The following is a 57,671-nucleotide window of genomic DNA, read 5'->3' as shown; positions in this document are numbered from 1 at the left end:
CCGACCCACACGGTCGGCGACGCGGCGGCATCGCCCCAGGGAACAACGGTCCGGATCGCGGGCCGCATACTGCGTATCCGCGACTACGGCAGCGTGTCCTTCGCCGTCATCCGGGACTGGTCGTCCGATATCCAGGTGCTGTTCGATCGCGAACGCGTCGGCGACAGAATCGAAGAATTCGATGCCGACTTCGACCTGGGTGACCTCATCGAGGTCAGCGGAACCATCGGGTACAGCAGGCGTGGTGAGCTGTCGCTGCTGGCCACCGAGTGGCGGATGAACGCCAAATGCCTACATCCCTTGCCCGACAAATACCGCGGTCTGACCGACCCGGAGGCGCGGGTGCGGCAACGCTACGTCGATCTGGCGATCAATCGCGATGCTCGCTCCCTACTCATCGCACGGTCCAATGTTGTGAAATCCCTGCGTGATTCGTTGGGAGAGCGCGGCTACATGGAAGTCGAGACCCCGATCCTGCAGCAGGTGCACGGCGGTGCGAACGCGGCACCGTTCATCACTCATATCAACGCCTACAACCTGGATCTGTATCTGCGGATCGCCCCGGAGCTGTATCTCAAGCGCCTGTGCGTGGGCGGTATGGAGAAGGTGTTCGAGGTCGGCCGGGTGTTCCGCAACGAGGGCGCAGATTTCAAGCACAATCCCGAGTTCACGATCCTCGAAGCCTACGAGGCGCACAGTGACTACGAACGCGCAATGGTGTTGTGCCGCGAGCTGATTCAGCGTGCAGCCGTTGCGGCGCACGGTCGCGAGATCATCCTGCGTCCCGACGGCCCGAACGGGGAGATGATCGAGATCGACATCTCCGGCGAGTGGCCCGTCAAGACACTGCACGGTGCCGTCGCCGAGAAGCTGGGGGTACCCGTCGAACCGGCAACTCCACTGGAGGAGCTGCAGCGACTGTGCGACGAAAACGACATACCGTACGAGAAGTCCTGGGACGCAGGGGCGCTCGCGCAAGGTATGTACGAGCATCTCGTCGAGGACTACACGGAGTTCCCCACGTTCTACAAGGACTTTCCGACGTCGATGTCACCGTTGACCAGACCGCATCGGAGCATTCCGGGCGTGGCAGAGAAGTGGGATCTCGTCGCGTGGGGCGTGGAACTGGGTACCGCGTACAGCGAACTGACCGACCCCGTCGATCAACGGCAGCGCCTCACCGAGCAGTCACTGTTGGCAGCCGGCGGCGACGAGGAAGCGATGAGCTTGGACGAGGATTTTCTGCAGGCGCTCGAACACGGAATGCCGCCGACCGGCGGTCTCGGAATGGGTGTCGACCGGGTGGTCATGTTGATCACCGGAGGCAGCATCCGTGAAACCTTGGCTTTCCCGCTGGCCAAGCCACGTCAGTGACGCCTGAGTTCACAGTTCCGACTGGACTGAACGACGCAAAACAGGGAATATGGTTGTAAACAGTGGCGAAAACCGGAAACGCGTCACCGCTATCGCCCTGGAGAGAACATGGACCGTGGAGACAGAAGCGAGCCCAGTGCGTTGTTTCCCGTGAAACATCCGCCTGGACGCTTCGTCGAGGTCGACGGCCAGCGCCTCCACGTACTCGTGCGCGGCTCCGGCCCCACGGTCGTCCTGTGCGGCGGACTCGGCAGCAACTGGTTCGACTGGCAGGACACCGTCGACATTCTGGGCCACAAGCACCACGTCGTGGTGATCGACCGTCCCGGCTTCGGACTCAGTGACCCGCTTCCCGCCGGTGTCACCCCCACCGTGCGGGGCGAAGCCGAACGCATCCTCGGAGTTCTCGACGCGCTCGGCGTCACCGAACCGGCGGTGGTGACCGGCCATTCGATCGCAGGCTTCTATGCCGAGGCTGTCGCCCGGCTGTACCCGTCGCGCATCCGCGGGGTTCTGCTTCTCGACTCCAGCGCCGAATCCGACCCGCGACGCATCATCCCGGCGGCCGTACGCATCGAGGCCGCACGCAGGATCGCAGCGGTGCTCAGTGGAACCGGCCTGCAGAAACTGGTCGGCCCTCGCGTTCGACGCGTCCTCAATCAGGCAACCCCGCCCGACGGCATACCGCAGGAAACGTTCGACTGGGTGGACGACATCTACCGCCGGCCCACCTATCTCGCCGCCGCGCTGACCGAGGACGTCGTGTATCCAGATCTCGCTGTCGAACTGAACCGCATTCGCAAAAGGTTCCGACTCGAAGTGCCCGTCATCGTGGCAGCCGCACATACGGGACGACCGTCCCCGTGGGGCAAGCGATGGATACGAACGCAGCGCAAACTCGCGGCCTACCTGCAAGCGGATTTCACCGTCGTCATGCCCGCCCATCACCACGCCATGATCGACAAACCTGCCGAGGTCGCGGCCCTCATCGCCGAACTGGTGTGAACTCCTCGCGGCGACGCACGTAACGTGTGTCACCGAGCCCGCAGCCCAAGACCCGAGCCGAAGCTCGGCGATGGCGCGGTAGCACGAGAGGAAATTCAAGATGGGTGCGATCAGCACAACGCAGGGCCGACAGTCGAAACTACTCGGACTCGGCGTTCACCGCCCCGAACGGATAGTCACGAACGACGAGATCTGCGAGTTCATCGACTCCAGTGACGAGTGGATTCAGACGCGATCGGGCATCAAGAACCGCCGATTCGCCGAACCCGAAGAAAACGTCGTCCAGATGTCGATCTCGGCCGGGCGCAAGGCCCTCGAGGCAAGTGGAATCACGGCCGACCAGGTCGACACCGTCATCGTCGCCACGTCGACTCATCTCGAGCTGACCCCTCAGGCCGCCGCAAAGGTGGCACACGGCCTCGGCACCAAGGGACCGGCCGCCTTCGACATCTGCGCTGGCTGCGCAGGATTCTGCTACTCCCTGGCCGTCGCATCCGACCTGGTCAAGGCCGGAACATCGAAGTACGTGTTGGTCATCGGCGCGGAGCAGCTCAGCGTCACCACCGACCCCTACGACCGCACCACGCGTTTCATCTTCGCCGACGGCGCCGGTGCCGTGGTCGTCGGACAGAGCGACGAAACCGAAATCGGACCGGCCGTGTGGGGATCCGACGGCTCGCAATCCGACGCCATCGTCCAGACCACCGACTGGTACGACTACATCACCAAAGCCGACCTCGAACGACCCTGGATCCGTATGAACGGAATCTCCGTCTTCCGCTGGGCAGCATTCGAAATGGGCAAAGCTGCGCAGAAGGTACTCGACGTCGCCGGCATCAAAACCGACGAACTGCACGCGTTCATCCCGCACCAGGCCAACAGCCGTATCACCGACCTGCTGGCCAAGAGCCTGAACCTGGACGAAAGCACTCCCGTCGCCAACGACATCGCGGAAACCGGCAACACCTCGGCAGCCTCGATTCCCCTTGCCATGGAAGAACTGCTGCGCACCGGCAAAGCAAAAGCAGGAGATACCGCCCTCCTCCTCGCCTTCGGAGCCGGACTCTCCTACGCCGGACAGGTAGTCAAACTCCCCAACCTGTAGTCGACGCCCCCACCTGGACTCGACTCGATTCCCACCGCGCCCGGATCCCCCAGTGCACTCGATGTGACATTCAGTGGCCTTTTTGGCAGTCAATGGCACATCGAGTGGACTTCGGGGGTCGGTGTGGGCGGAAGCAAGACCAGAGCGGGGGACGAGTCGTAAGGTTGTCGTATGCCGAAGCCCCCGTTACCCGATGAGCCTGTGGAATTGTTGAAGAAGCCGAATCCCGCAGTCATGGCTGTGGTTCGTGCCGATGGAACGCCGATCACCGCACCCACCTGGTATTTGTGGGAGGACGGGAAGATCGTGCTCAATTTCGACGCGTCTCGGAAGCGTCTCGAGCACATCAGGGCCAATCCGAAGGTCTCCATTTCGGTGTTGGACGAGGCCAGTTGGTACACGCATGTGACGGTGCACGGCTCGATCGAGTTGCAGGACGACCCGAATCTGGTGGATATCGATCGCATTTCGACGCATTACACCGGCAATCCGTATCCGGTTCGGGATCAGCCTCGGGTGACCGGATACGTGACCGTCGACGCGTATGTGGGCTGGGGCAAGCTCGGGACGTAACCACTGCGTGCGCTCTTGCGGCGACGGTGTCGAAGTGTCAAACTCCCGCAATGGTGAATCCGCAGGGCGAGGGCAGCGATCCGTTCGACGCATCCGACAAGGATCAGCCGTACCCGGGCCAGCAGCAGTACCCGCCGTACCAGAACCCCCAGTACCAAAATCCCGAGTTCCAGAATCCCCCGTACGCCAACACCCAATACCAAAACCCCCAGTATCCCAACCCGCAGTACGGGAATGCACCGTATGCCGGTGGGGGATATCAGACGCCCGCACCCACCAACACGCTGGCGATCGTCTCCCTCGTGTTGGCGATTCTGGGTCTGACGTTTCTGCCGCTGATCGCGTCGGTGTGCGCCGTGGTCTGCGGCCACATTTCGCGTGGTCAGATCAAGCGCACCGGCGAGGGCGGATCCGGGTTCGCTACGGCAGGCCTGGTGGTCGGGTACGTATCGATCGCGCTGTTCGTCATCGTGGTTGGGGCCATCATTCTGTTCGCGGTGGCGGCGTCGACCTCATCGACCTACTGAGACCGGCCGCGCCAGCCGACCGCCCAGGCACGCAGCCCAGATTCCTGCGACGACGGCCAACGCAATGACGAACAGCGCCAACGCGTTCCATCCCAGGGACTGAAAGACCACGCCGCCGAGCCAGCCGACGATGGACGAGCCACCGTAGTAGAAGAGGTTGTACAGCGAGGTCGCCTGAGCGCGGCCGTGCACTGCGCGTTGCCCGGTCCATCCCGACGCGATGGCGTGGGCGGCGAAGAAGCCCATGGTCAGGATCACCAGGCCGATCAGGATCACGGCGAGGTTCGACGCCATCGTCAACGCCACTCCGACGATCATCGTGGCGGTGGCTCCGGCGAGAACTGCTGATCGTCCGTGCTTCGTCGCCAGCTTCCCGCCCACTCGGGAGGAGACGGTACCGCTCAGATACGCCACGAAGATCAGGCTGATCAGCGATTGCGGTAGCCCGAAAGGCACGGCCTCGAGCCGGAATCCGAGGAAGTTGTAGATCGCGACGAAGCCGCCCATCAGCAGGAAGCCCTGGGCGTACAGCGCCAGCATTCCCGGTTCGCGTAGGTTCACCCACAGCCGACCCGGCAGGTCACGGATTTCGCTGTGTGCCAGTGTCGTTCGCGGTTTCGGGGCCAGCCACACGAAGAGCGCGGCGGCCAGCGCAGCAATCACCGAGACGGTCAGCGTGCCGATGCGCCAGTTGGTGTATTCCGCAACGGGTCCGGCGACGATGCGGCCCAGCAATCCGCCCAGCGTCGTCCCCGAAACATAGGTGGCGGCGGCCAGTGCGGTGTGACTGCGGTGGACTTCCTCACTGAGGTACGCGATCGCAATCGCCGGAAGTCCGCCCAGCGCAGCACCTTCGAAGAATCGAACGACAAGCAGCACCTCGAGCGAGGGCGACAACGGAACCAGCAGACCCAGCGTCGTCGCAACGAGGATCGAGGCGGTCATCGCCCGCACTCGGCCGACGCGATCGGCGGCCACGGACCAGGGAATCACCGACACTGCCACCCCGACCGTCGCGAGACCGACGGCAAGCGACGACTGAGACGGCGTGATGTCGAGGTTCGCGGCGATCAGCGGCAGAATTCCCTGCACCGAATACAGCTGAGCGAAGGTCGCGACTCCGGCGAACAGCAATGCCAGCACCAACCGTCGGTACTCGCGCGATCCCCTGGGGTGTCCCTCCCATTCGAGGACGTCGGTACACGTCGTAGTCATACCGATCACGTTAGAAGTGCTCACTACATTCGTCCAATGCATGAGACGTGTCCAATCGATACGGCAGAGCTATGATTCGACCATGCGGCGCGAAACGATCGAGCTGTTGCCCCTGCTGCCGACACTCGTCGCGGTAGCCGACACCGAGCACATCACCGACGCCGCCCACGTTCTCGGCGTTCCACAACCCACCGTCAGCCGTCAGGTCGCTCGCGCGTCGGCGATCCTCGGCGTCGACATCGTGGAACGACGCGGCCGCGGCATCGTGCTCACCAGCGCCGGGCGCGTGTTGATCCCGTACCTGCAGCGAGCGTTGAGCGACCTCGACGCCGGCATCGACGCCATGACCGAGCACGACGCCCGAGCCAGGGGCCGCATCGCCGTGGCGTTCCAGAACACTCTGGGCGAGGACGTCGTACCCGCACTGATCCGTCAGTTCCGCGTCGACCACCCGGCCGTCACGTTCGATCTGGACCAGGGCGCACGCGCGCGCTGCCTGGAGCGGCTCGCCGATGGGGTGTCGGACCTGGCGTTCGTATCTCTCAGCGCCGAGCACACCGACGCCAATTCGTTCCAGCTCTACGACGAGCGGCTGATGCTTGTCGTGCCCTCAGATCACCGCTTTGCGTCGAGAAGAACCGTCGATCTCGCCGACACTGCAGACGAGAACTACATCGCGATGGGCCACGGCTTCGGAATGCGATCGATCTGCGACGAGTTGTGGGCCGACGCCGGCTTCAGCCCGCGCATCGCATTCGAGGGCCAGGACACCCACACTGTGCGCGGACTGGTCGGCGCCGGTCTCGGGATAGCCATCCTGCCGCGAATCCGTGCGCACGGCGGTGAGGGCGGGACCGTCGACATCGGCCTCACCCAACCCGCGGCACGCAGGCGCATCGGCATGGTGTGGAATCCCCGAGCCGACCTTCCGCGCCAGGTGGCCAGTTTTCGGGCGATGGTGCAACGCAGCGGTCGAACACTCGTGATTAGGTGAGTCGATGCAACTGGTTCTGGTGCGGCATGCGCTGCCGCAGCGTTCGGAGACCTCGGCCGATCCTGCTCTCGCCGAGCTCGGCGTCGAACAATCCCAGCGGGTGCCGGATGCCGTGGCCCGGTTCCCGATTTCTCGAGTCGTCGCGAGTTCCCAGCTCCGCGCCGTTCAGACGGCACAGCCGTTGGCCGATCGGCTCGGTCTGACCGTCGAACCCGACGAGCGCTTGACCGAATACGATCGCGATTTCGGCGGCTACGTCCCGATCGAAACGGCCAAGACCGAATTCCGTGAGGCCTTCGATCGCATCAAGGCCGGGCATCTCCCCGAACAGGTCGACGAGCACGCGTTTCGGCAGCGCGTGCTGGCCGGAGTAGCCGACATCGTGTCGGCCGGCAGGCACAACGACACGGTCGCACTCTTCGCCCACGGCGGCGTCATCAACATCCTGCTGCAGGACATTCTGCAGACCCCGAAAGTCCTGGGATTTCCGATCGACTACTGCTCGGTGACGCGCATTCTGTTCTCCCGGAGCGGTGCGCGATCGGTGTCCTCGGTGAACGAAACCGAGCACGTATGGGACCTGCTACCTCGCAATCGGCAATCCACAGAGACCTCTTAAAATCCCAGGTCAGCACCACCGAACACGGCGTCTGCGAACACGCGTCGGTCAAGAACGCCGTCGGCGGCAGTTAGCCTCGAACTCATCATGGGTGAATTGCGTATCTTCCGACGTCCTGCCGTTGCTCTCACCGCACTGGCGTTTCCACTGGTGGCAGTCGGTGCTTTCGCACTCGGCACCGGCTACGACCTCGGCGGCGAGTCCGCCACCGAGACGACCACCGTCGCGGCCGATACCGAGCAGGCACCGGCATCCGAGCAGGCGTCGGCAGATCCCCTGGCTGCGGCGCGGACCAGCCTCAACAGCGCGTCCCTTCCCATCACCTTTCTCTCCAGTGGCATCGGTCAGCTGACCGCCGGCGGAACGCAGCTCAACGACGGCGTCGGGCAGCTCGCCGACGGCATCACCCAGGCTCACGACGGAACCATCCAGCTCGCCGACGGGTTCGGGCAGTACCGCGACGGCATCGGCCAGCTCGGTGACGGCGCATCGCAGATCAGCGGTGGCGTCGACCAGGTGGTCGACCAGCTCGCCGGATTCGGCGCTCTGCAGGCCGACTTCACCGCAAAGCTCGCCGCCACCGCGGACCAGGTCGATCGCTTTCCACACCCGGGATCAGACGCCATCTCCGGTGAAATCCGGGGCGTCATCGACACCCTGAACACGCAAGCCTTCGGTCCCGATACGCTCGCGCAGCTGCAGACCCTCAAGGGTGGCGCTCAGCAGCTCTCGACCGAACTGAACGACCCGAACAGTCAGTTCCTCGGTGCCACCGCGCAGCTCGGCGACGCGACGGTGCAGTTGCGTGACGGACTCGGTCAACTCGACGACGGTGGCCAGCAGCTCAAGGCCGGCACCGATCAGCTCGTGACGTCGGTCAAGCCGGTCGAGGGAATCGTCAACGGCATCGCGACCAACGTGCGCGACGCCTCCGCGGCACTTCCGCAGGGAGCCGCAGCCGCCACCGACGGCGCCACCGCCGATCAGAACGTCGCCGCCACGTCGACGAGCACCGGCACCGGTGCCACCCCGTACCTGATCGCCGCCCTGGTGGCCCTCGGAGCTCTCGGCTGCGTCAGCCTCGTGCGGGTCCTGGGCAGGGACACCAAGCCGCGCTGGCTCGCCGTCGGAGCGGCCGTCGCCGCAGTGGGCATCAGCGCCGCATTCGCGTTCGCCTTCGCCACCGACGCCGCCATCGGACCGGTGATCGGAGCAGGCGTATTCCTGATCGTCTCCGCCGCGGCATATCTCGCTGCAGCGGGCGCAATTCAACGCGTACTCGGTGCCGTCGTCGGACAGATCGTCAACGTTGTCGCCCTCGCGGTGCAGGTCGTCGTCTGCGGCTTTGCATACGCATCGACGGCACCGATCTGGGGCGACCTCGCCGCATTCATGCCGATGAGCTACACCGCCGCCGGTGCCCGCATCATCGCGTCGGGCGAGATGAGCGGGACCGGGTGGCTGGCGATCGGTGCCACGGTTGCTCTGCTGGCTGTCTCGGCACTCGTGTACGTCAGCGCGCGGGGTGACTCAGCCGACGGGCCGGAGCGGGTGGATAGCGGGCGGGGCCGCGAGATGGGCACCGAACTCGCTTAGAGCCTGCTGCAGATGTGGAGTCTGCATGTGACCGTCCAGGTCCTCCTGCGACTTCCACAACTCGACGGTGACGAAGGTCCCCGGCTCGACTGCGGACTCGAACAGCTCGTACGAGATGTTGCCCTCTTCCTTCCGGGTTTCGGCCACCAGGGCAGACAAGCCGTCGCGCACCGCGTCGATAGCGTCGGGCTTGGCGATGATCGTCGCGACAACCTGCAGATCGTTGCTCATGAGGTGATGTTTCCTTCTTTCGGCGAGTCCCACTTTCCTCACCGAACGTACTCCCGACACCCCTAAGCTGGGGTGTCCGTACGGAAAGGGAAGTCACAGTGAGCCACAGGACCACCGAGCAGCGCGCCACGAAGAAGGATTGGCTCGGCCTCGCAGTACTGGTGGTACCCATTCTCGTCGTGTCGATGGACATGTCGGTGCTCTATCTGGCTCTGCCGTTCATGACGGCCGATCTCGAACCCACCAGCAATCAGACGCTGTGGATTCTCGACATCTACGGATTTCTCCTCGCCGGCCTGCTCATCACCATGGGTTCTCTCGGTGACCGCATCGGCAGGCGGACCCTCCTGATGATCGGTGCAGTCGTGTTCGGTGCGGCGTCACTCGCCGCAACGTTCTCCACGTCTCCCGAGATGCTTCTCGTCGCACGGGCCCTACTGGGAATCGGCGGAGCGACCATCGCGCCGAGCACACTGTCGTTGATACGCAACATGTTTCACGACCCCGCTCAGCGCAAGGAAGCAATCGGACTGTGGACCGCAGGGTTCGCCGGCGGAGCAGCAGTAGGTCCCGTCATCGGAGGTGTTCTGCTGGAACATTTCTGGTGGGGTTCGGTGTTTCTGATCAACATTCCGATCATGGTGGTGCTGTTCGTCGCGGCACCGCTGCTGGTCCCCGAGTTCAAGGATTCGGACCCCGGACGATTCGATCCGATCAGCGTGATACTCGCAATCTCCTCGATGCTCTCGATCGTCTATGCAATCAAACACGGCGCGCAGGAGGGGATCGACGCAGCAACGATCACCACGGCCGTGCTCGGGCTGGCGCTGGGCACGGTATTCGTCATCCGGCAACGGAAGGCAGCGAATCCGCTCATCGACGTGACGCTCTTCGCCGAACGAGCCTTCAGCGCAGCGGTTGTGGTGCAGTTCCTCGTCATCTTCGCCATGACCGGGTTCAGCCTGTTCGCTTCGCAGTATCTGCAACTCGTCGTAGGCCTCGGACCGCTCGAAGCCGGACTGTGGCTGCTGATACCTGCTGTTGCGGCGGCGGCCGGCGCCGTCCTTGCGCCGACACTGAGCAAGGTGATCAGGACCGGCACCATCATCGCCGGTGGCCTGATGTTCATCGCCTTCGGTTGCGCGGCAATGGTCTTCGTTGCTGCCGACTCGGGCCTACCGTTACTGCTCACCGGGATGGCCCTGTTGACGTTCGGTATCGGAGCGGCGTCGACCCTCAATTCGGACATCGTTCTCACCGCCGCCGCACCCGAGAAGGCCGGTGCCGCATCGGCATTGTCGGAAACCGGAGCCGAATTGGGCGGGGCCGTCGGCATCGCGATCCTCGGCACGATCGGCAGCACCGTCTACCGCCACCGCATGGAAGACGTCATCCCGGTCGGCACGCCCGCCGAGATCGCCGATCCCGCCAGAGAAACCATCGGCGGTGCCATCGCCGTAGCCGACTACCTACCGGAGCCGTTCGGCTCGCAACTGACTGCCGTCGCCAACTCGTCGTTCATCGACGGCTTCAATCTGGCGGCCGGGTGGAGCGCTGGTCTGATGGCCGTCAGTGCGGTGGCTGTCTTCGTGCTACTTCGCCGTCAGACCGCGTCGGAGAGATAGCGCGCCAACCAGCGCGTCGCGGACTGGCCGTTGTCGACGTCGTAGCTCTGGTATTCCTGATGGATTCCCGAGCGGTAGAACGCTTCGATCTCCCGGCTGCGCTGTTCGTTCGCCTGGTCGGTGAGCTGACCCTGCAGAACCGGAAGGCCTCCGGCCGCCGCCAAGTCCGCGATCAACGACTGCGCTTCCTGCGAGTACTGATCGGCCACATCGGGCGCCGGGTTGGAGGAGACAGCGAGGAAACCGGCCAGACGCGCCACGTAGTCGTCCTTCGGCGTCGAGCAGTACAGATCGCCGACGGCGCAGAACGTCCGCACCACAGGGCTGACGTAACCGAATCCTCCGACGCGAGGTCCACCGACCCCGGTGCCCACCACGGCAGGACCGACCAGAGCGTCGGTGTCGGAGCGCTTGGGATCCGAGATCAGACCCACCGCCACCACCTTGTCGGCAGGAACGACGCCGACCCCGGTGCCGATCGCCGCGGCGAGATCACCGGCCGCGTCGGCTCCCTGGCTGTATCCGATGATGCCGAGTTTTGTTGCCCCACAACGATCTGCCATCGCCTTCAACATCCCGCCGGCATTGGTGACCGCAGCGGCGCGCGACTGCCCGTAGACCTCGCCCTCCCACGGGAACGCGGTGGCGGGATACGAGACGTAGTCGGTGCGAATGTCGTCGCCGAGACGATCGGTGACGTCGGTGAGCATCCCAGGCTTCGGTGCGGCACCCGAGCTGGTCTCCCAGGTTCCCGGAATGGCCACGACGTACATGGACGGGCAATCGCCCGGATCAGCGGCGGCGGGCGATGCTCCGACGACCAGAACGGATGCAACCGCTGCAGCGACGCCGACACCGGCGCAGATCTTCTTGACACTCATGGGGAGGGGGCCTCACTGGGTGATCGAACGCTTCGTTGTTCGATACCGACAATGCCAGGGGCCTGTGACCATCAGATGCCTACATGGTTAACGGACGTAACCGTATGGCGGATTCTCGGCACCCACCCGGGGATCAATGTGAGATTCAGTCGCTCAGAGTGCAACAAAGAGACATTGATCCCCCGGGGGCGGTCGAGTGTTGTCTACCGCTGCGGTGCCTGGGTGGGCACGATCGGCGACGGTAGTGCCGTTGCTCCCTGCAGGAAGGTGTCGACGGCGGCCGCGCAGGAGCGGCCCTCCGCGATGGCCCACACGATGAGCGACTGGCCGCGGCCCATGTCTCCGGCAACGAAGACGCCGGGGACGTTGGTGACCCACTCGTTGGTGCGCTCCACGTTGCCGCGCTGGTTGAAGTCGACGCCCAGGTCGGTCAGCAGACCGCCCTTGTCGGGTCCGACGAATCCCATGGCGAGCAGAACGAGATCGGCTTCGAGCGTGAACTCGCTGCCTTCGACCTTCTCGAACTTGCCGGCCTTGAACTCGACCTCGCAGGCTTCGAGCGCGGTGACCTTGCCGTCTTCGCCGACGAAACGCTCGGTGTTGACGGAGAAGACGCGCTCGCCGCCCTCCTCGTGTGCGGACGCGACGCGGTACATCAGCGGATACGTCGGCCACGGGGTGGACGTTGCCCGCTCCTCGGGCGGCCGCGCCATGATCTCGAACTGGTGCACGCTCTCCGCGCCCTGTCGGTGCGAGGTACCCAGGCAGTCGGCACCGGTGTCGCCGCCGCCGATGATGACGACCTTCTTGCCCTCGGCACTGACGGGCGGCGCAGCGAAGTCGCCCTGCTGGACGCGGTTGGCGTGCGGCAGGAACTCCATGGCCTGGTAGATGCCGTCGAGCTCGCGGCCCTCGATGGGCAGGTCGCGCCACGCGGTGGCACCGCCGGACAGCACGACCGCGTCGAACTGCTCACGCAGCTCGTCGGCCGAGATGTCCACGCCCACATCGACGTTGGTGCGGAAGACGGTGCCCTCGGCCTCCATCTGCGCCAGCCGTCGATCGATGTGGCGCTTCTCCATCTTGAACTCGGGAATGCCGTACCGCAGCAGTCCGCCGATGCGATCGGCACGCTCGAACACCGTGACGGTGTGGCCGGCGCGGGTGAGCTGCTGCGCGGCAGCAAGTCCCGCGGGTCCGGACCCGACGACGGCGACGGTCTTACCGGTCAGGTGTGTCGGGTAGACCGGCGTGACCCAGCCCTCTTCGAAGGCCTTGTCGATGATCTCGACCTCGACCTGCTTGATGGTGACCGGATCCTGGTTGATGCCCAGGACACACGACGCCTCGCACGGAGCCGGGCACAGCCGTCCGGTGAATTCCGGAAAGTTGTTGGTGGCGTGCAGGCGATCGATGCTGTCGCGCCAGCGATCCTTGAACACCAGGTCGTTCCACTCGGGAATCAGGTTCCCCAGCGGACAACCGTTGTGGCAGAACGGAATACCACAATCCATGCACCGGCTGGCCTGGGTACGCAGAGTGTCCTTCGAGAAGTCCTCGTAGACCTCTTTCCAGTCCATCAGGCGCAGATCGACGGGCCGCCGCTTGGGTACTTCGCGAACCGTGTTCTTCAAAAATCCCTGTGGGTCACCCACGAGCTGCCTCCATGATCGCTTCGTCCACGTCCGCGCCGTTCTTCTCGGCTTCGGAGATGGCCAGCAGTACCTTCTTGTAGTCGCGAGGCATGACCTTCACGAAATGGTTCACCTGCTGTGACCAGTCCGCGAGGATCCGCTCGGCCACCTCGGAGCCGGTCTGCTCCTGGTGACGGGTGACGATGTCCTTCAACCAGGTGAACTCGTCGCCCTCGAGCTCGTCGATGTCGACCAGCTCGGTGTTGAGGTTGGCCTCGAACGTCTTGTTCGGATCGAAGATGAACGCGACGCCGCCGGACATGCCGGCACCGAAGTTGCGGCCCGTCGTGCCGAGGATGACCACCTTGCCGCCGGTCATGTACTCGCACCCGTGGTCGCCGACGCCTTCGACGACGGCCTCCGCGCCGGAGTTACGTACGGCGAAACGCTCGCCGACGACACCCCGGATGAGAGCCTCGCCGCTGGTGGCACCGAACAGGAAGACGTTGCCGCCGATGATGTTGTCCTCGGCGACGAATCCCTTGGGAGCACTCAACGACGGACGCAGCACGAGATGTCCACCGGACAGTCCCTTGCCGACGAAGTCGTTGGCATCACCCTGCAGCCGGAGCGTCATTCCCGACGGGACGAACGCACCGAAACTGTTGCCGGCCGAGCCGGTGAACGTGATGTCGATGGTGTCGTCCGGGAGCCCGACGCCGCCGTACGCCTTGGTGACCTCGTGTCCGAGCATCGTTCCGACGGTGCGGTTGACGTTGGTGATCTTGGATTCGAAGACGACCTTCTCGCCCTTGTCCAATGCGTTGCGGCTGGCCGCGATGAGCTGCTGATCCAGAGCCTTGTCGAGGCCGTGATCCTGAACCCCGGTGTTGTAGAGGTTCTGGTTCATGAAGGCCGATTCGACCTCTTCGAGGATCGGCGACAGATCCAGCTTCGACGCCTTCCAGTGCTCCTTGGCAGCGGTGGTGTCGAGCAGACCGACCTGACCGACGGCCTCGTCGAGCGTACGGAACCCGAGCTCGGCCATGAGCTCGCGAACCTCCTCGGCGATGAACATGAAGAAGTTCTCGACGAACTCGGGCTTACCCGCGAAACGCTTGCGCAGCAACGGGTTCTGCGTCGCAACGCCGACCGGGCAGGTGTCGAGGTGGCAGACACGCATCATGATGCAGCCCGAGACGACGAGCGGAGCGGTGGCGAAGCCGAACTCCTCACCACCGAGCAGCGCGGCGACCATCACGTCGCGGCCGGTCTTGAGCTGGCCGTCGACCTGAACGACGATGCGGTCACGAAGACCGTTGAGCAGCAACGTCTGCTGGGTCTCGGCCAAGCCGAGCTCCCACGGTCCACCTGCGTGCTTGACCGACGTCAGCGGCGTTGCGCCGGTGCCGCCGTCGTGGCCCGAGATGAGCACCACGTCGGCGTGGGCCTTGGACACACCGGCCGCGACCGTTCCGACGCCGACCTCGGAGACCAGCTTCACGTGGATGCGGGCCTCTGGGTTGGCGTTCTTCAGATCGTGGATCAGCTGCGCGAGATCCTCGATCGAGTAGATGTCGTGGTGCGGCGGCGGCGAGATCAGACCGACGCCGGGCGTCGAATGCCGAACCTCGGCGACCCACGGGTACACCTTGTGCGCCGGAAGCTGGCCGCCCTCACCGGGCTTGGCTCCCTGCGCCATCTTGATCTGGATGTCGGTGCAGTTGGTCAGGTAGTGCGAGGTGACACCGAAGCGTCCCGACGCGACCTGCTTGACGGCCGACCGTCGCCAGTCCCCGTTCTCGTCGGGGGTGAACCGCGAGACATCCTCGCCGCCCTCACCGGAGTTCGAGCGTCCACCGAGACGGTTCATCGCGATGGCGAGGGTCTCGTGTGCCTCGGCCGAGATGGAGCCGTAGCTCATCGCACCCGTGGAGAAACGCTTGACGATCTCGCTCGCCGGCTCGACCTCGTCGATCGAAATGGCCTGTCGCTCTTCGGTCTTGAAGCGGAACAGACCGCGCAGCGACGCGAGTCGCTCGGACTGGTCATCGACCATCTTCGTGTATTCCTTGAAGACGTCGTACTGACCGGTGCGGGTGGAGTGCTGCAGCTTGAACACGGTGTCGGGGTTGAAGAGGTGGTACTCCCCCTCGCGGCGCCACTGGTACTCGCCGCCCGTCTCGAGCTCACGGTGCGCGCGTTCCTGACGGTTGTCGAGGTAGGCGACGGCATGTCGCGCTGCGACGTCGTCGGCCACCTGATCGAGATCGATGCCGCCGAGGTGGCTGTTGAGGCCGGTGAAGTACTCGTCGACCAGTTCCTGCGAGAGGCCGATGACCTGGAACAGCTGCGCTCCGGTATACGACGCGAGCGTCGAGATGCCCATCTTGGACATCACCTTCAGCACGCCCTTGCCTGCGGCCTTGATGTAGTTGCCGACGGCCTTGTCGAACTCGATGCCCGTGAGTGCGCCGCGCTCGATCATGTCCTCGATCGACTCGAACGCCATGTACGGGTTGACCGCTGCCGCACCGAAACCGATGAGCAGAGCCATGTGATGGACCTCGCGGGCGTCACCGGACTCGATGATCAGACCGACCTTGGTACGGGTCTTCTCACGCACCAGGTGATGGTGCACGGCGGAGGTCAGCAGCAACGACGGAATCGGAGCGAGCTTCTCGCTCGACTCGCGGTCGGAGAGCACGATGATCCGTGCGCCGCCCGAGATCGCAGCGGAGACCTGAGCTCGGATGGCCTCCAACGACTTTCGGAGACCTTCGCCGCCCTCGGCAACCGGGTAGAGGCCGCGTACGACCACCGAACGAAGTTCTTCCTGCGTTCCTTCGTCGTTGATGTGCACGAGCTTGGCGAGATCGTCGTTGTGCAGGATCGGCTGTGGCAGCACGATCTGCTTGCAGCTCTCGGCATCCGGGTTGAGCAGATCGCCCTCGGGACCGATCGTGCCGCCGAGGCTGGTGACGATCTCCTCGCGGATCGCGTCGAGCGGCGGGTTGGTCACCTGCGCGAAAAGCTGCGAGAAGTAGTCGAACAGCATCCGCGGGCGAGCCGACAGCACGGCAATCGGGGTATCGGTACCCATGGATCCGATGGCCTCGGCACCGGACTTCGCCATCGGCGAGACCAGCACGTTCAGTTCCTCGGTGGTGTACCCGAAGATCTGCTGACGGATGAGCACGCGATCGTGCGGCATGTGCACGTGCGGGCGCTCGGGCAGATCGTCGATCGAGGTCAGACCCTCGTCGAGCCACTGCTGGTACGGATGCTCGGCGGCGAGCTCGTCCTTGATCTCGTCGTCGGAGACGATGCGGCCCTGTGCGGTGTCCACCAGGAACATCCGGCCCGGCTGCAGCCGAACCTTGCGGACGACCTTGGACGGGTCGATGTCGAGAACGCCGACCTCGGACGCCATGACGACCAAGCCGTCGTCGGTGACCCACAGCCGGCTCGGGCGCAGGCCGTTGCGGTCGAGGACCGCTCCGATGACGGTGCCGTCGGTGAAGCACACCGATGCCGGTCCGTCCCAGGGCTCCATCAGCGAGGAGTGGTACTTGTAGAACGCCCGACGCGCGGGGTCCATGGACTCGTGCCGCTCCCACGCCTCGGGAATCATCATGAGTACGGCGTGCGGCAGGCTTCGTCCACCGAGATGCAACAGCTCGAGCACCTCGTCGAAACGTGCTGTGTCGCTTGCTCCGTGGGTGACCACGGGGAAGATCTTCTCGAGCGCCTCGGAGCCACCGAACACGTCGGAGGTGATGAGCGCCTCGCGGGCGCGCATCCAGTTCTCGTTGCCGGTGGCGGTGTTGATCTCGCCGTTGTGCGCGACGCGTCGGAACGGATGCGCCAGCGGCCAGGACGGGAACGTGTTGGTCGAGAAGCGCGAATGCACAAGCCCGAGTGCACTTTCCACGCGCTCGTCCTGCAGGTCGAGGTAGAAGCCCTTGAGCTGAGGAGTTGTCAGCATGCCCTTGTAGACGAAGGTCTGGGAGGACAGCGACGGGAAGTACACGGTCTCGCGACCGGGGCCGTCCTTGCCCGCACCCTCTTCGCCCAGCTCGTGCTCGACGCGCTTGCGGATGACGAACGCGCGGCGCTCCAGGTCGAGATCGGTGACCGATGCGTCGGGAGCGGCGAGGAACAGCTGACGGAAGGTCGGCATCGCGTCGCGCGCGAGCGCGCCGAGTGACGAGTCGTCGGTGGGAACCTCACGCCAACCGAGAACCGTCAGGCCCTCGCTCTCGACGATGCGCTCGACACCCTCGCAGGCACGTGCCGCGTCGCTGCGGCCCTGCGGCAGAAATGCGACACCGGTTGCGTAGGCACCGGGAGCGGGGAGCTCGAAATCTACGACGGCGCGGAAGAACGCGTCCGGAACCTGGATGAGAATGCCTGCACCGTCACCGGTGTTCGGTTCGGAGCCGGCGGCACCGCGATGCTCGAGGTTGACCAGTGCGGTGATCGCCTTCTCGACGATGTCGCGACTGCGGCGACCGTGCATGTCCACCACGAACGCGACACCACAGGAGTCGTGCTCGTTGACGGGATCGTAGAGGCCTTGCGGGCCCGGAGTGTGCTTCATACCTAGCCTTCGGATAAGTCCAGCCTTGAAACTCGTCGGCGACGGTGTGGTGTAACCGGCTGCTCGAACGGCCTGCGGTGCGTCCTCGCCGTTGAAGCAGCACCTGTCGATCGTCGACGCTTTTCCTCTGCACGAGCGGGTGAGCTCATGGTAGAAAAGTGAGGGTCTCGACGGATCCGGCCGTGGTGAGGCCGATCCAACTACGAACGATAAGTCAGCACCTGGGTACCCCCGCAAATAAGGTAAGCCTATTGTGGGCTCTCACCTGCGAATTTCCCGACATCGGTCGACGTATCGGCCCCTTCCCGAGACGGCGGGGACGCGACGGCCGAAAAGTACACGCGTGTAAGACGATCGGGCCGCAACCGCAAAAAAAACTGGCCGCAGCGATCGAGATCAGCTGCGGCCAGTGTGGTGGGCGGAGGGGGACTTGAACCCCCACGTCCCGAAGGACACTGGCACCTGAAGCCAGCGCGTCTGCCATTCCGCCACCCGCCCGGGTGACGGCGAGAACACTAACACGCACCCTGCCGCGCTCGAAAATCGCGGTCTCGCGGCGTCCGGAGCGAACGGCGGCACGCGGTCTGCGTCGGCGGCACCGTATATCATGCTTGAAGCGCGACCTCGTGATGACACGCGGCTGTCGCACCCTGCGCACCTGCAGGCACCACACGGTGGAAGAACACAGTGAGAGGAGGGGTCACGATGGGCATCGTTCAACGTTTCGAGCGCAAGCTCCAGGGCGCTGTCGGCGACGTCTTCGCCCGCGTGTTCGGCGGTGGCGTCGTACCAGCCGAGGTGGAAGCGGCGCTCCAACAAGAAGCGTCGGATCTGGTTCGGCCCCTCGACGGCGGCCATTACCTGGCACCCAACAGCTACGTGATCACCATCAACAGCTCGGACCACGACGAGCTCGCAGGCGATCGAGAACTCACGGTCAAGGCATTTTCCCGCCACCTCGACGATTACATTCGCGATCAGGGGTGGCAAACCTACGGTGACGTGGTGGTTCGCTTCGAACCGTCGCCCACTCTGCACACCGGTCAGTTTCGGGCCAGTGGCTCGGTCGACCCCGATGTGGGACGATCGGCGACTGCTGCCCGAAACCCGTCTGCGCAGCACGGCGCGTCGGCCGAGCAGAACGTATCGGCCCAGCAGAACGTATCGGCCAAGCCGGCACGAAGTCCCGTCCCTTCAGCTACGCAGCGACCGTCTGCCCCACCGATGTCGATACCAGGAGCCGGCCACATGACGCAGAACCCAGGCTACGACCCGCAGCGCGACCCCGCGGACGGTCATCGTCCCGATCCGCGCGCTCGCAACGGTTACGCCGGTGGCCAAGATCCCCGCTACGCCGCGCGTGAGCAGAACGGCTACGACGCCCAGGCCTACGCGCCTGCCGATTACGATCCGCGCTACGACCAGCAGCAGCCGTACAACGGTCAGGGCTACGACGGGCAGCAGTACGCCGAGCAGGGTCAGGCATACAGCGCGGCAGGCGGCCAGGACCAGGGTTACGACCCGCACGCCTACGGCAATGCCAACGGTCAGGACCAGGGCTACGACGCCCAGGGCTACAACTCGCAAGGCTATGACGCACAGGGGTACGACGCGCAGGGGTACGACGCCCAGGGCTACCAGTACAACGGTGCCGACGGCGGCGCCTACTCCGAGTCCCCGTACCAGGAGCAGGCCTACAGTGACCCGGCCGGGCAGTACGCCGAGCCCCAGGCCGCCGGATATCAGCAGCCCGGCTACCAGCAGCCTGCATACGACTACCCACCTGCCCCGGCTGCCTACGGTCGCGGCTACCCGCAAGGCGCGGGCGATCGTAACGACGGGTACGGCTACGACCAGCCCGCCGCGTACGCCGGTCAGGCTCAGGCGCTCGCAGCGACACTGCAGCTCGAGGACGGCAGCGGCCGTTACTTCCAGCTCCGTGACGGTCAGAACATCATCGGCCGCGGCCAGGACGCGCAGTTCCGGCTGCCCGATACCGGTGTCTCGCGGCGGCACATCGAGATTCGCTGGGACGGCCGAGTGGCCATGCTCTCCGACCTCGGCTCCACCAACGGCACCACCGTCAACGGTGCCCCGGTTCAGGACTGGCAGCTGGCCGACGGTGACGTCATCAGGGCCGGACATTCCGAGATTCTGGTCCGGATCGTCTGACACAAGGGCTGCCAGGCACGAGCGATGGTCGACTCTCGTGCTCGTCCACCCGAATGTCGTCCACCCGAGCGGCTTCACCCTATGATGCTGCGAGACAACCATGTCTGCCGCGCCGCAACGTTCGGGCGTGTGGGGAGCAGGTCCGATCGCGAAGGAGGAGGTGAATCGTCGTGCAGGGATTGATTCTGCAATTGACCAGGGCGGGCTTCCTGCTTCTGCTGTGGTTCTTCGTCTGGGCCGTCCTTCGCACCCTGCGCAGTGACATCTACGCGGCCGCAGGCATGCGAGTACCAGCGCGCTACACCGGTGGCTCCAAAGTTCTTCCGTCGTTCAACAAGCAGAAGGTGGCCAAGTACCTCGTGGTGACCCAGGGCGGTCTCGCCGGAACGCGCATCTCACTCGGTACGCAGCCCGTCCTCATCGGACGCGCAGACGATTCGACTCTCGTTCTGACAGACGACTATTCGTCCACCAGGCATGCTCGTCTCTCACCTCGTGGCGGAGATTGGTACGTCGAAGACCTCGGCTCGACCAACGGGACTTACCTCGACCGAGCCAAGGTGACCACCGCAGTGCGCGTACCCCTGGGAACCCCGGTTCGTGTCGGCAAGACCGTGATCGAGTTGCGCCCGTGACCCTCGTTCTCCGCTACGCCGCCCGCAGCGACCGCGGTCTGGTCCGCTCCAACAACGAGGACTCCGTGTACGCGGGAGCTCGACTGTTGGCACTGGCAGACGGTATGGGCGGTCACGCTGCCGGTGAAGTGGCCTCCCAGTTGATGATCGCCGCATTGGCCCACCTCGACGACGACGAGCCGGGTGAGGATCTGCTGGGCAAGCTCGAGGCGGCCACCCGTGAAGGCAACGCGTCCATCGCCGATCAGGTCGAGGACGAGCCCGAGCTCGACGGTATGGGCACCACGTTGACAGCAATCCTGTTCGCGGGCAAGCGAATCGGGCTCGTTCACATCGGCGACTCACGTGCGTACATGCTGCGCGACGGATCGCTCACCCAGATCACCCGCGACGACACCTTCGTCCAATCACTCGTCGACGAGGGCCGCATCACCGCCGAGCAGGCGCACACGCACCCGCAGCGATCGCTGATCATGCGTGCCCTCACCGGTAACGAGATCGAGCCGACGCTCACCGTCCGAGAGGTGCGCGCAGGCGACCGCTACCTGCTGTGCTCCGACGGCCTGTCCGATGTCGTCAGCGACGAGACCATCGAGAACACGATGAACGAGGGCGAAACCGGTCCCTGTGCCGATCGTCTCATCGAACTCGCACTGCGCAGCGGTGGACCCGACAACGTGACCGTCGTCGTCGCCGATGTCATCGACCTCGACTACGGACAGAGCCATCCCATCCTCGGTGGCGCCGCCAGCACCGAGGACGAGGAGGACGCTCCTCCCCCCAACACCGCAGCAGGACGCGCCGCGGCGATGCGGCCACCTCGCTCGACACCCAAGCGCGTCACCACCCCGGTGGTCACCCCGGAGAAGAAGTCGCACAAGCTGCGCTGGACGCTGATTGCCCTCACCCTGGTGGTCCTCGCCGCAATCGGTGCGCTCGTTGCCAATTCGATCATCAGAGGCAACTACTACGTCGGTGCCGACAACAGCAAGGTCACGGTGCTGCGGGGCCTGCCCGGCTCGGTGCTGGGGTACTCGCTGCAGAGCGTGGAACTGACCGGATGCCTCGATGGCGACGGAGCCGTCACACTGACCGCTCCCGATGCCGAGCCTGCCGACTGCGTTCCGTTCGAGATCGACGACCTTCTGCCCGCCGCCCGCGAGCAGGTCACGGCCGGATTGCCGTCGGGATCCCTCGACGATGCGCGTGGACAGGTGCAGCGTCTGGCCTCGGGCGACCTGTTGCCGGTCTGCGAGACCGAGCCCGCGGTCACCACCACCCCCGAACCGACCCCCACGACGATCATCCCGCCACCCGGGGTGCCGTTGCCGCCGACCGCGGAACCCGTTCCCGAGGCCGCGCCGACGACCACCGCGGTACCGACACCGACGGTTCCGCAGGTTCCCGGCCAGAACTGCAGGACCGGTACTCGATGAGTTCCCCTACCTCTGCCGGAGGGTCCTTTCCGAGCCCGCCCGGGGGTTTCGCTCCTGCACCGATCCAATCGAACCGGCGCGGAGTCGAGTTGCTTCTGCTCGGGGCCGCGGTTCTGATCACCACGATCTCGTTGGTGTTGGTCGAGGCCAGCCAGGAGCAGACCATCACCTGGGATCTGGCGAAGTACGCGCTCGCGTATCTTGCGCTGATGACGGTGGCGCACTTGGCCGTCCGACGCTTCGCGCCTCATGCCGATCCGCTACTGCTCCCGATCGTGGCACTCCTCAACGGCCTCGGTCTGGTGCTCATTCATCGACTCGACCTCGCCGATCAGCAGCAGGCGCAGTATCTCGGTAACCCGATCCCCTCACCCGACGCCAACCAGCAGGTGCTGTGGACGACACTGGCGATCGCCGGTTTCGTGGCGTTACTGGTGCTGCTGCGCGACTACCGCACCCTGGCCCGCTACGGCTACACCGTCGGTCTCGCCGGCCTGATTCTTCTCGCAATCCCGGCGATGCTGCCGTCCGCATTCTCGGAGGTCAACGGGTCGAAGATCTGGATCCGGCTGCCCGGCTTCAGCATTCAGCCCGGTGAGTTCGCGAAAATTCTGCTGCTCATCTTCTTCGCTTCGCTGCTGGTCGCCAAGCGCGAGTTGTTCACCGTCGCGGGCAAGCACGTACTGGGTATGGACTTCCCGCGAGCCCGCGATCTGGGTCCGATCCTGGTCGTCTGGGTCGTCTCGGTCGCAGTCCTGGTGTTCGAGAAGGACCTCGGCACGTCGCTGCTGATCTTCGGAACCGTGCTGGTGATGATCTACATCGCGACCGAGCGCGTCGGCTGGTTGATCATCGGGTTCGGCCTGCTGATCGTCGGATTCCTGTTCGCGTATCAGGTATTCGGCCACGTCAAGATCCGAACCGACACCTGGCTGCACCCGTTCGACGACTACAACGACACCGGATATCAGATCGTTCAGTCGATGTTCAGCTTCGCCACGGGTGGATTGGCGGGCACCGGCCTCGGAAGCGGACGCCCGTCCCAGGTGCCGTTCGCCAAGACGGACTTCATCATCGCGACCGTCGGCGAAGAGCTCGGCCTCATCGGCCTGACCGCGGTGCTGATCCTGTACCTACTGTTCATCATTCGCGGCATGCGCACCGCGCTCGCCGTCCGGGACAGTTTCGGCAAACTGCTGGCAGCCGGTTTGTCGTTCACCATTGCAATCCAACTGTTCGTCGTCGTCGGCGGCGTCACCAAGCTCATTCCGCTCACCGGCCTCACCACGCCGTATCTGTCCTACGGAGGATCTTCGCTTCTCGCCAACTACCTGCTGCTCGCATTGCTGATCAAGATCTCCGATGCGGCCCGTGAGCCGGCAACCCCCAAGAAGAAGCCCGCTCCTGCAGCACCTATCGCGGACGCTCCGACCGAAATGGTGAAGCGCCCATGAACACTCCCCTACGCCGCGTGTCCATCGCCGTGATGGTCATGGTCGTCGCGTTGCTCGCCAATGCCACCTACCTCCAGGTCATCAAGGCCGACGATCTGCGAACCGACCCACGCAACTCACGTGTGTTGCTCGACGAGTACTCACGCCAGCGCGGTCAGATCTCGGCCGGCGGCCAGGTTCTCGCGTCCTCCGTCGCGACCGACGACCGCTACAAGTACCTGCGGACCTACCCGCAGAACTCGATCTCTCCGGCCAGCCCCCAGGCCAACGCGCCGATCACCGGCTACTACTCGATGCTGTACTCGAGCAACGGCCTCGAGCGGGCCGAGGATCCCGTGCTCAACGGATCCGACGACCGCCTCTTCGGCGGGCGTTTGTTCGACCTCATCTCCGGCCGAGATCCGCGGGGCGGCAACGTCGTCACCACCATCGACCCCGTCGTCCAACAGGTCGCATACGACCAGCTCACGGCCAAGGGGTACACCGGTTCGGTGGTGGCACTCGATCCCGCCACCGGCAACATCCTCGCCATGGCCAGCACCCCCAGCTACGACCCCAACCTGTTGGCCAGCCACGACGGCAGCACGACAACCACGGCGTGGGAGAACCTGAGCAACGACCCGAACAAGCCGATGGTGAACCGGGCGATCTCGCAGACCTATCCCCCCGGATCCACCTTCAAGGTGATCACCACCGCCGCCGCACTCGAGGCGGGCGCGACGCCTGATACTCAGCTCACGGCCGCGTCGAACATCACGTTGCCGGGAACCTCGACGACCCTCGAGAACTACAACGGTTCGACGTGTGGCGGCGGCCAGACTGCAAGCCTGCGCGAAGCGTTCGCACGGTCGTGCAACACCGCCTTCGTCGAGCTCGGCATCGACACCGGAGTGGACAAGATGCGCGACGCCGCGGCCGCTTTCGGTATCGGAGAGGACACCTCCATTCCGCTCCCCGTGGCCGACAGCACCATCGGCCCGATCGACGACGACGCGGCCCTCGGCCAGTCCAGCATCGGCCAGCGCGACGTTGCACTGACCCCCTTGCAGGACGCCGTCATCGCAGCCACGGTCGCCAACGGCGGCGTGCGGATGGCCCCGAACCTGGTGCAGCAGCTGCAATCTCCCGACCTGTCCGACCTGTCGAGCTACCAGCCGAAGTCCATGGGAGAGGCCATCAGCTCCGATACCGCTGCGACCCTGACCGATCTGATGATCGGCTCCGAGAACAACACCAGCGGCGAGGGAAAGATCCCCGGAGTCCAGATCGCCTCGAAAACCGGTACCGCAGAACATGGTTCCGATCCACGCAACACCCCACCCCATGCCTGGTACATCGGATTCGCGCCCGCGAACGATCCGAAGGTCGCCATCGCAGTCATCGTGGAAGACGGCGGAGACCGAGCCCTGGCTGCAACCGGTGGATCCGTGGCCGCACCCATCGGGCGCGCCGTCATCGCAGCCGCATTGCAGGGGAGGTGACATAAGGTGCCATTGAGCAACGGAGCCGTAATCGCCCAGCGCTATCGACTGCTGCGCCTCATCGCCACCGGCGGTATGGGGCAGGTGTGGGAGGCGATGGACAATCGTCTCGATCGCCGAGTGGCGGTCAAGGTACTCAAGGCCGAGTTCTCCGAGGACCCGGAGTTCTTGCAGCGCTTCAGGTTCGAGGCTCGCACCACAGCGCAGCTGAACTACCCGGGGATCGCCGGTGTCTACGACTACGGCGAGACTCGCGACGGCGCAGGCGAATCACTGGCCTACCTCGTGATGGAACTGGTCAACGGTGAGCCGCTGAACGCAGTGCTGGGCCGTATGTCCAGGTTGCCACTCGGCCATGCCCTGGACATGCTCGAGCAGACCGGCCGCGCTCTGCAGATCGCACACACGGCAGGCGTCGTGCACCGTGACGTCAAGCCCGGCAACATCCTGATCACCCCCACCGGGCAGGTCAAGATCACCGACTTCGGCATCGCCAAGGCCGTCGACGCGTCCCCGGTGACCAAGACCGGAATGGTGATGGGCACCGCGCAGTACATCGCGCCCGAGCAGGCACTCGGCGAGGAGGCCACCTCGGCCTCCGACGTCTACTCGCTCGGCGTCGTCGGATACGAAGTGCTCGCAGGCACGAGGCCGTTCGTCGGAGACGGTGCCCTCACCGTCGCGATGAAGCACGTCCGTGAACAGCCGGCACCGATGCCGGTCGACCTGCCGCCTGCCGTGCGCGAACTCATCGAGATCACGATGGTCAAGGACCCGGCCACGCGCTATGCCAACGGCGGCGAATTCGCCGACGCGGTCGCCGCGGTCCGCGCGGGTCGCCGACCCCCTGCACCCGGGAACTCCCGCGGCTCGGGCACCGGCCGGGTGATGATGCCCGGCGTCGTGCCGAGTCCGCAGCCGCCTCCGCCGTCGAGCACCCAGATGATGCCGACGTCCCAACGCGAGTACCGCGGACCGGCCACCGGAACGGCTGCTGCAGCTGTGCCCGAGCCCACCGGAATGTCCTCGGCGCAGAAGGCACTCGCCTGGGGTGGCGGCGCCCTGCTGTTGCTCGCCATCCTCATCGGCGGTTACGTACTGCTGACCGGGGGCCGAGACGACACGCAGACGCCGTTCGTGCCGCCGACCACCACGACGCAGCCGGTCACGACCACTCGGACGACCACCGAGCCCACGACGACCACCACCGAGGAGACGACCACCGAAGAGACGACCACAACAACAACCACCACGACCACCGAACCCACCACCACGACGACGAGCCCCACCACGACGTCGGAGGAGCCGACGCAGACGACGACCACTACCCCCCGGCCGCTATTCGAGAATCCGTTTCAGCAAGAGCCACAAGGACAACGATGACGACTCCCCGTACGCTCTCCTCTCGCTACGAGCTGGGCGAGATACTCGGTTTCGGCGGTATGTCCGAGGTCCATCTGGCCAGGGACACCCGACTCGACCGTGACGTCGCCATCAAGGTCCTGCGCGCCGATCTCGCCCGCGACCCCACGTTCTACCTGAGGTTCCGACGCGAGGCCCAGAACGCTGCTGCCTTGAATCACCCCGCCATCGTCGCCGTGTACGACACCGGTGAAGCCGAGACCGAAGCCGGTCCGCTCCCGTTCATCGTCATGGAATACGTCGACGGCGATACCCTGCGCGATATCGTCCGCGCCGAAGGACCCATGCCGCCGCGCCGGGCCATGGAGGTCATCGCCGACGTCTGTGCCGCGCTCGATTTCAGCCACCGCAACGGCATCGTGCACCGCGACGTCAAGCCCGCGAACATCATGATCAACAACGCCGGCGCTGTGAAGGTGATGGACTTCGGCATCGCGCGCGCCATCGCCGATTCCTCGTCGCCGATGACCCAGACCGCCGCCGTGATCGGAACCGCGCAGTACCTCTCTCCCGAACAGGCGCGCGGCGAACAGGTCGACGCTCGATCGGACGTCTACTCGCTCGGCTGTGTACTCTTCGAGATCCTCACCGGCGAACCGCCGTTCAAGGGAGACTCACCGGTCGCCGTCGCCTACCAACACGTGCGCGAGGATCCCCAGCTACCTTCGCTCGTCAACGACACTGTGCCGCGCGAACTCGACTCGATCATTCTCAAGGCGATGGCCAAGAACCCGGCCAACCGCTACCAGAGCGCTGCCGAGATGCGTACCGATCTGGTTCGCGTTCTCGGCGGTCAACGGCCGAGCGCACCGATGGTCATGAACGACGAGGACCGCACCACGATTCTGGGTTCGGTCGACTCCCGTCAGGCCGACTTCTCCGGACGGGACAAGCCCGCTGCGGCCGCCGAAGCATCTCGCCCCTCGCGGCACGCCGGACCCGACGACGAGCGCCAGAGCCGACGCGGCCTGAAGATCGGGCTCGTCTCGGTCGCGGCCGTGATCGTCGTCGCCATCGTCGGTGCCTTCCTGTGGTCGCTCGGACCCGGTGCGGACCCCAAGACCGTCACGGTGCCGACCGTCGTCGGACTGGCCGCGGACGAAGCCCAACGCCAGCTCGAAGACGTCGGACTCCGGGTCACGATCCAGGAGAAGCCCGATGCGTCGGTGCCGGAAGGATCTGCGATCGGTACCAATCCGGCGGCCGGGTCGCAGACCGAGTCACCCGGAGCCATCTCGCTCGACGTGTCCTCCGGACCTCAGCAAGTGCAGGTTCCGCGACTGACCGGTCGAACGCAACAGCAGGCGTCCGACGCGTTGAACGAGGTGGGACTCGAACTCGATCCCACGATCGCCCGTGCACCGTCGACGCCGGAGAACCTGGACAAGGTCGTCGAGCAGAATCCGTCGTCGGGCGTGAGCATGAACGCCAACTCACAGGTGCGCATCACCCTGGGATCCGGACCGGCGCAGGTACGCATGCCCAACGTCGTCGGCCAGCTCGTCGACGTCGCACAGCCGAACGTCGAGGGTGCCGGCCTCCGCGTGCAGGTCCAGAACATCGATTCCTCGCAGCCGGTGGGTCAGGTCGTGTCGACCGATCCCGCCGGAGGAACCAACGTCGCCGAGAACACCGTTGTCACGCTGCGGGTCTCCAACGGTGACAAGATCCCGATGCCGGACCTGTCCGGACTCACCGAAGCTCAGGCCCTGACGGCACTGGAATCGGCGGGATGGACCGGGACCGCGTCCAACCTGTCGACGTCGAGGCAGTCGACGCTCGACCCGCTGATGGTCGGGCGAATCGTCAATCAGACTCAGCCCGCAGGCTCGGAGATCAGCAAGACCGACACCCTCTCCGTGAGCATCGGCGCGCTGGGGATTCCCACCGGCTGATCGCTAACTCACGCGAAGGCTTCGGATACCTGAGCTTCGAGCTTGGCGACGAGGCCGGAGTCGGTGGGCATGCCGCAGACGGCGAGCCAGTTCGCCAGCATGCGGTGCCCGCCCTCGGTGAGGATGGATTCCGGGTGGAACTGAACCCCGTGAATCGGCAGCTCGGTGTGCCGCATGGCCATCACGAGACCCGATTCGGTGCGACCGATGACCTCGAGTTCCGCCGGAATGGTGTCTGCACGGACGGTCAGTGAGTGGTACCGAGTGGCGGTAAAGGGATCGTTCATCCCTTCGAGCACCCCGACGCCCGAATGATGCACGAGACTCGTTTTTCCGTGCAGGAGTTCCGGGGCCTTCTCGACGGTCGCACCGAACACGGCTCCGATGGCCTGGTGTCCGAGACAGACTCCCAGCAGCGGCGTCTTCGCGCGGGCGGCGGCCGACACCAGATCCATCGTGGCACCGGCGCGCTGCGGCGTACCCGGCCCGGGGCTGAGCAGAATTCCGTCGAACTGGGCCGCGACCGCATCGCGATCGGTGAGCCGTTCGTCGTCGTTGCGCCAGACCTCGACATCGACGTTCAGCTGGCCCAGGTACTGGACGAGGTTGAAGACGAAGCTGTCGTAGTTGTCGACGACGAGAATGCGCATGTCGACAGCGTACTCAGCGTGGCTGCGCATACCGCATGCGCACCGATTCGGTGTATGCGGGCACCGAGACGTCCGCGGAGGTCTCGACGTCGTAGCGCAGGCCGTAGCGAAGCGCGTACTGCTCGTACAACCGCACGCCGGGCTCGTTCTTCAACGCTGCGCGCAGCCGGTCCTGGTCGCCGATCGCGGTCATCACGTACGGCGGACTGTACGTCCGGCCGCCGAGCAACAAGGTGTTGCCGATGCATCGCGGAGCGGACGAGGCCACCAGCCGCTGATCCTGCATCGCGATCGCCGAGGCACCGCCGGCCCACAACGCGTTGAGCACGCTCTGCACGTCGACCTGATGGACCACCAGATCGTTGGGCGAGGCGTCGGATGCATACGCGCCGTCGGGGCCCCGGGACGCGTCGGCCATCGTCACGGTCAGTCCGGCACCGGACGCGGCCTCGCGTCCTGCCGCGTCGGCGAGGGAATCGATGCGGGCCAACGCGTCGGCGACGTCGGTGTCGCCGGAGGCGGTGCGCTGCTGGATCGTGTCGACCTGTTGCTCGAGCGCGTCCCTACTGCGTTGGGCATCCTCGCTGCTGCCACGAGCCGCGTCGACGAGATCGGCCAGACGGGTGGTGTCCCCGCTGCGCAGTTCGGTGCCGTCCGAGATATGTCTGGTGGTACCGAGCAGCAGACCGACGACTGCACACACCGCGACGGCGAGAACCCACCAGCGGGTGTCGGCGCGGGTCGATCGTCGTGTCACGGGTGCTCGCAATTTGTCCGGTGGGTCGGTGCTGGGCTCACCTGGGTTAGCGTGTACAGCAACCGGGTCGATCACTGTCACGGTCCTCGAGGAGACAATAGCCTGGGGATGCGCGACACCCGTCGATCCACAGGTTCCCGTCGTCAGTTGTCCACAGGTCGGTCGCAGGACCGACAGCCGTCAAGAACGCGAAGAGGAAGCAATGCCGAAGTCGAAGGTACGCAAGAAGAACGACTACACGATCAACCCGGCGAACCGCACGCCGGTGAAGGTCAACGCCGGACCGTCTCCGGTCTGGTACGTAGTCCTGATGCTGGGATTCATGCTGGTCGGCCTGCTGTGGCTGATCGTCTACTACCTCGCTGCGGACGACATCGCATTCATCGGAAACCTCGGCGCCTACAACTTCCTGATCGGCTTCGGCTTCATGGTCGTCGGGCTCGTCATGACCATGCGGTGGCGCTGACAGTCGAGCGAGTTACACCGATGTCATTCATCCCCAATGTGGATAAACCCTGTGGATAACTTCTTGAACGATCCACAGGGTGTGTACGAAGAGCGCTGGGCAACACCCGTCGTCGCCATCGCAGCACTGGTGGTGGGCGGTTTCGCCCTCGGAATCGGTGCCGTGTTGTCCTCCACCGACGCCGCGGGAACGTTCCTCGTCGGACTGGCAGCCGTCGGAATGTGGGTGATCGCGGCACTCGCCGCCGCACAGCGTCCCCGTCTGGCCATCACGCGCGACGGATCATTGACGATGAAACGCCTCGGCGGCATACGCACGTACTCCCGCGCCGACATCGTGCGTGTCAAAATAGTGCGCTACCCACGACTCGGCCGACGCGTCCCGATGCTCGAACTCGACATCCGCCCACCCGGCGAGGACGACGACCGACTGATCATCTTCGGCAGATGGGACCTCGGCACCGACCCACGGGATGTGTTCGACGCCCTGAACACACGCGGCTTGGTGCCACCCAACTCCTGATCGCCGAGCGGCCCGGGGGTACTCGATGTGACGTTCAGTGGCCTTTTCGGGGGTCAATGGCACATCGAGTGGACTCGGGTCGGCACAGGGCGGGCGGTCAGATGCCCATCTGCGCGCGGAGGTCGAGCATTCGTACCGCGATGACGCCGAGGGTCACCAGAGCGACAGCAATCACCGAGATCCAGGCCATGGACACACCGGCCGATGTTCTTTGACTCTCCGGCCCCCGACGTCGGTTGGGGAGAAACACCAAACCGGCGGTGGCGGCGGCACCGGCGACGAGTCCGCCCATATGACCCCACAGCGAGATGCTGGGGATCGAGATGCTGATGAAGATGTTGAGTGCAATGACGATCAGAACTGGCGCCGGGCTTCGCTTGAGCCTGAGCAGGATGACGGCCTGGGCACCCAGGAGCCCGAACACCGCACCGGAAGCGCCGGCGGTGAGAGACAGCGGGTTCTCGAACACCATGACCGACGCGCTACCGCCGAGCAACGACAGGAGATAGACGGCGAGATACCTGCTGCGGCCCAGGACCAGTTCGACATCGCGACCGATGAGATAGAGCGCGAACATGTTGACCAGCAGATGAATCGGCCCGATGTGCACGAATCCACTGCCGATGAGGCGAAATACATCACCGTTCGCCACGAGCAAACTGTTCAGAGACCACGCCTGAGCCAGAGCAGAGCCGGTGAAGTTGCTGGTGACATTGCCGGACTGAGCGGCGGTAATGCCGAAGACCACGACGTTGATCGCAATCAACGCGTAGGTCAACGGGGTCTTGGCAGATCGCGTGACCGGCGCTCCGGCGACCGTCTGCGCAGTACGGACGTTCTTGTTGCCCTCCCGCACGCAATCCACGCAATGCTGACCTACAGCGGCGGCCTGCAAGCACTGCGGGCACGCCGGGCGACCGCAGCGCGAGCATGCCAGGCCCGTGGGGCGGTCGGGATGTCGGACGCACACCGACTGGGGTGGGTTGGGTTGGTCGCCGTACGGGCCACCCCAGCCGGGGTTCGTCATCGTGAATCTTTCTGTGGAACTAGATCAGGCAATCGTGACGCTGTTGATGACGACCTCGTCGACCGGACGATCGCCGCGGCCGACCTGGGTGCTCGAGATCGCGTCGACGACCTTCTTGGACGCCTCGTCGGTGACCTCACCGAAGATGGAGTGCTTGCGGTTGAGGTGCGGGGTCTTGCCGGTGGTGATGAAGAACTGCGAGCCGTTGGTGCCGGGGCCTGCGTTCGCCATGGCCAGCAGGTACGGGCGATCGAACGAGAGCTCGGGGTGGAACTCGTCCTCGAACTTGTAGCCCGGTCCACCGGAGCCGGTGCCGGTCGGGTCGCCGCCCTGGATCATGAAACCGTCGATGACGCGGTGGAAGACTGCGCCGTCGTAGAACGGTCCGGTCTTGGCACCCGACGCGTTCTGCGTCGTGTATTCCTTCGACCCGTCCGCGAGACCGACGAAGTTCGCGACGGTCTTGGGGGCGTGATTGCCGAACAGTTCGATGACGATGTCGCCGCGGTTGGTGTGCAGCGTTGCCGTTTGGGTCTTGTTTGGTGAAGTCACGCCCACCATCGTGCCATCTCGGGCGTTCGGGTAGTTCACAGGTGGTGTATCGGGAGGGTCGATCGGGGTGCTGTTGTGGAACAGTGAGGGTATGACGAGCACTACGAAAACCGAGCAGGTTCACTCCTCCACCGGCACGGCGGCATCGGCGCTGCTCGGCGCCGCTTCCGCCGTGAGCAAGGGCCCTGCCGGAGTGGGTCTGCTGCTCGCCAAGCGCGGCTACGGTCTGGCACGCAAACAGGCTGCACAGCGTCGCGTCGCGACTGCGGAACGGATCGCCGAAGCCAACCTCACCAGGACGGCTCTGACGGTCGACCCGAAGTCGGGAAACAAGCGCCGCGTTCTGGTGTTCGGGGTTGCCGCTGCCGTCATCGGTGGTGTCGTGTTCTACCTCGGCCGTCGCCGAAACGAGGTACCTCCGCCCGCCGACGTTCCGCCTAGCCTGGCCGACTACGACGAGGGCTCGTCATAGATACAGAATCTTTTGCAGCAGGTCGAACAATGCCGGCCTGGTTCTGACCACGGCGTCCTCGCTGCGGTCGGCCACGACAAGCGCGGCGTTGTGACGACTGGTCGATCCCTCGGCAAAGTAGTCGCTGTGACCGATCGATCCGCTGCGGCCGTCGGAGTAATCGGTCGAGAGCAGCGTGACCCCGTCCATCGCGCCTGGGTCTGGGCCGAAGGCACCGAGGTCGGCGACGATATCGCCACCGGCTTCGGCGGAGAACACGTGTCCGTCGGGTAGCCGAAGATCCGAGACCGTGTGCGTGCCCAGTCCTGGGGACCCGAGCGCCACGAAGTCGTCGACCCCGGTGTCGGCTCGAAGCGCCGACGCCGCGGTAAGCGATCCGTACGAGTGGGCCAGCACCGACAGGTGCGGATCGCTCGCACGAGCTGCGTCGAGTCCGTCCAGAAATGGACCGAGCCGATCTGCCCCCGCTTCCGCTGCCAGCGGGGACATCACGGTTCGGTCAGGATCGAGCAGTCCCCAGCCGAGTTGGGGGGCCTGGTAGTCCATCCACGTCACGACCGCCGCACTCTCAGCCTGATCTCCTGTAAATAGTTGCTGCACAGTCGATTGCAATCCTTCCATATCGCCGTCGTAGCTCTCGATGTCTCCGTGCACGGTCGATCCGAGACCGGGTACGAACACGGCCACATGCGTGGCTGTGTCGACATCACCCACCGCAACAGCCGCTGTGGTCTCCTCGTACGAGGAGTTGTCCAACACCAGAAGCTGCCGATCTCCCTGCGCAAGGACAGATTCGATCGCATCGAGCGACTGAAGTCGCTTGCGCGTCTGTCGCAGCCCCGCATCTGCGTCGCTGAAGATTCCTCCGAACATGTTGTCGTCCAACTCCTTCCGTAACTCGGCCTCGACAGCGAGGAGGCGAACACGCTCAGCGGCCAGAACCCGCCGATTGGCACTGTCTCGCACCCGCCCCGGCAGACCGTCGAGACTGCCGATCAGCGCGGGCTGCTCCACCATCAACCTGGTTCGCGCGGCAGGCGAGAGCGCGCTCCAGAACGCAGAATTGGCAGCCGGAGTTGCGCCCGGGGTCACCGAGGCCGCAACTGCGGTCGCGACCTGTATCTCCGGGGTTCCCCCGGCGAGGCGTCGAGCAAGGGTCTCGTCGAAAGCCGTTGCCGTGCGGATCAACTGAGAGACGCGCGCCGCCAACTCCTCACGGAGGTGCCGACGATCCCGCGTCGTCGACCACAGGTCCGAGAGCGCAACCGAGTACGACTCGACCGAGTCGGTCACCGAACCGTCGGAGTGGATTCCGAACCGAGATTCGCCGGCCTCCTGCTCCACCGTGCGCAGAGCTGCGATCAGGCTCGCCATGTCGATCGAGGCGTTGGCGACGCAGCTCGCGATCCGGAGCAGCTCGTCGGAGGAACCGCGTACATCGGATCGGACGCCTCTCATTGCCTCTCGGGCAGCATCGGCGGCCGCACCGACCCAGTCGTCGCCGAGTACGGCGTCCGCGGACGCACCATGTACGACGACCAGTTCGCGCCACTGCCGCATCAGACCGTCGGAGGCGGTGATCAACTCACGGCTGTTCCACGATCTGAACTCGTCGAGTGTGACCATCGTGAATCCCCCGCAGCGTCGTCGTATCCGACGAGTCAACGCGACAGACAAGCCCGGCCGTGAAATCTATCCCCAGCCTGTGGATGAAATCTGGGGATCAACGCGAGCTGAGGATCAACGCAAGCGTCCTGTGCACGTCACCGCGCGATTCTGTGAACCGGTCCGCTGAAGCCGTCTCCCGGGTCGGTCGGGCGACTGGTCCGAGGCGGCCTGCTTCGCTTGGCCCGGTAAAGATCTGCGTCGGCTGCCCGATAGATCTCACCCCAACGACGACCGGCGGGCATGCACGCCAGGCCGACGCTCCACTCGGCCCGATGGGCACGGCGCAACCGATCGATGATCTGCAAGGCTTCTTTCTCGAGAACCCCGGGCATGAACAACACGAACTCGTCTCCACCGAGGCGACCGAGAACATCTCGTTTGGTCAGCTGCCCCTTCCACGCTTTCGAGACCCGAGTCAGGAGTACGTCACCCGCGATGTGGCCGTACTCGTCGTTGATCTCCTTGAAATTGTCGAGATCGAGCACCGCCAGGCTGACCGAGAGTCCGCGGGCAGCGCAGGCCGGAAGCATCTTCTCGATCTTGGACTCGAACCCGAAGCGGTTGAGAAGTCCGGTCAATGCGTCGTGGGTCGAGAAATACCGCATCCGGCGTGCGAAGACACCGAACACCTCGGTGGCACCGACAATTCCGAGAGCGACGAGAATGTAGGAGATGAACGGTGTTCCGTACGGTGCGATCGCGGCACCGATCACTGCTGAAACAGCAAGTACCGCAACCCAGATGCCGGCGTTTCGCTCGGACCAGAAGGCGCCGATGTGCATTCCGAGGAACATCGCGGCCTGCACACAGATCAAGAAGGCAGGCATGGTGTCGCTGCTACCCAGCGCACACGCGAGTCCCACCACCGACAGCGCTGTCGCACAACCCACCGCTCGTTTGGGGCTCGGCACACCCGCCCGCACCAGAACCACGATCGCCAATGGGCCCATCAGCATGGCCAGCGCCGCCAGAACCTGCTGGGGACCGGACAGATTGGACCACGAGGCGACGGCGCTCGCGGCGTAGAGGACGGTGGTCACAGCCGCGAAAACCGCGAGCATGCGGCCGGACTCGTCGAACCTCGGCCTGCTCACCAGTCGGTGCCGGTTGCGTCGGGCAATGCCTGCTCGTGCTCGCGGCAACGCACACCGAACCGGACCACACCACTCACCTGATACCCCCCAGGCACCATCGGCCCTCCCCACGCACTACGGCCATCGCCTCACATGACCCAAACGATGCCCGGACTCTAACACCTTCGAGGCGCGACCACGACTCTGCGCGGGGAAGACGCAGCAGGTCAGGACGCCTTCTCGGCGCGCGCAGCCTCCCTGGCGAGCAGTCGATCCCTCGACTCCTCGAACTTGGTCGCCTTGGACTCCAAGTCCTCGACGAATGCAGCCAGCCGATCACGATCCCGCTCGCCCTCACCGGTGAAATCGTTGCGCTCGAAGATCTTCCACTTGCGCAGCACCGGCATCAGGACTTCGTCCAGATGCTGCCGGAGATCATAGATTCCATTCTTGGCCAGAATCATGGCGTTCTTGCGGAAATTCGGCATGTTCAGGCCGGGCATCTGGAAGTCCGTTGCGACATCGGCGATGGCGCGAACCATCTGATCGGGAACGAGATCCAACGACGCCTCACCGAGGTTCCGATAGAAGATCATGTGCAGATTCTCGTCCGCAGCAACTCGAGCCAACATTCGATCCGCCACCGGATCACCACACGCCAACCCCGTATTACGATGCGACACCCGAGTCGCCAACTCCTGGAACGTCACATATGCAACCGAATGCAGGAAGTTTGCCCCGTCCATCGGCGCATCCACGCCAACAGTCATGTGGTGCATCCGAGCCCGCTCCAACTCCACCGGGTCGACTGCACGCGTCACCACCAAATAATCGCGCATGACGATCCCGTGGCGATTTTCTTCTGCGGTCCAACGCCCCACCCACGTACCCCAGGCACCGTCCAACGAAAAATTGTCTGCCAATCCCCGGTGATACGACGGCAGATTGTCCTCGGTGAGCAGATTGGTGATCATCGCCGTGCGGGCCAGTTCCGACAACGACGACTGCTCGAGAGACCAGTCCTCCCCACCCATCGCCGCGAAATTCCGGCCCAGATCCCACGGAACGTAGTCATGCGGATGCCATTCCTTCGCCATCGACAGATGGCGATTCAAATTGGCTTCCAGGGTGCCGTCGAGTTCGGTCAACAGCTCTTCATGATCGAGAACACGTGTCATCTGCGGGGCTCCTTCGAACATCGAGGTGCCCGAACCGACAATCGATTCGAGACAGGGGCGAACAATGTCCGCCAGGACAGCAGCGACGGCACACCCCCCTGCGGTGCGCCGTCGCGACCGTTCACGCCGGTCGTGGGACCGACGTTCTTGCACACCGACAACGCTAAGGACCACGCTCCGAATGCGAAACAAAACAGTCGAGGGTCTGGACATGTGGGCGCCGGCGACGAGCACCCTTGGGTGCGGTCACAACCCTCGCGATCGGCCCGCCTCGGATCCCCGGGCTTCCTCGGCACTCGATGTCACATGTGGTGGCCTTTTCGGGGGTCAATGGCACATCGAGTGGACTTGGGCCGCCAGTGCGGGTGCGAACACGAAAAAGGACGCCCACGAAGTGGACGTCCTTTTGTTGTGGAGCCTAGGAGATTCGAACTCCTGACATCTGCCTTGCAAAGGCAGCGCTCTACCAACTGAGCTAAGGCCCCGGGTGTTGCGGTTGAACGTGCACGAACATTACACGTTCGATCCGAGCGATTGTCACCCGGTGGAGATACTGTGCCAGACACCGTCCGAGCTGCGCGTCGAGCGCACCTTCGATACTGTCAGCACTGCGATCACCACCGATGCGACGAGAAGAAGGATTTTCACGTCCTGCCTCTTTTCGTTCGTTCGGTGTGGGCCTAGGAGGACTTGAACCTCCGACCTCTTCCTTATCAGGGAAGCGCTCTAACCGCCTGAGCTATAGGCCCTCATCACTGCTTTCGGCCGAAGAATTCCTCTCCTCGAACCGAGGGATGAGATTACCGTATCGGGCCGCTGTCTTCCAAAACGGCCCGATACGGCTACTCGTTGTGCAGGTCAGTCGCGGTCTGCCAGCGTCACCTCGACGCCACCGACCAGGTCCGACGACAGGTTGTAGATGAATGCGCCGATTGTGGTGAGAGCGGTGAAGAGTACGACATTGATCACACCGATCACCGCTGCGTAGCCGAACACCTGTCCGGCGCTGACGAGTCCACCGTCACCGGATTCGTTGACGATCTCGGTGAACGCACTGTTGAGCCGGTCCCATACGCCCATACCGTCCAGCACGGCGTACAGCAGGCCGACGGCCACCATCCAGACGAAGAACAGTGACACCGCGATGACGAGCGCAATCTTGAGCGTCGACCACGGATCGATCTTGCGGATCTGAATGGTTGCGCGCAAAGGATTGCCGTCCGCGCTGGGCACTGCCGTGATGGCGGCGGGCGCGGCGCGGTCGGCCTGGCTCTGCTCGGGATGCCGGACGGCGGACAGATCGGGCATGTCCTTTGCCAGATCCTTGCGTTCGATATGACGGGTCGGCCCGTCGATCACCGCTGCCTTCGACCGAGCGGCCTCGCGCCGTTCGGTCTTGTCCTCGGTGGACTCACGCTGAACGGGCTCGGCCGTCGTGCGGGCAGACCGGTCGAATTCAGCATTCGGTGGAAGGGCTGCGCCTCGACCGGAGAGATTGGTCTGCGGCTGGTTCTGCGGCTGCTGACGGTCCTCCGTGCCCTGCTGTGCCGCACGCTGACCGGCACCACGCTGCCACGGCGGCGTTCCCGACCCACCCTGCGGACCCTCGACCGGCTGAGCAGGCATTGCCTGGGTGGCGGCCGGTGCGGAGTGGTCTTGCTCGCGAGCAGCCGGGGGAACCGATCGATTGGCGCGAGTCGCGTCACCGCCGCCCTCGGCCGACCCCTCCGGTGCGCGCGACACCTCGGTGGGTGCCGGGCCCCGCGGCGGAGCCGGACGAGACGGCGGTCCTGCCGGCGGCGCCTGTCGCTGTGGGGGCTGACCGTTTGCCGGTCGATCCGCAGTGGGCTGGCCGGAACCGGGCTGAACCGGCCGAGCCGACGGGGGGCCCTGCTGTGCCGCTCCCGGCGGAGTCTGCGGCGGCGGTCCCTGAGGTGCAGGGGGTCCTTGAGGAGCAGGTCCCTGAGGTGCAGGCGGCCGCTGCGGGGGCGGGCCCTGTGTCGGTCGTGCCGGGCCGTTGGGGGCACCCTGTGCCGGACGCACCGGCGGCCGGGAGTTCCCCTGGGGAGCCGGTCCGCGGCCGGCAGCGGGTGCCGGACGAGCGGCAGGCTGCGGGCGGCTACCCGGACGAGCTCCCTCGGGCGGCGCAGGCCGCGCGGGCTGCTCGGCCCGCGGCGCCTCGCGGCCGTCCGGTGCGCCGCTGGGGCCGGGCCTGCTACCAGGCCGGTTGGGAGTGCTCACTTACGACTCCTTCGCTGCATCGTCTTCGGTGCCCACGGCATCCGGTTCGATCTCGTCGGCGTTGCGCGCGATCGCGAGCAGTGTGTCGCCTTCACCGAGATTCATCAACCGCACGCCCTTGGTCTGTCGGCCGGCTTTCCGGACCTGCTTGGCAGCAGTCCGGATGACGCCACCACTGGACGTGATGGCATACAGCTCGTCCTCGTCGTCGACGATGAGAGCTCCCACCAGCGTGCCACGCTTGGGGTCGTACTGGATTGTCAGTACTCCCTTTCCGCCGCGACCCTGCTGCGGGTAATCCTCCATCGCAGTGCGCTTGGAGTAGCCACCCGACGTCGCGACCAGCAGGAACTTGTTCTCGCTGACGACGTTGAGCGAGAGCAGCTCGTCCTCACCGTTGAATCGCATGCCCTGCACACCGGACGTCGCGCGGCCCATGGGTCGCAGCACCTCGTCGGTGGCGGAGAACCGGATGGACTGACCCTGGGCCGAGACCAGCAGCAGATCGTCGTCGGAAGAGGCCAGGACTGCGCCCACCAGCTCGTCCTCGCCGCGCAGGTTGACCGCCACAATGCCGCCGCTGCGGTTGGAGTCGAAATCGGTCAGGCGTGACTTCTTGACCAGACCGCCCTTGGTGGCGAGCACCAGATAGGGAGCATCCTCGTACGTCTTGATCTGGATGACCTGCGCGATGCGCTCGTCGGGCTGGAACGCGAGCAAGTTGGCAACGTGCTGTCCGCGAGCCGTTCGGTTCGCCTCGGGCAGTTCGTACGCCTTGGCCCGGTAGACGCGGCCCTTGGTGGTGAAGAACAGGATCCAGTCGTGCGTCGAGCAGACGAAGAACTTGCTGACGATGTCGTCCTGCTTGAGGCCGGCACCCTGCACGCCCTTGCCGCCGCGCTTCTGCGAGCGGTACAGATCGGTTCGGGTGCGCTTGGCGTATCCGGTCTCGGTGATCGTGACGACCACGTTCTCCCGGGCGATCAGATCCTCGTCGTTGACGTCGCCGTCGGCGGCGATGATGCGCGTTCGACGGTCGTCACCGAACTTCTCGACGATCTCGGCAAGTTCGTCGCGCACGATCTGGCGCTGACGCTCCGGCTTGGCCAGGATGTCCTGCAAGTCGGCGATGGTCCGCTCGAGTTCGGCCAACTCGTCGATGATCTTCTGGCGCTCGAGAGCCGCCAGGCGGCGCAACTGCATGTCGAGAATGGCCTGGGCCTGGACCTCGTCGATATCGAGCAGATCGATCAAGCCCTGCTTGGCGAGATCCACCGTCTGCGACGCGCGGATCAAGGCAATGACCTCGTCGAGCGCGTCGAGCGCCTTGACGAGTCCGCGCAGAATGTGGGCGCGTTCCTCGGCTCTGCGCAGCCGGTACCGGGTGCGCCGCACGATCACATCGAGTTGATGAGTGACGTAGAAGCGGATCATCTGGTCCAGACGCAGGGTGCGCGGAACGCCGTCGACGATCGAGAGCATGTTGGCACCGAAGCTGGTCTGCAGCTGCGAATGCTTGTAGAGGTTGTTGAGCACGACCTTCGCGACGGCGTCGCGCTTGATCGTGACCACGATGCGCATACCGACGCGATCGGACGACTCGTCGTCGATCTTCGAGATACCGGACAGCTTGCCGTCGCGGACCTGCTCGGCGATCGAGGTGATCAGGTTGTCCGGATTGACCTGATACGGCAGCTCGGTGATGACGATCGTGGTGCGACCGTTGGAGTCTTCCTCGATCTCGACGACACCGCGCATGCGGATCGAACCGCGTCCGGTCGAGTACGCATCCTGAATACCCTGACCGCCGACGATGAGGCCGTGGGTGGGGAAGTCGGGACCCTTGACGCGCTCCATGCAGGCCGCGAGGGTCGCTTCCTCGTCGGCCTCGAAGTTGTCGAGGGCCCAGAACACCGCGTCGCCCAGTTCACGCAGGTTGTGCGGGGGGATGTTGGTGGCCATACCGACGGCGATGCCGTTGGAGCCGTTCATCAACAGGTTGGGGACACGCGACGGAAGTACCGTCGGCTCTTGGGTTTTGCCGTCGTAGTTGGGGATGAAATCGACGGTTTCCTCGTCGATGTCGCGCAGCATCTCCATTGCGAGCGGGGTCAGGCGCGCCTCGGTGTATCGCATGGCGGCGGCGCCGTCGTTGCCGCGCGAACCGAAGTTGCCCTGGCCGTCGACCAACGGGTAGCGCATCGACCACGGCTGAGCCAGACGCACGAGCGCGTCGTAGATCGAGGTGTCGCCGTGGGGGTGGTAGTTACCCATCGTTTCGGCAACGGGGCGTGCGGATTTCACGTAACTGCGGTCGGGACGGAAGCCCGAGTCGTACATCGCGTACAGCACGCGTCGGTGCACCGGCTTGAGACCATCGCGGACCTCGGGCAATGCACGGCCGACGATGACGCTCATCGCGTAATCGATGTAACTGCGCTGCATTTCCTGCTGGATGTCGACCGGATCGATCCGGTCTCCACCCTCGGCATTGGTGGTCGAACCCGGCGGGGGTCCTACCGGCGGTTCGGTGATGTCAGACATGCAAATCTCCTCGAGAAACGGTCACCTTCACGCGCCGGGAGCACTCGTCGGCGCGTGAAGGGAAGTGACTAAACGTCAAGAAAGCGAACATCTTTCGCGTTGCGGGCGATGAAGCTTCGGCGTGCGGACACGTCCTCGCCCATCAGCACGCTGAACAGTTCGTCTGCGGCAGCGGCGTCGTCGAGGGTGACCAGACGCAGCACTCGCACTGCCGGGTCCATGGTGGTTTCCCACAGTTCCTTGGCGTTCATCTCGCCGAGGCCTTTGTACCGCTGGACGCCGTCTTCGACGTTGATCTTGCGCTTGTTGGCGATACCGGCTTCGAGCAGTCCGTCGCGCTCGCGATCGGAGTACGCGAAATCGGGCTCTCCGCGGCTCCACTTGAGCTTGTACAGCGGCGGCATTGCGAGATACACGTGACCGTTTTCGATCAGCGGACGCATGAACCGGAAGAGCAACGTCATCAACAGCGTCGAGATGTGCTGGCCGTCGACGTCGGCATCGGCCATCAGCACGATCTTGTGATAGCGCAGCTTGGTGATGTCGAACTCGTCGTGGATGCCGGTGCCGAACGCGGTGATGATCGACTGGACTTCGTTGTTCTTGAGGACGCGGTCGATGCGAGCCTTCTCGACGTTGATGATCTTTCCGCGCAACGGCAGGATCGCCTGGAACATCGAGTCGCGGCCCGATTTTGCCGAGCCACCTGCGGAGTCGCCCTCCACGATGTAGATCTCGGACTTGCTCGGATCATTGGAACGGCAGTCGGCCAGCTTGCCCGGCAGGCCGCCGATGTCGGTTGCGCTCTTGCGTCGCACCAACTCTCGTGCCTTGCGGGCAGCCATCCGCGCCTGTGCGGACGAGACGGCCTTGTTGATGATGGTCTTGGCGTCGGCGGGGTTGGACTCGAACCAGTGCGAGAGATGCTCGTTGCAGGCCTTCTGCACGAACGAGCGAATCTCGGTGTTACCGAGCTTGGTCTTGGTCTGTCCCTCGAACTGCGGCTCGCCGACCCGCACCGAGATGACGGCAGCCAAGCCCTCACGGATGTCGTCACCGGTGAGCTTGACGTCCTTCTCCTTGACCAGCTTCTTCTCGATCGCGTACTTGTTCACCGTCGACGTCAGAGCGGTACGGAAGCCCTCTTCGTGGGTGCCGCCCTCGTGCGTGTTGATCGTGTTGGCGAAGGTGTGCACCGATTCGGAGTAACCTGCGTTCCACTGCATCGCGATCTCGACCTCGTGGCCCTCACCCTTGCCGGTGAAGCCGACGACAGAATTGTGGATCGCAGTCTTGGTGCGGTTGATGTGTTTGACGAAGTCGACCAGGCCGTCCGGGTAGTGGTACGTCCGCTTGCGCACCTTGGCCGGCTTCGCGTTGGCCGCGTCGGCCTGCTCTTCCTCTGCGGTCTTGGGCGCCTCGGCGGTCTCACCGAGCTCTTCCTCGGTCGCGTCGGTCGCTGCGACTCGCTCGTCGGTGAAGTTGATGGTCAGTCCCTTGTTCAGGAACGCCATCTCCTGCAGGCGACGGTGCACGGTCTCGAAGCTGTAGTCGAGGGTCTCGAAGATCTTGCCATCGGCCCAGAAGCGAACCGTGGTGCCGGTCTCGTTGGTGTCGCCGACAGTCTCGAGAGGGCCGGGCTTGGCGTAGTCGTACGTCTGCTTGTAGCGGTGCCCGTCACGCGCGATCTGCAATTCGACCTTGGTGGACAAGGCGTTGACGACGGAGATACCGACGCCGTGCAGTCCGCCGGAGACGGCGTAGGAGTCGGAGTCGAACTTGCCGCCTGCGTGGAGCTGGGTCATGACGACCTCGACGGTGGGAACACCGGAGGAGTGCATGGCGACGGGGATACCGCGGCCGTCGTCCTTGACCTCGACGCTGCCGTCTTCGTGGATGGTGACGTCGACGGTGGAGGCATAACCGGCCATGGCCTCGTCGACGGAGTTGTCGACGACCTCCCAGATCAGGTGGTGCAGGCCTCGTTCACCGGTGGAACCGATGTACATGCCGGGCCTCTTACGAACTGCTTCCAGGCCCTCGAGGACCGTGATGGAAGACGCGCCGTAATCCTTGCTGTTCTCACTGTTACCTGACTTCTGGGCAGCCACGGTTAGCTGGTTCTCCTTCTACGCGTCCACTACCCCGCTCACACCTGTACCAGGTGCTACCGCAGAGGGTCGGCACGGTCTTTCGACCGTGCGCGTTCCATGCGTTTGTTCCGGGCTTGATGTCGTACCGGTCCATAGTACTGGTTGGCTGCGACAGCATGGGCACGATGACACCCCTAAAAGGCCCCTGATTGCTTCACAGACGCATTTTTTCGATACCGGACGGCAAAGATGAAGGGTAAAACCGGCGATTCGGCTACAGATCGAGAACGATCCGCTGTCCGTCCGAACGCGACACGCAGATCAACATCTCGTTCTTCTGCTCCTCGGACGTGAGGCGATTCTCTCGGTGTTGCGGTGTTCCGTTGAGTACTCGCACCCGACAGGTACCGCAGAACCCCTGCTGGCACGAGTACGCGATATCGGGCCGAACCCGTCGAATGGCATGCAGCGCAGTCTCTTCCGCACCGACAGACAGAATCTGTCCCGAGTCGACGAGCTGCACCTCGAATTCCGTACCGTTCTTCACCGGCGGCGGCGAGAAGCGCTCGAAGTGCAGATGTGTGGCCGGGAGGGCATCGAACGAGGCGCGAACCAGATCGATCATGGGCGGCGGACCACATACGTAGACCGATCCGCCGGGCGCCGTCGATCCGAGCAGATCCATGCTCGACGGCATGCCCTCCACGTCGTCGGTGCGGACGGTGACCCGTGCCGGATCCCAGCCGGCGATCTCGTCCAGGAACGGCATCGACTCACGCGAGCGACCGCAGTAGACGAAGTGCCAGTCCATCCCGAGATCACGAGCTCTGCGCACCATCGAGATGATCGCGGTGATACCGATTCCGCCCGCCACGAACACAGCATGTTCGGACGGGACGAACGGAAATCCGTTGCGCGGTCCCCGAATCGACACGTGCGTGCCTACCGTCAGAGCATGCATTTCCGGAGATCCACCGCCGCCGTCGGGCACCAGCCGCACTGCGATCGAGTACGTGTTCTCGCTCGGCAGACCGCACAGTGAGTACTGACGTCGACGACCGGACGGAAGGTAGAAATCCAGGTGCATCCCCGGCGCCCACGCCGGCAGAGCAGACCCGTCGGCCGCGGCGAAGGTCAACAGCACCACCTGCTCGTCGACGCAGAGCACCTCCCGGGAGACCAGCGTCAGTTCTCGGGTGCGCGCTACCGGAGGTGCCGCGAACGAATCGTCGTACTTCTCGTTGTCGAGTAGGGCGAACCACTTGTCGAGCGCGTCGGTGACCAGAGACACCGTCTGATCCGGCTCGTCACGCCCGTACAGATTTCGAGGAATCGTACGACCTACTCGAAACGAGTCGACCTTCTGAGCCATTGCGCCGAGCTTGCTCCGCAACGTGCGTCTGGTCATCGATCAGCGGACCGCGCCGCCGGGGAGGTGGCGAGATACTGCACGGCTTGAGCCGTCGAGCCTTCCTGGGACGGATGATAGGTGCTCTTGAAGTACCGCAACGACGCCTTGACCATGGACATCGGGGTAGGAAACAGACCAGCCTCGGCCACTCGTCGGAACTCGCGGAACGACGGCGTGCGCTGCTTCGGCGACAGATGCGCCAACGTCGGATCCTGGCTCATCAGGTAGCGAACGCCGCGCGTCCAGAACCAGACGAGGGTGGGTGCAATGACGACGTAGGTACGAATCCGCCGTGCCGGCCTGACGTCGAAGTAGCGCATAACTTCGTATGCCACCGAACGATGTTCGACTTCCTCGGCACCGTGCCAACGCAGCAGGTCCAGCATCACCGGGTGGACGTCGGCGGCGTCGAGCTCCTTCGCATTGAGAACCCAGTCGCCGAGGAACGCGGTCAGGTGCTCGGCTGCAGCGATCAGGGCGAGCCGCTCGACCAGACTGTTCTGTCCGTGGCCCGAACGATTACCGAGAGCACGGCCGAACAGGAACTTCATCTGATCCACATATGGATCGACATCGATGCCGTGTGCACGAAGCTGGTCGTGGACATCGGTGTGGGCCTGTGCGTGCATGGCTTCCTGGCCGATGAAGCCGATCACGTCGTCGCGCAACTGATCGTCGTGAATCAGCGGCAACGCCTCCTTGAACGTGCGCACGAACCACTCCTCGCCCTCGGGCAGAAGCAGGTGCATCACGTTGATCAGGTGCGTGGCCAGCGGATTGCCGTCCATATAGTGCAGCGGCAGGGTCTTCCAATCGAATTCGACGTTTCGAGCGTGCAGAACCACTCTGTCTTCGGGGGTCCCATCGACGTCGACCGCCGTTGTCGACGCCTTCTTCGTAGGTGCAGACACAACTTCTCCTCGTCCGATGGCCGCGTGTAACAGTATTCGGTCCCCCGACCGTCGCGTGTTCCGAATCACGCTACGCACACCGACAGTCTCACAGCAACAGTGCCCCCAACATCTGTTGAGGATCACGTGGACCAGGCACTACGACAACCCGACTTTGGGAACAATCACTATCCGTAGGTGTCTCGCGGACCCCGACCGCGGACGTGACGTTCACCTTTTCGCCAGCTCTGCGTGGTCGGCCCGGTGATACGAAGTGAGGTCACCACACCGTGGCCCACCGCCGCGGCGATCTTCGCCAGAATCTGCGACTGCATCAGCCTCAGTTGTGTCGCCCATGCCGTCGACTCGGCGGAGATACTGAGCACTCCGTCCTTGAGCCCGGTGGGATCGGCGTGCGCCGAGATGTCCTCACCGACGACGCTGGCCCACCGCCCCAACACTGCACCTTCGGACACCTTGGCCGACCATCCACGCTTGGACGCGATCGAATTGGCGAGGGCACCGAAGGCCTGCGGATCTCGGTCGTCGGGCCCGGCTCCCGACCAACCACGTCGCCGACGCCCCCGCAGCGCACGGACGCCACCCGTCGGAGACGACCGCCCTTGCCCCACCGACTTGCCACTGGCCTTGGCCGCGGCGCGAGCGTCCTCGAGTGCACGGCGCGCTAGATCGACGCCCTTCAACTCCGGCGTCTCGCCCTTGTCTGCGGATACTCCTTCGTCGTTCATCGAACCTCGCTCTCCTCGCGTGCGGCGTCGACGGTGACCGACAGATCCGTGATACGCGAGATACGCCCTGCTGCACCGGATTCCGAGCTCTGTTGTGCCTCGACGCCGTAGCGACGGGCATCGAGCTCGGGTGGTACGTCCTCCGGTACCGCGGCCGTGATCAACACCTGCTCGGCACCGGCCGCCACCGTCGCGAGCGCAGCACGCCTCTTTCGGTCGAGTTCGGCGAACACGTCGTCGAGCATCAGCACGGGATCCGTGCCGTCCTCGCGCAACAGGCCGAAGGACCCCAGCCGCAACGACAGAGCATACGACCACGATTCACCATGGCTGGCAAAACCTTTGGTGGGCTGATCACCGAGCATCAACTCCACATCGTCCCGATGTGGACCCACCAGACATACTCCTCGTTCGATTTCTCGCTGTCTCATCACCGAGAGTTGGTGCAGGAAAGCAGCTTCCAGCACATCGACGTCGTCCGGTAACGGGGCTCGGCCGGCGTCGGAGAATTCCGGCGGCAATGCTTCGGCAAGGCTGCAGCGATAGGACAGTGTCGCGGGTCGCGATTCGGGCGCGATGGACCCGTAAGCCTGCTGCACGAACGGCATCAGCTCGTGCACCAAACCTATTCTGGCAGCGAGCAATCGAGCTCCGTGCGCCGCGAGATGCCCATCCCACACATCGAGGGTGGCCAGAGCACTCGCACCGTCGCTCGACGACGATCCTCGACGCAACGACCCGCTGGCCGTCTTGAGCAGTGCCGAGCGCTGACGCAGAACCTTGTCGTAATCGGCACGGACAGTGGCCATTCGAGGAATTCGGCTGGTGAGCAGTTCGTCCAGATACCGTCGACGCTCGCCAGGATCGCCACGCACGAGCGACAGATCTTCGGGAGCGAACAACACACTTTGCAACACGCCCAGAATCTCCCGCGGTCGTCGCAACGGCGAGCGGTTCATCCGAGCCTTGTTGGCCTTGCCTTCGAGCAGCTCCACATCGATGATCAGCTCACGACCGTGATTGACCACGGCGCTGCCCACGAACGCCTTGGGAGCACCCGCCCGAATCATCGGAGCGTCCGTCGACACGCGATGCGAGGACAACGTCGACAGATAGTTGAGCGACTCGAGCAGGTTGGTCTTGCCGTGCCCGTTCGGTCCCACGAACACGGTCGAGCCCGGTCCCAGGTCGACGGTGACGTCGTCCCAGGATCGGAAGTCGTGTAGCTGCAGAGACCGGACGAACACTTACTCGTGTTTCGGGGCCGGTGCGCGCAGGGTCTCGTCGGCATCTGCCTTCTTGACCGCGTGCCCACCGAATTGGTTGCGCAAAGCCGAGACGGCCTTCATTGCCGGCGAATCCTCTTGTCGCGAAGCGAATCTCGCGAACAGCGCGGCAGAGATCACCGGAGCGGGTACGGCGTGGCGAATAGCTTCCTCGACGGTCCAACGACCCTCACCGGAGTCCTCGGTGTATCCGGAGATCGCACTGAATTCCGGATCCTGACCGAGTGCTTCGACCAACAGATCGAGCAACCAGGAACGCACGACCGTGCCCTTGCTCCACGCCCGCAGCACACCTTGCACGTCCTGCACGAGCTCTTCCGCTTCGAGGATCTCGTAGCCCTCGGCGTATGCCTGCATCAATCCGTATTCGATGCCGTTGTGCACCATCTTCGAGTAGTGGCCTGCGCCGACCGGGCCGGCGTGAACGAATCCGTCGGCGCGTTCGCCTTCCGGACGCAAGGCGTCGAAGATCGGCATCGCATGGGCGACGTGCTCGTCCTGACCGCCGACCATCAACCCGTAGCCGTTCTTCAAGCCCCACACACCACCGGATACACCGGCATCGACGTAGCCGATTCCTTTGGCGTCCAACAACTCTGCATTGGGCTTGTCATCGGTGAATCGTGAGTTTCCACCGTCGATCACCAGATCGCCCGGCTCGAGAACCTCAGCCAGGCCTGTGATCGTATCGCGGGTGATCTGGCCGGATGGAACCATCACCCACACCACCCTCGGTGCCGTCAACGCCTGAGCCAGACCGGCCAACGACGGGGTGTCCGTCACCTCCGGTCGGGGGTCGTAGCCGATGACCTCGTGACCATGCTCGCGCAACCTCTCGCGCATGTTGAAGCCCATTTTTCCGAGACCGACCAAGCCGAGCTGCATGATGACGCGTCCTTGTCTGTGTCAGGTGCGAAAGTTCCCGCGGGTCCAACAGTAACCAGGCAGGATCAGCCCGGCAGCCTGACGGGCATCAGCAGATACGTGTATTCGGATTTCGGCGCCGCGAACTTACCTGCGTCGTCGGCCACCAGTTCTTCGTCCGACGTCGGACGCAACACTGCAGGCCGGCTCGGCGTCGTGAACCCGAACGTCACCTTCTCGCTGTGCAGCGAGGACAACCCGTCGATGAGGTATCCCGGGTTGAAGGCAATGGTCAGCGCTTCGCCCTGGAAGTCGGCAGGCAGAGCTTCCTCGGCGCGACCGGCATCGTCGCCACCTGCGGACAGCAGTACACCGTCGGCGTTGAATTCCAGGCGGACCTGCGCACCGCGCTCGGCCACCAGAGCCACACGCTTGATCGCCTCGACCAGCGATGCGATCTCGAGAGTGGCCACCGCAGTGTGCTCGGCCGGCAGCAACTGACGGAACTTCGGGAATTCGGCATCGAGCAAGCGCGTGGTGGTGCGGCGCCCGTCGCTGACGATGCCCAACAAACCGTCGCTGCCGATGGACGAACCGGAGCCGAGAGCCAGTTCGACCGGCGAGCCGGAGTTACCGCCCAGAGTCTTCGCCGACTCGGACAAGGTCTTGGCCGGGATGAGCACCGCGGTGGTGGTGTCGGCCCCGGCGGGAGCCCACTCCACCTCACGAACCGCCAACCGGAAACGGTCGGTGGCAGCGAGAACGACGTTGGTTCCGTCGATCTCCACGCGGATACCGGTGAGCATGGGAAGCGTGTCGTCCTTGCCCGCCGCGATGGCGACCTGGGCAATTGCCTCGGAGAAGACATCACCGGCCAGCGAACCGGTGTTGCTGGGCAACTCGGGGAGCTGCGGGTAGTCCTCCACCGGCATCGTCGGCAGGGAGAACTTGGCGCTTCCGCAGTTGACCAGAACGCGGGTTCCATCGACCGTGACGTCGACCGGCTTGTTCGGCAGCGACTTGGTGATGTCGGCAAGTAGCTTGCCCGACACCAGAACTCGGCCTGCCGCGGCTACCTCGGCAGAGACTTTGACCTGAGCGGAGACCTCGTAGTCGAATCCGGAGACCGTCAGACCCTGCTCATCGGCGGCAAGAAGAACTCCACCGAGAACGGGAACGGGTGGCCGTGACGGGAGGCTACGGGCCACCCATGCCACGGAATCGGAAAAATCTTCACGAGCAACGCGAAACTTCAAACTTCCAAGCTCCATCGCTCGGCATTTCCTCTCGTTCGGTGGCGTTCGTCCTCACGGCCGGAGCGGTGCAACCACGAAGGTTGCGGCTCGAACCGATGCAACGACGAGTGTGGCACATCCAGCGCAAGCACACCGTATGCCCTCCGAACCCGAGACGAAAGCTCGAGGTTCGAGCCGTACGTGGGATTCGGGTGATCTCTTCGGGCCTGTGAACGGATCGTTCCCCAACACCTGTTTTCAAAGAAGTTCTTTCAAGGAGAAAACAGAAGTATTAATAGGTCCTGTGCAATCTGTGCACGGACGGTTGGATCTGCTGGTCGCCTCGCGTGGTGTCGTGGGGATGAATTCGGGACCAATATGCGATTGACGCGCGGCTGCCTGTGGACGAATCCCATCGGTGCACAGGCGCCCACACTCCATCCCCAGAACTTCGATGTTGTCCACATGGTTATCCACAGGTGTGAATCAATGGTCGACGCCCGAAAAACAGATCGACATCGAGTCGAGAATCGGCGCCGATCATGGACGAGAATCGGCGACGGCACCGAACCCGCGATGGGATTCGGTGCCGTCTTCTGCGTTCGTCTGTGCCCGGTGGGCTACCGCTTCGAGCGTTGCTTGATCCGTGCAGTGAGCTCTTGGACCTGGTCGTACACCTTCCGGCGCTCGGTCATCTCCTTGCGAATCTTCTTGTCCGCGTACATGACCGTCGTGTGATCTCGTCCGAACGTCTGGCCGATCTTGGGCAGCGACAAGTCGGTGAGCTCGCGGCAGAGATACATGGCGATCTGCCTGGCCATCGCCAGCGCTCGGGCCTTACCCGGGCCGCACAGGTCCTCGATGGAGGTGTTGAAGTACTCCGCCGTGACAGCCATGATCGTTGCTGCATTGATCTCGAGACTCGACGAATCGGGAATGAGATCGCGCAGCACCACCTCCGCCAGTGTGAGGTCGAGCGCTTGTCCGTTGAGCGATGCGAATGCCGTCACACGAATGAGGGCGCCTTCGAGCTCACGGATATTTCGTTCGATGCGGCTGGCGATCAGTTCGAGTACGTCGTGTGGCACGTCGAGGCGGTCCATCCGAGCCTTCTTGCTCAGAATGGCGATGCGCGTCTCGAGCTCGGGCGGCTGGACATCGGTGATCAGGCCCCACTCGAAGCGGGTACGGAGCCGCTCTTCCAGGGTGGCCAGCTGCTTCGGGGGCCGATCGGACGAGACGACGATCTGTTTGTTGGCGTTGTGCAGTGTGTTGAAGGTGTGGAAGAACTCCTCCTGGATGCCTTCCTTGCCCTCGATGAACTGGATGTCGTCGACGAGCAGCACATCCGTCTCGCGGTAGCGGCGTTTGAACGCCACTTTCCGGTCGTCACGAAGACTGTTGATGAAGTCGTTCGTGAATTCTTCGGTGGAGACGTACTTGACCCGCATTCCAGGGAACAGTCGCTGCGCATAGTGACCGGCCGCGTGCAGGAGATGAGTCTTGCCCAATCCCGACGCACCCCATACGAACAGCGGATTGTAGGCGCGGGCAGGTGCTTCGGCGATGGCCACGGCAGCTGCGTGAGCGAACCGATTGGAGGCGCCGATGACGAACGTGTCGAAGGTGTACTTCGAGTTCAGGCTGTTCGCGCCCGACGACGGGGGCGACGATTCAGGGGGTTTGGTGAAGTACGTCGGCCACGAGTTCTGCACGCTCGCGAGCGCTTCGCGCTCGTCGTCCACCTCTTCGTAATCGGCGGTCTCGGAGTCGGAAGGCTCGTCGTCTCTGCTGGTCAGGACGCGGCGCCGGTAGGTGGGCGAGCTGACGGCGTCGGGGTAGGCCGACCGCTCGGAGTCGATCTTCTCGTCTTCGGGAGCGGAGATGCGTACCCCGAGCCCCTCGACACCCTGGCCGAGATGTCGGCCCAGTGCTCCCAGGATCGGCTCTCGAAGGTCTCGCTCGATGGCTTCCTGAGCGAAGGTCGAGGGAACGGCCAGCAGGGCGAACCCCTGCGTCAAAGTGAGCGGTTTGACCAGCGCGAGCCAGGCCTTCTGGCCCTTGGTGAGGGGAGACCCACTGTGACGGTCGGAAGTGAGCTCCGCGACCACCTCGGGCCAGATACGCGCGAGCGCATCCGGATCGTCGTTCACGTCGATCCCTCCGTTGTCGAGCATCGGTGTCTCGGCGGTGGTTGGACCGCCGAGCATTGGTCTCGTACGGGTACGACGCGTCGAAATTCGTGCGTCGTTTCCTGCCCGCGCGATGTCGGCGTCGGATAGCGTCGTCGATCGTGCGTCGCCGCGGCTGAGACCAGGGTCCGTGGGTGGACCCCGCAAGGTACGAATATGCCACCTGATCTGTGTTTCCACACAATTATCCACAGGTGTGGATAAACGACACCGATGTGACCCCAGAGCTCCTCCCGGCTCGTGGTATCACGCACGCACAAGTCTGACCTGCATCGATGGTCGTTGTCTGTCGTACGATCGGACGAACCGCGTCGGCTCGATCGGTCATCGGCGAGCGATGTCGAGGCACATCACACCCTCGGTCGCCGAATCCTCCGGTGCCTGTGCATGAACTGCCGAGCCGATCGGTCCGGAGCGAGTTTGACCACCGGTGACTCGATCAGTACTCTCGAACAGTCACCCAATAGCGAGGTGGCCGATGCTTGCTGGCTGCTCACAGTCTGTCTTCACTCGGATTTCTCGCTCGGGAGGCAAGCGACTTCATCCGAACTCGCTGGAACCTTTACAGCAGACGCCGACAGATCGGCGTCTTCGAATCTCGAGGAGTGTTGACCGTGGCCAAGGGCAAGCGGACGTTCCAGCCGAACAATCGCCGCCGCGCGCGCGTTCATGGCTTCCGTCTTCGTATGCGTACCCGTGCGGGTCGTGCAATCGTTTCCGCACGTCGCGGCAAGGGCCGTAAAGAACTCACAGCCTGATATTCGTTCGTCCGGACCTTGGAGCTCGGGATGCTTCCTGAGCCGAATCGACTGCACCGAGCACGTGATTTTTCCGTAGCGGTGCGTCGAGGACGCCGAATGGGTAGATCTGATCTGGTCGTTCACGCCGTTGTGCGGGACGAGCAGGACATCGCATCGACCGTTCGGGGACCACGATTCGGATTGATCGTCAGTAAGGCAGTCGGGCCGGCCGTAACTCGTCATCGAGTTGCGCGCCGGCTTCGGCATATCTGTACCGACGTGGTCGGTGAGCTCCCCGAGACCACCGACGTGGTCATCCGCGCATTGCCGGGTGCCGCGACAGCGTCCTCGGCAGATCTACTGGTTCAACTGCGTTCAGGATTGAAGAAGCTCGGTCTTCTCGAAGCTCCGAAGGGTCCGCCGTCATGACATTCATGGGCAACCTTCGTTCCATTCCTGCTCGAACTCTCATGTATTTCATCGGGTTGTACCGAACCTATGTGTCCCCGATGAGACCTCCTACCTGTCGCTTCTCCCCCACCTGCAGTGAGTACGCCATCGAGGCGCTCGAGGTGCACGGGATGATGAAGGGCTCGTTGCTGGCAGTCGTCCGCCTCCTCAAATGTGCTCCCTGGCACTCTGGAGGATGGAACCCGGTGCCTGAACCCGGTAAGTGGCGCGCGAGCGTCACCGAGATGACCGAAACCGAAGAACACCACGATCTCGTGCGAGTGGAAGAACAGAGGAGTACATAGAGCCGTGCTCGACTTCATTTACTATCCGGTTGCCTGGATTCTCTGGGTGTGGCACAAGGTGTTCGGCTTTGTGTTCCAGGATCCCAGCAATGGATTCGCCTGGGCACTGTCCGTCGTCTTCCTGGTCTTCACCCTGCGCTTGATTCTGTACAAGCCCTTCGTCAAGCAGGTTCGTACGACGCGGCAGATGCAGGAGCTACAGCCGCAGATCAAGGCTCTGCAGAAGAAGTACGGCAAAGACAAACAAAAAATGGCCGTCGAGATGCAGAAACTGCAGAAGGAACACGGCTTCAACCCGCTGATGGGCTGTCTACCCGTGCTGGCACAGGCACCGGTGTTCATCGGACTGTTTCACGTGCTTCGTTCGTTCAACCGCACCGGCACCGGTGTCGGTCAGCTCGGCCTGAGCCCGGAAGAGAACCGCGAACTCTCGAACTATGCGTTCAGCGTGGCCGATGTGCAGTCGTTCCTCGACGCTCGACTGTTCGGAGCCCCGATTTCGGCATGGATCACCATGCCGCAGGAGCAGCTCAACGCGTTCGCCGTCGGACCGGGTGCCTCCATTCCGTCGACGTTCGTCATCGCGGCGGTATCGATTCCGCTGATGATCATCGCGGCGATCATGACCCACATGAACTCGCGTGCATCGGTGGCGCGTCAGAGCGCTGCAGCAGCTGCGAATCCGCAGTCCGCGATCATGAACAAGCTTGCGCTGTACGTGTTCCCGTTGGGCGTGTTGGTCTTCGGTGCCCTGCTACCGATCGCGATCCTGCTGTACTGGGTCAGCAACAACACCTGGACCTACGCACAGCAGCACCTGGTATTCGGAAAGATCGACAAAGAAGAAGCTGCCAAGGCTGTCGCTGCCGTGGAGAAGCGTTCCGAGAACGCGCCGAAGCCGGGCGTGAAGCCGGTATCGGTGACCAAGCCGAAGCCGGGTGCGCGGCCCAAGCTGTCGAAGATGACGCCGGTAGACGACGATGCGACGACCGACAGCGGTGACACCTCGGGTTCGGCCAACGGTGCGGCAACTCCGGTCAGGCCCAGACCGCAGGCGAACCGGAACAAGTCGACCAAGCGCAAGCGGCGCTGACCGACACGTCGAGAGAAGGACGAACATGGCAGCGGACGTAGAAGAAGCTCAGAACGACGAAGTACAGAAGCCAGTCGGTGCGGTATCCGGGGATGGAGTGAATGACGTGATGGTCGAGGCCGATCAGCTCAGCGCGGTCGACGCGGATGCGGACGAGAAGTCCGTGATCGAGGAATCCGCCGCGTCCGAGGTGGTCGAAGACAAGGCCGCGAAGGCCGCGCCTGACGATGACGATGACGATGACGACGAGGACTACTTGGTCGAGGAAGGCGAAATCGCCGGCGACTACCTCGAACAGCTTCTCGACGTTCTCGACTTCGACGGAGACATCGACCTGGACGTCGAGGGCGACCGGGCCATCGTCAGCATCGACGGTGGGGACGATCTCGCCAAGCTCGTAGGCCGTAAGGGTGAGGTTCTCGACGCTCTTCAGGAACTGACCCGGTTGGCCGTTCAGCAGTCGACCGGAGAGCGCAGCAAGCTGATGCTCGACGTTGCCGGCTGGCGGGCGAAGCGTCGTACCGAACTGGGCAATCTCGGTGCCGAAGCCGCGCGGCGAGTGTTGGAATCGGGTGAGCGAGAAGAGCTGACTCCGATGACTCCGTTCGAGCGCAAGATCGTGCACGATGCAGTCGCGAAGATCGACGGCGTTGCCAGCGAGAGCACAGGAGTCGAGCCGTCTCGGCGGGTAGTTGTCGTCAAGGGATAGCAGCGCTAATCGGTTGAAACAGCTCCACAATTTTTACAGCTTCACAATCTGATGGCCCTCACTTCGGTGGGGGCCATCGTCGTATGTGGACATTGGTGTCCAGGCTCTACTCGAATGTCATCTGTGTAATTCAAACGCGCAACACGGTTCGAGAATGGTTTGTGGTCGAACTTTTCGTCGAAATATTTCGATCCAGGTATGCGCGACGCTTTCGTCACTGTGACGCGTGTACGCGGGCTCGGTTGTCAGCGGTTGATGCGAGTCGAGTGTTGTGGTTTCACGTGAAACAACGGCCGGAAGTCTTCAGGCACTCGGGAAGAGCCGCGGTTCCGCAGCGCTCAGAATTCGAGGCTCGCTGAGGGGGAAGTACGCGCCTGGGACGGTCACGAGCGACATTTGATGTTTCACGTGAAACCGGACTTCCGTGTAGGGCTGTTGCGAATCGAATTTCTTGACTGTCGCTCGGGTCGGTCATGAAGCGGTTCGCGGCATCGGGTGTTCGAGTCATGACGCCGGGCTTTCCAGGTATCGCCGGACCGGCATCTCCAGACTCGCGTCGGATAAGAATTGGGACCCGCGAATTTGACCAGGGGCATGGTGCGTTGGGATCAGCGATGAATGGACAGGTGCCGCGATCTGTTGCCCCACCATCGGTCAAGGGATGGTGGAGAGACCTATCCGAAGAAACAGTGAATTCCGGCTTGCCGGGTTCTCGGATACCGCGGAATCGTGCGCGCGGCACTCGGCGGTATGAACGACCAGACTTTCGAGTGTGCAGACCGTCAGCGTGGCCTGCTCTGTAATCCTCGTTGTTGCTACGACGAGGTCTCCTTTGACCGGTGCTGCCTCTCTGCCCCTCACGGACGCATTGCGTCGGGCCCACCGAAGTGCGAGCGGCCGCGCGCGGTTGGCTATCAGGTGGAGCCGGTGGCGAACCGCTCCCCCGGCTCACTCGACAGGTCGATGATCAGTCCCTGCGGGGAATTGACCGCAACGATCTTCACCGTCGGCCTCACGCCCCGAATCCGAGACGCGACCGCACGTGTCACCCATTCGCGCGGGGTGCGATCCGGTGATGGTGTGATCGGTCAGCTTCACGTGGGAGATCGTGGCCGCCGATCCTAACGATTCTGAATACAGCCAGGCTTCTCGAGCTGATCGGATCTGAGGTGTTCGCACGATGGCACTCGAAGTGTCGAACGTGAAGTGTGTGTCGGCTTGTCGACATCGTCCTCACCGGACTGGATCCGCTCGCCTCGACCGAAAGGCCTCGGCAATCGAGGGAAGGCTGCAACAGCAGCGTCTCAGGCGCGTCGAATGGGAAGCAGTTTCACGTGGAACATCGTCGTCGGTGATCCATCGAGATACCGAGAATCGGCAGACCTCTCGACTTGGTCGGAACCTCAGGCACCACACCGGATTGCTCGACGTGTCGACGGTTGGTGTCGGTCGGTGCGTAGACCGCGATCCCGCCAGAGCGGATCCGCTCGGTTCTGACGAGCTTCGGTAGTGATCGGTCGGGAGCTGCCACAGCAGAGCCCCGCGTCTGTCGGGCGGGAAGTAGTTTCACGTGAAACATCTGGCAGCGCCGCCAACACTGGACAACCCTCGCGACGGGTGATCGTGCCGTGTGGCTCTCGCTCGGGCGACTCGTCCGGGGTTCACCCCACTCGGCGTCGTCGAGAACTGGGAGCCGATGGGATTCGGATCGTCAGAGAAGCAGTTCGGCGGACGCCACCCGCGAGATCAGGAACCGTACGTGGTCTGGACAGATATCGGGATGGCGCCGCCCGGCTTCAGAAGTATCGGATTGCCCTCCGAGGAGAGCGATGTCCGGATCAGTGTGCAGATTCGCGTACTTACAGCGATGTCGTTTGGCGTTCCGCGCCCGGGCACGGGAAGATGTTTCACGTGGAACAAGAACGCTCGGATAGCACCCAGTTGATGGCAATCGCGGAGCAGGTATTTGGGGACCGAATCGAACTGGCCCGGCGATATCACGACTCGTTGGCGACTGCGGGCGTCGA

General features: G+C 64.0%; 47 protein-coding genes and 3 tRNA genes (2 of these 50 cut by a window edge). 25 read left to right on the top strand and 25 right to left on the bottom strand.

Translation table 11 applies throughout. The features are described 5' to 3' along the window. From lysX to CH294_RS09805, 5 genes are all read left to right on the top strand, one after another. Nucleotides 1–1,374: the final stretch of a bifunctional lysylphosphatidylglycerol synthetase/lysine--tRNA ligase LysX gene (gene lysX, locus CH294_RS09825; RefSeq protein WP_094737779.1), read on the top strand. 1,938 nt of this gene lie to the left of the window's left edge; 1,374 of the gene's 3,312 nt are visible here — the last part of the coding sequence; its start codon lies beyond the left edge, outside the window; the stop codon is at nt 1,372–1,374. Between the two features lie 108 nt (nt 1,375–1,482). Further along, nucleotides 1,483–2,379 carry an alpha/beta hydrolase gene (locus tag CH294_RS09820; RefSeq protein ID WP_170944661.1) on the top strand — a complete coding sequence of 299 codons (897 nt, stop codon included), beginning with the start codon at nt 1,483–1,485 and terminating at the stop codon, nt 2,377–2,379. A gap of 100 nt (nt 2,380–2,479) precedes the next feature. Further along, entirely contained in the window at nt 2,480–3,484 is a 1,005-nt protein-coding gene (locus CH294_RS09815; protein WP_032401643.1) for a beta-ketoacyl-ACP synthase III, read from the top strand. A 171-nt stretch (nt 3,485–3,655) separates the two neighbouring features. Next, the gene (locus tag CH294_RS09810; RefSeq protein ID WP_094737778.1) at nt 3,656–4,057 is read left to right on the top strand and encodes a PPOX class F420-dependent oxidoreductase; all 402 of its coding nucleotides are present in this window, start codon (nt 3,656–3,658) and stop codon (nt 4,055–4,057) included. Between the two features lie 50 nt (nt 4,058–4,107). Continuing rightward, nucleotides 4,108–4,584 carry a DUF4190 domain-containing protein gene (locus CH294_RS09805; RefSeq protein WP_094608945.1) on the top strand — a complete coding sequence of 159 codons (477 nt, stop codon included), beginning with the start codon at nt 4,108–4,110 and terminating at the stop codon, nt 4,582–4,584. Here CH294_RS09805 and CH294_RS09800 read toward each other — a convergent pair. Next, nucleotides 4,570–5,799: an MFS transporter gene (locus CH294_RS09800; RefSeq protein ID WP_094737777.1), complete on the bottom strand. Its 1,230-nt coding sequence runs from the start codon at nt 5,797–5,799 to the stop codon at nt 4,570–4,572. The two genes, CH294_RS09805 and CH294_RS09800, sit on opposite strands and share 15 nt — an antisense overlap. Before the next feature lie 82 nt (nt 5,800–5,881). Here CH294_RS09800 and CH294_RS09795 point away from each other — a divergent pair, with 82 nt between their 5' ends. From CH294_RS09795 to CH294_RS09785, 3 genes are all read left to right on the top strand, one after another. Next, nucleotides 5,882–6,793, top strand: a complete 912-nt coding sequence (locus tag CH294_RS09795; protein WP_094608943.1) for a LysR family transcriptional regulator — start codon at nt 5,882–5,884, stop codon at nt 6,791–6,793. Between the two features lie 4 nt (nt 6,794–6,797). After that, nucleotides 6,798–7,412 (top strand): histidine phosphatase family protein, encoded by a 615-nt coding sequence (locus CH294_RS09790; RefSeq protein ID WP_094737776.1) that lies wholly within the window; start codon nt 6,798–6,800, stop codon nt 7,410–7,412. A gap of 87 nt (nt 7,413–7,499) precedes the next feature. Further along, nucleotides 7,500–9,008 carry a phage infection protein gene (locus tag CH294_RS09785; RefSeq protein ID WP_032401647.1) on the top strand — a complete coding sequence of 503 codons (1,509 nt, stop codon included), beginning with the start codon at nt 7,500–7,502 and terminating at the stop codon, nt 9,006–9,008. Here CH294_RS09785 and CH294_RS09780 read toward each other — a convergent pair. Next, on the bottom strand, nt 8,943–9,239 hold the full coding sequence (locus CH294_RS09780; RefSeq protein WP_032378781.1) for a putative quinol monooxygenase: 297 nt from the start codon (nt 9,237–9,239) through the stop codon (nt 8,943–8,945). The two genes, CH294_RS09785 and CH294_RS09780, sit on opposite strands and share 66 nt — an antisense overlap. 98 nt (nt 9,240–9,337) lie before the next feature. Between CH294_RS09780 and CH294_RS09775 the strand changes: the two genes are divergently transcribed. Next, nucleotides 9,338–10,864 (top strand): MFS transporter, encoded by a 1,527-nt coding sequence (locus CH294_RS09775; protein WP_032401648.1) that lies wholly within the window; start codon nt 9,338–9,340, stop codon nt 10,862–10,864. Here CH294_RS09775 and CH294_RS09770 read toward each other — a convergent pair. From CH294_RS09770 to CH294_RS09755, 4 genes are all read right to left on the bottom strand, one after another. Next, nucleotides 10,843–11,745 carry a cutinase family protein gene (locus CH294_RS09770; RefSeq protein ID WP_094737775.1) on the bottom strand — a complete coding sequence of 301 codons (903 nt, stop codon included), beginning with the start codon at nt 11,743–11,745 and terminating at the stop codon, nt 10,843–10,845. The genes CH294_RS09775 and CH294_RS09770 overlap by 22 nt on opposite strands. A 203-nt stretch (nt 11,746–11,948) precedes the next feature. After that, a complete protein-coding gene (locus tag CH294_RS09765) occupies nt 11,949–13,400 on the bottom strand; it encodes a glutamate synthase subunit beta (RefSeq protein ID WP_032401649.1) in 1,452 nt (483 codons plus the stop codon). After that, entirely contained in the window at nt 13,393–17,982 is a 4,590-nt protein-coding gene (gene gltB / locus CH294_RS09760; RefSeq protein WP_032401650.1) for a glutamate synthase large subunit, read from the bottom strand. The genes CH294_RS09765 and gltB overlap by 8 nt, the downstream gene beginning before the upstream one ends. A gap of 412 nt (nt 17,983–18,394) precedes the next feature. Beyond that, nucleotides 18,395–18,480 (bottom strand) — tRNA-Leu (locus CH294_RS09755). A gap of 207 nt (nt 18,481–18,687) precedes the next feature. Here CH294_RS09755 and CH294_RS09750 point away from each other — a divergent pair. The 7 genes from CH294_RS09750 to pknB all read left to right on the top strand — a co-directional run bounded on the left by CH294_RS09750 (nt 18,688) and on the right by pknB (nt 28,477). Beyond that, on the top strand, nt 18,688–20,154 hold the full coding sequence (locus tag CH294_RS09750) for a DUF3662 and FHA domain-containing protein (RefSeq protein ID WP_094737774.1): 1,467 nt from the start codon (nt 18,688–18,690) through the stop codon (nt 20,152–20,154). 170 nt (nt 20,155–20,324) lie between these two features. Beyond that, a complete protein-coding gene (locus tag CH294_RS09745) occupies nt 20,325–20,789 on the top strand; it encodes an FHA domain-containing protein (RefSeq protein ID WP_032378775.1) in 465 nt (154 codons plus the stop codon). Beyond that, nucleotides 20,786–22,225 (top strand): PP2C family serine/threonine-protein phosphatase, encoded by a 1,440-nt coding sequence (locus CH294_RS09740; RefSeq protein WP_094737773.1) that lies wholly within the window; start codon nt 20,786–20,788, stop codon nt 22,223–22,225. The genes CH294_RS09745 and CH294_RS09740 overlap by 4 nt, the downstream gene beginning before the upstream one ends. Beyond that, the gene (locus CH294_RS09735) at nt 22,222–23,679 is read left to right on the top strand and encodes an FtsW/RodA/SpoVE family cell cycle protein (protein WP_032378773.1); all 1,458 of its coding nucleotides are present in this window, start codon (nt 22,222–22,224) and stop codon (nt 23,677–23,679) included. Before CH294_RS09740 ends, CH294_RS09735 begins: the two co-directional genes overlap by 4 nt. Beyond that, nucleotides 23,676–25,160, top strand: a complete 1,485-nt coding sequence (locus CH294_RS09730; RefSeq protein WP_032378772.1) for a penicillin-binding protein 2 — start codon at nt 23,676–23,678, stop codon at nt 25,158–25,160. Before CH294_RS09735 ends, CH294_RS09730 begins: the two co-directional genes overlap by 4 nt. Nucleotides 25,161–25,166: 6 nt before the next feature. Next, nucleotides 25,167–26,543 carry a serine/threonine-protein kinase gene (locus CH294_RS09725; RefSeq protein ID WP_032378771.1) on the top strand — a complete coding sequence of 459 codons (1,377 nt, stop codon included), beginning with the start codon at nt 25,167–25,169 and terminating at the stop codon, nt 26,541–26,543. After that, entirely contained in the window at nt 26,540–28,477 is a 1,938-nt protein-coding gene (pknB, locus tag CH294_RS09720) for a Stk1 family PASTA domain-containing Ser/Thr kinase (protein ID WP_094703380.1), read from the top strand. The genes CH294_RS09725 and pknB overlap by 4 nt, the downstream gene beginning before the upstream one ends. An 8-nt stretch (nt 28,478–28,485) precedes the next feature. Here the strand turns inward: pknB and CH294_RS09715 are convergent, their stop codons facing one another. Then, nucleotides 28,486–29,127: an aminodeoxychorismate/anthranilate synthase component II gene (locus tag CH294_RS09715; RefSeq protein WP_032402037.1), complete on the bottom strand. Its 642-nt coding sequence runs from the start codon at nt 29,125–29,127 to the stop codon at nt 28,486–28,488. A 13-nt stretch (nt 29,128–29,140) separates the two neighbouring features. Further along, a complete protein-coding gene (locus CH294_RS09710; protein ID WP_032401654.1) occupies nt 29,141–29,884 on the bottom strand; it encodes a DUF881 domain-containing protein in 744 nt (247 codons plus the stop codon). Between the two features lie 202 nt (nt 29,885–30,086). Between CH294_RS09710 and crgA the strand changes: the two genes are divergently transcribed. Both crgA and CH294_RS09700 read left to right on the top strand, forming a co-directional pair. Continuing rightward, nucleotides 30,087–30,350, top strand: coding sequence for a cell division protein CrgA (gene crgA, locus CH294_RS09705; RefSeq protein ID WP_032378768.1), 264 nt, complete (start codon nt 30,087–30,089; stop codon nt 30,348–30,350). Between the two features lie 36 nt (nt 30,351–30,386). Beyond that, a complete protein-coding gene (locus tag CH294_RS09700; protein ID WP_094737772.1) occupies nt 30,387–30,872 on the top strand; it encodes a PH domain-containing protein in 486 nt (161 codons plus the stop codon). Between the two features lie 97 nt (nt 30,873–30,969). Here the strand turns inward: CH294_RS09700 and CH294_RS09695 are convergent, their stop codons facing one another. Together CH294_RS09695 and CH294_RS09690 are read right to left on the bottom strand one after the other, a co-directional pair. Further along, entirely contained in the window at nt 30,970–31,899 is a 930-nt protein-coding gene (locus CH294_RS09695; protein WP_094737771.1) for a rhomboid family intramembrane serine protease, read from the bottom strand. A 24-nt stretch (nt 31,900–31,923) separates the two neighbouring features. After that, nucleotides 31,924–32,460: a peptidylprolyl isomerase gene (locus CH294_RS09690; RefSeq protein WP_094616207.1), complete on the bottom strand. Its 537-nt coding sequence runs from the start codon at nt 32,458–32,460 to the stop codon at nt 31,924–31,926. An 82-nt stretch (nt 32,461–32,542) separates the two neighbouring features. Here CH294_RS09690 and CH294_RS09685 point away from each other — a divergent pair, with 82 nt between their 5' ends. Next, nucleotides 32,543–32,923, top strand: coding sequence for a hypothetical protein (locus CH294_RS09685; protein WP_052058541.1), 381 nt, complete (start codon nt 32,543–32,545; stop codon nt 32,921–32,923). Here the strand turns inward: CH294_RS09685 and CH294_RS09680 are convergent. From CH294_RS09680 to dnaA, 15 genes are all read right to left on the bottom strand, one after another. Then, on the bottom strand, nt 32,918–34,549 hold the full coding sequence (locus tag CH294_RS09680; RefSeq protein ID WP_094737770.1) for an alpha/beta hydrolase: 1,632 nt from the start codon (nt 34,547–34,549) through the stop codon (nt 32,918–32,920). The genes CH294_RS09685 and CH294_RS09680 overlap by 6 nt on opposite strands. 137 nt (nt 34,550–34,686) lie before the next feature. Further along, nucleotides 34,687–35,685 carry a GGDEF domain-containing protein gene (locus CH294_RS09675; RefSeq protein WP_230592326.1) on the bottom strand — a complete coding sequence of 333 codons (999 nt, stop codon included), beginning with the start codon at nt 35,683–35,685 and terminating at the stop codon, nt 34,687–34,689. 206 nt (nt 35,686–35,891) lie between these two features. Beyond that, complete coding sequence (locus CH294_RS09670) at nt 35,892–36,842, bottom strand: acyl-ACP desaturase (protein WP_032379456.1); 951 nt, start codon at nt 36,840–36,842, stop codon at nt 35,892–35,894. 412 nt (nt 36,843–37,254) lie between these two features. Further along, a tRNA-Ala gene (locus CH294_RS09665) sits at nt 37,255–37,327 on the bottom strand. Nucleotides 37,328–37,517: 190 nt separating this feature from the next. Next, a tRNA-Ile gene (locus CH294_RS09660) sits at nt 37,518–37,591 on the bottom strand. Nucleotides 37,592–37,700: 109 nt separating this feature from the next. Further along, nucleotides 37,701–39,083: a DUF3566 domain-containing protein gene (locus CH294_RS27785; RefSeq protein ID WP_249305196.1), complete on the bottom strand. Its 1,383-nt coding sequence runs from the start codon at nt 39,081–39,083 to the stop codon at nt 37,701–37,703. Continuing rightward, nucleotides 39,084–41,627 carry a DNA gyrase subunit A gene (gene gyrA, locus CH294_RS09650; protein ID WP_094737769.1) on the bottom strand — a complete coding sequence of 848 codons (2,544 nt, stop codon included), beginning with the start codon at nt 41,625–41,627 and terminating at the stop codon, nt 39,084–39,086. A 68-nt stretch (nt 41,628–41,695) separates the two neighbouring features. Further along, nucleotides 41,696–43,738, bottom strand: a complete 2,043-nt coding sequence (gene gyrB / locus CH294_RS09645; protein ID WP_037152147.1) for a DNA topoisomerase (ATP-hydrolyzing) subunit B — start codon at nt 43,736–43,738, stop codon at nt 41,696–41,698. Between the two features lie 256 nt (nt 43,739–43,994). Then, nucleotides 43,995–45,128, bottom strand: a complete 1,134-nt coding sequence (locus CH294_RS09640) for a PDR/VanB family oxidoreductase (RefSeq protein WP_094608934.1) — start codon at nt 45,126–45,128, stop codon at nt 43,995–43,997. Beyond that, the gene (locus tag CH294_RS09635) at nt 45,125–46,042 is read right to left on the bottom strand and encodes a metal-dependent hydrolase (RefSeq protein WP_037152141.1); all 918 of its coding nucleotides are present in this window, start codon (nt 46,040–46,042) and stop codon (nt 45,125–45,127) included. Before CH294_RS09635 ends, CH294_RS09640 begins: the two co-directional genes overlap by 4 nt. Nucleotides 46,043–46,209: 167 nt before the next feature. Further along, the gene (locus tag CH294_RS09630) at nt 46,210–46,770 is read right to left on the bottom strand and encodes a DUF721 family protein (RefSeq protein WP_032401662.1); all 561 of its coding nucleotides are present in this window, start codon (nt 46,768–46,770) and stop codon (nt 46,210–46,212) included. Further along, nucleotides 46,767–48,017: a DNA replication/repair protein RecF gene (gene recF, locus CH294_RS09625; RefSeq protein WP_032401663.1), complete on the bottom strand. Its 1,251-nt coding sequence runs from the start codon at nt 48,015–48,017 to the stop codon at nt 46,767–46,769. The genes CH294_RS09630 and recF overlap by 4 nt, the downstream gene beginning before the upstream one ends. Next, on the bottom strand, nt 48,018–48,941 hold the full coding sequence (gene gnd / locus CH294_RS09620; protein ID WP_032401664.1) for a phosphogluconate dehydrogenase (NAD(+)-dependent, decarboxylating): 924 nt from the start codon (nt 48,939–48,941) through the stop codon (nt 48,018–48,020). A gap of 65 nt (nt 48,942–49,006) precedes the next feature. Next, nucleotides 49,007–50,191 carry a DNA polymerase III subunit beta gene (gene dnaN / locus CH294_RS09615; protein WP_094737768.1) on the bottom strand — a complete coding sequence of 395 codons (1,185 nt, stop codon included), beginning with the start codon at nt 50,189–50,191 and terminating at the stop codon, nt 49,007–49,009. 584 nt (nt 50,192–50,775) lie between these two features. Beyond that, nucleotides 50,776–52,308: a chromosomal replication initiator protein DnaA gene (gene dnaA, locus CH294_RS09610; RefSeq protein ID WP_032402041.1), complete on the bottom strand. Its 1,533-nt coding sequence runs from the start codon at nt 52,306–52,308 to the stop codon at nt 50,776–50,778. Between the two features lie 653 nt (nt 52,309–52,961). Between dnaA and rpmH the strand changes: the two genes are divergently transcribed. The 6 genes from rpmH to rsmG all read left to right on the top strand — a co-directional run. Further along, a complete protein-coding gene (gene rpmH / locus CH294_RS09605; RefSeq protein ID WP_026347786.1) occupies nt 52,962–53,105 on the top strand; it encodes a 50S ribosomal protein L34 in 144 nt (47 codons plus the stop codon). 30 nt (nt 53,106–53,135) lie between these two features. After that, nucleotides 53,136–53,516, top strand: coding sequence for a ribonuclease P protein component (gene rnpA / locus CH294_RS09600; RefSeq protein WP_037174966.1), 381 nt, complete (start codon nt 53,136–53,138; stop codon nt 53,514–53,516). Next, on the top strand, nt 53,513–53,842 hold the full coding sequence (gene yidD / locus CH294_RS09595; RefSeq protein ID WP_032401667.1) for a membrane protein insertion efficiency factor YidD: 330 nt from the start codon (nt 53,513–53,515) through the stop codon (nt 53,840–53,842). The genes rnpA and yidD overlap by 4 nt, the downstream gene beginning before the upstream one ends. 4 nt (nt 53,843–53,846) lie before the next feature. After that, on the top strand, nt 53,847–54,935 hold the full coding sequence (gene yidC / locus CH294_RS09590; protein WP_032401668.1) for a membrane protein insertase YidC: 1,089 nt from the start codon (nt 53,847–53,849) through the stop codon (nt 54,933–54,935). A gap of 25 nt (nt 54,936–54,960) precedes the next feature. Next, the gene (locus CH294_RS09585) at nt 54,961–55,644 is read left to right on the top strand and encodes a R3H domain-containing nucleic acid-binding protein (RefSeq protein WP_249305194.1); all 684 of its coding nucleotides are present in this window, start codon (nt 54,961–54,963) and stop codon (nt 55,642–55,644) included. Nucleotides 55,645–57,546: 1,902 nt separating this feature from the next. Further along, nucleotides 57,547–57,671 carry the 5' end (the start) of a 16S rRNA (guanine(527)-N(7))-methyltransferase RsmG gene (gene rsmG / locus CH294_RS09570; RefSeq protein WP_037152125.1) on the top strand. It continues 553 nt past the right edge of the window, so the window shows 125 of its 678 coding nt (coding positions 1–125); its start codon is at nt 57,547–57,549; its stop codon lies off the right edge, out of view.

This window comes from Rhodococcus sp. 14-2483-1-1 (assembly GCF_002259335.1).
In the GTDB taxonomy this organism is placed as follows: domain Bacteria; phylum Actinomycetota; class Actinomycetes; order Mycobacteriales; family Mycobacteriaceae; genus Rhodococcoides.
This window is presented reverse-complemented; position numbering and strand designations above follow the sequence as displayed.

Coding starts and splice junctions, on each gene's coding strand:
- CH294_RS09770 (WP_094737775.1), bottom strand. CDS start 11,745: ATGAGTGTCAAGAAGATCTGCGCCGGTGTCGGCGTCGCTGCAGCGGTT.
- CH294_RS09680 (WP_094737770.1), bottom strand. CDS start 34,549: ATGGTCACACTCGACGAGTTCAGATCGTGGAACAGCCGTGAGTTGATC.
- yidD (WP_032401667.1), top strand. CDS start 53,513: ATGACATTCATGGGCAACCTTCGTTCCATTCCTGCTCGAACTCTCATG.
- CH294_RS09700 (WP_094737772.1), top strand. CDS start 30,387: ATGTGGATAAACCCTGTGGATAACTTCTTGAACGATCCACAGGGTGTG.
- gltB (WP_032401650.1), bottom strand. CDS start 17,982: ATGAAGCACACTCCGGGCCCGCAAGGCCTCTACGATCCCGTCAACGAG.
- gyrA (WP_094737769.1), bottom strand. CDS start 41,627: ATGTCTGACATCACCGAACCGCCGGTAGGACCCCCGCCGGGTTCGACC.
- gnd (WP_032401664.1), bottom strand. CDS start 48,941: ATGCAGCTCGGCTTGGTCGGTCTCGGAAAAATGGGCTTCAACATGCGC.
- CH294_RS09715 (WP_032402037.1), bottom strand. CDS start 29,127: ATGCGCATTCTCGTCGTCGACAACTACGACAGCTTCGTCTTCAACCTC.
- pknB (WP_094703380.1), top strand. CDS start 26,540: ATGACGACTCCCCGTACGCTCTCCTCTCGCTACGAGCTGGGCGAGATA.
- CH294_RS09690 (WP_094616207.1), bottom strand. CDS start 32,460: ATGGTGGGCGTGACTTCACCAAACAAGACCCAAACGGCAACGCTGCAC.
- CH294_RS09730 (WP_032378772.1), top strand. CDS start 23,676: ATGAACACTCCCCTACGCCGCGTGTCCATCGCCGTGATGGTCATGGTC.
- CH294_RS09640 (WP_094608934.1), bottom strand. CDS start 45,128: ATGACCAGACGCACGTTGCGGAGCAAGCTCGGCGCAATGGCTCAGAAG.
- CH294_RS09670 (WP_032379456.1), bottom strand. CDS start 36,842: ATGACACGTGTTCTCGATCATGAAGAGCTGTTGACCGAACTCGACGGC.
- CH294_RS09735 (WP_032378773.1), top strand. CDS start 22,222: ATGAGTTCCCCTACCTCTGCCGGAGGGTCCTTTCCGAGCCCGCCCGGG.
- CH294_RS09695 (WP_094737771.1), bottom strand. CDS start 31,899: ATGACGAACCCCGGCTGGGGTGGCCCGTACGGCGACCAACCCAACCCA.
- rnpA (WP_037174966.1), top strand. CDS start 53,136: ATGCTTCCTGAGCCGAATCGACTGCACCGAGCACGTGATTTTTCCGTA.
- CH294_RS09630 (WP_032401662.1), bottom strand. CDS start 46,770: ATGAACGACGAAGGAGTATCCGCAGACAAGGGCGAGACGCCGGAGTTG.
- CH294_RS09795 (WP_094608943.1), top strand. CDS start 5,882: ATGCGGCGCGAAACGATCGAGCTGTTGCCCCTGCTGCCGACACTCGTC.
- CH294_RS09820 (WP_170944661.1), top strand. CDS start 1,483: ATGGACCGTGGAGACAGAAGCGAGCCCAGTGCGTTGTTTCCCGTGAAA.
- CH294_RS09685 (WP_052058541.1), top strand. CDS start 32,543: ATGACGAGCACTACGAAAACCGAGCAGGTTCACTCCTCCACCGGCACG.
- CH294_RS09800 (WP_094737777.1), bottom strand. CDS start 5,799: ATGACTACGACGTGTACCGACGTCCTCGAATGGGAGGGACACCCCAGG.
- crgA (WP_032378768.1), top strand. CDS start 30,087: ATGCCGAAGTCGAAGGTACGCAAGAAGAACGACTACACGATCAACCCG.
- dnaN (WP_094737768.1), bottom strand. CDS start 50,191: ATGGAGCTTGGAAGTTTGAAGTTTCGCGTTGCTCGTGAAGATTTTTCC.
- CH294_RS09810 (WP_094737778.1), top strand. CDS start 3,656: ATGCCGAAGCCCCCGTTACCCGATGAGCCTGTGGAATTGTTGAAGAAG.
- CH294_RS09785 (WP_032401647.1), top strand. CDS start 7,500: ATGGGTGAATTGCGTATCTTCCGACGTCCTGCCGTTGCTCTCACCGCA.
- CH294_RS09750 (WP_094737774.1), top strand. CDS start 18,688: ATGGGCATCGTTCAACGTTTCGAGCGCAAGCTCCAGGGCGCTGTCGGC.
- CH294_RS09790 (WP_094737776.1), top strand. CDS start 6,798: ATGCAACTGGTTCTGGTGCGGCATGCGCTGCCGCAGCGTTCGGAGACC.
- CH294_RS09780 (WP_032378781.1), bottom strand. CDS start 9,239: ATGAGCAACGATCTGCAGGTTGTCGCGACGATCATCGCCAAGCCCGAC.
- CH294_RS09815 (WP_032401643.1), top strand. CDS start 2,480: ATGGGTGCGATCAGCACAACGCAGGGCCGACAGTCGAAACTACTCGGA.
- CH294_RS09805 (WP_094608945.1), top strand. CDS start 4,108: ATGGTGAATCCGCAGGGCGAGGGCAGCGATCCGTTCGACGCATCCGAC.
- CH294_RS09585 (WP_249305194.1), top strand. CDS start 54,961: ATGGCAGCGGACGTAGAAGAAGCTCAGAACGACGAAGTACAGAAGCCA.